Origin of the sequence: Empedobacter sp. UBA7611 (genome assembly GCF_002484365.1) — a bacterium.
In the GTDB taxonomy this organism is placed as follows: Bacteria; Bacteroidota; Bacteroidia; order Flavobacteriales; family Weeksellaceae; genus Empedobacter; species Empedobacter falsenii_B.
Genome location: NZ_DLJR01000042.1, coordinates 784 through 58,454, shown reverse-complemented (window position 1 = coordinate 58,454; position 57,671 = coordinate 784). Strand labels below are relative to the sequence as shown.

Genomic DNA, 57,671 nt, shown 5'->3' with positions numbered 1-57,671 from the left:
ACTTTATTTTTTGTTGAATTTCAAGACAAATTTCATCTACAATTGGTTTCGAATAATCTAAATCCGAACCTAAATAACGATCATGTTGATCAAATTGTCCTGGTTTAGCAATGTATTCTTCATAACGAGAAAGCCAATAAAAACATTTACCAAATTCATTTAAAATTGAATAATCAATATTTTTTCGAATAGTTGTTTCTAATAAAATATCATCAACTTTATAATTGATTTCATTATCTAAAAATTGATTCGAAAAGTTGATTTTTGGTAAAATTGATTGTGAAAATTCTTCAAAATCTGTAGTCGTTTTGTAGTCAATTCCCAAAAAATCATGAAAAATAAAATCGAAAATATATTCAATTCGACTTGTGATTTTTTCTGTAAATATGATGATTTTTTGACTCAAATAGTTTTCAATAAAGATTAAAGATATCAAATTAGACCATCATCCGCAAATGAATAAAAATCTTTTTGAGAAACAATAATGTGATCTAAAACTTGAATATCTAAAAGAGTGGCACCTTCTTTTATTTTTCGAGTAATGTGTATATCAGACTGACTTGGAGTAAGATTTCCAGAAGGATGATTGTGAGAAAGTATCATTCCAGTTGCCATTAACTCTAAGGCACGTTTAAAAATTACTCGAATATCGACAGCGGTTTGATTAATTCCACCTCGTGAAATTTGCTCAGTTTTAATGATTCGATTTCCTTGATTGAGAAACATTACCCAAAATTCTTCGTTTGGTAAATCACCAATTTGTTGTTGTAAAATTATGGCTGCGTCTTTGCTTGAAGTAATTTTGTCGCGTTCTAAAATCTCTTGCGAATTTCGTCTTCTTCCAATTTCCATTGCTGTGATTATCGAAATAGCTTTTGCTTCTCCAACTCCTTTGAATTTGCATAAATCTACAATTGAATATTTAGCTAATTCATTCCAATTATTGTTCGCAGAATTTAAGATTCGTTTTGCCAATTCTACAGCCGATTCTTCACGATTTCCGCTTCCCATGATAATCGCTAACAATTCGGCATCAGAAAGCGACGAACGTCCTTTTAAAGCTAGTTTTTCGCGAGGACGATCATCTTCATTCCAGTTTTTTATCGAATTTTTATTCTCTAAGTAATCCGTCATCGTCGTTCGTAATTTTTATATAAGTATAATAAAAACCGTCATGAAACTCTTCACTAATTCCGAGTGTATTTTGCTCAAGATGAAAACTTTTTCCCATCGATGTATTTCCATTGGTGTAAATCATTGGAACAAGCTCTGTTTTATGAATACTTTTCCCTTTTGCTAAATTATAAGTTACTCGATTTGTTTCCTTACCATTGATAATTGTAATCATCTCAGTGGGCGTAAATTCTATAACTGTAACACGGTCTGCAGGTGGTAATTGTTCGCGTCCTACGATTCCAGCTGATAATTTTACCAATTTCCATCTCCCTATAAGTGTTGGCTCTTGAGTTCTTTCGATTTTATCAGTAGAATCATTCGCTTTTTTTTCTGTTGTTGCTTTGGTTGATTTGCAACTTGATAAGGCAATAAATGCAGTAAATATGATATGAGTGATTTTATTTTTCATGGTTAAAATTTAGATTAAATATAATAAAAAAGCTCGAACAAATTTGTTCGAGCCTGATATTTAATAAAATAGATTTTTTATTTATTCACTTTTGCCCATGTATCTTTAAGCGTAACTGTTCTATTGAAAATTAATTTTTCTGTAGAAGAATCACGATCTAAAGCAAAATATCCAATGCGTTGAAATTGGAATTTATCCTCGACTTTAGCTTCTTTCAAAGCAGGCTCAGCAAAACCTTCTTTTACAGTTAAAGAATTTGGATTGACAAATTGTAAAAAGTCAACATCTTTCTCTGCATCAGGAGATTCAACTGTAAATAAACGATCATATTCGCGCACTTCGATTGGAATATTTTCTGTTGCAGAAACCCAATGCAATGTACCTTTTACTTTACGTTTAGAAGCTTCAGTTCCGCTTCCAGACTTCGTTTCAGGATCGTAAGTTGCATAGATTGTTGTGATATTTCCTTCAGCATCTTTTTCTGCTCTTTCAGCTTTAATGAAATATGCACCTTTCAAACGAACTTCGTTTCCTAAAGATAAACGGAAGAATTTTTTAGGCGCTTCTTCCATAAAATCTTCACGTTCGATATAGATTTCACGCGTAAAAGGAACGATACGAGTTCCAGCAGTTTCATCTTCTGGGTTATTCTCAATTTCTAATTCCTCTACTTGCCCTTCAGGATAATTTTCGATGATAACTTTTACTGGATCAATGACAGCAAAAACACGAGGAGCAATTTTATTTAAATGATCACGAACAGAAAATTCTAATAACGAAATATCTAAAACATTATCACGTTTTGCAACACCGGCTGTATTCCAGAAATTCTTGATCGATTCTGGCGTATAACCGCGACGACGCAAACCTGAAATTGTAGGCATACGTGGATCATCCCAACCTATTACAACTCCTTCTTGTACCAATTTCATCAACTTTCGTTTACTTGTAATCATGTACGAAACATTACCACGAGCAAATTCGCGTTGTTTTGGTTTTTGAGGTTGATTTGGCAACTCAACATTATTCACATACCATTCATATAAATCGCGGTGATTTTTGAATTCTAACGAACACAATGAGTGAGAAATTCCTTCGATATAATCAGATTCTCCATGTGTCCAATCGTACATTGGGTACATTTTCCATGTATCTCCAGTACGGTGATGAGGACGTTTCAAAATACGATACATCACAGGGTCACGCATATTCATATTCGGAGAAGTCATATCTATTTTTGCACGCAAAACATGAGAACCTTCTTCAAACTCTCCAGCTTTCATTCTTTCGAATAACTCTAAGTTTTCTTCTACAGAACGATCTCTATAAGGAGAATTAACTCCTGGTTCGAAAGGAGTTTTACGTTGCTCATTAATCAATTCCGATGTTTGATCGTCGATGTAAGCTTTTCCTTCTTTGATTAATTGTACAGCCCAATCGTAAAGCTGCTGGAAATAATCAGAAGCATAACGTTCCTCTGCCCATTCAAAACCTAACCATTTTACATCTTCACGGATAGAATCTACGAATTCTTGTTCTTCTTTGTCAGGATTAGTGTCATCAAAACGTAAGTTTACAGGCGCATTGTAACGCTGTCCTAAACCGAAGTTTAAGCAGATTGCTTTTGCATGCCCGATATGCAAATAACCATTTGGTTCTGGTGGGAAACGAAAACGTAAATTTTCTTTCGGCATCCCGTTGGCTAAATCATCTTCGATGATTTGCTCAATAAAATTCAATGATTTTTTTTCTTCTTCCATTTTTTAATTACGATTGAGTTTGCAAAGGTACGAAATTGACAATAAAAATTGAGTGATTGTTTTTTGAAAATTGAGTACATTTAATTCAAAAATTTGAAGAGTAATGAAAAGATTACGAGTATTTTGTGAATTTTATAAAGTTAATTTAGTCGTGTTCTTGATATGGAGCATATTAATTGGTTGTGTTTTTGGACCAGTTATATATATGAATTCAATAATTATTATAGCTATTATTTCAGAAATTACATCCTTTCTTTTTTATAAATTTTATAGAAAACATGAATTATATTTTTACTATAATTTTAGATTTTCATTAAGAAAATTGTATTTTTTTTCTTTAGGATTAACTTTATCAATTTCTTTTTTAATCTTGTATTTGTATGAAGGATTTATTCCTGGAAGTAGATAGTATTCAAAAGTCTTTTAATGGAAATAATATTTTAAAAAATATTTCTTTTCAAGTTAAAAAAGGTGAAATCGTTTCTATTATAGGTAGAAATGGAAGTGGTAAATCAACACTTTTTGATGTTATTTTTGGTTCAATTTCTTCTGAAAATAAATTTGTTCGAATTAATGGTGAAGTTAAGAAAAATACGTTTGAAGTAAAAGATGGTTTAGCGTTTGTAACTCAATTCAATCATTTTCCTCAAAATATTAAAGTAAAAACTCTAATTGATTTGTTTATAGATGAAGAAAGAATAAAAATAAAATTCTTAGAGGACGATTTGATAATGAATATTTTAAAACATAGAGTTAAAAATACTTCTTATGGTCAACAACGATATTTACAAGTGAAAATTTATCTATATTCGACGTCAAGTTTTTGTATTTTAGATGAGCCTTTTGCTTGATTATCACCATTAATGATAGATAATATTTCTCGACAAATTATTGAACAATCAAATCATAAAGGAATTATTATATCTGATCATCAGTATGAATATGTGCTAAATATTTCGACTAAAAATTATGTATTAAAAGAAGGAAATTTAATCAAAATTGAAGACAGAAATGATTTGAAAAAACTAGGATATTTAAATAATTACCCCAAATAAATTTCTAATAATCCGTTAGGAATTTGGATAAGCATTGCTTTTTCTTCTCGATTAACTTCAAGAATCCATTCGTCAATCATCGGAATTAAGATTTCTTTTCCATTCGCATCTACTTCGAAATAAGCTTGCGCTGCAGAATCGTTAACAGATTTTATTGTCCCAACTTCTGTATTTGTTTGATCGTAAATTGTGAAACCAACAATTTCGTGGTAATAAAAATCTGTTCCAGAAAGTTCTGGTAATGATTTTAGAGGTAAATAAAGTTCGCGATTGATTAATTTGTCGACATCTTCGTCTTCAACATCTTCAAACTTTACTAATAATTTTGTGCCTTGATAAGGCTGAGAAGTTTCGAAAAAAAATGGAACCAGTGTACCATCTTGCTCGATGAACACTGCTTCCAAAGTATCGTATAATTCTGGTTCGTCTGTATCCAAGTGAATGATTAAATTACCTTTGAAACCATGTCTCTTTGTAACTTTACCTAAATAGTAGCAATCATTTTTTGTCATTTGGAACGTCTCTGAACTTAAAAATTATTCTTCTGTAGCAACTTCTTCAGTTGTACCTTCTGCTTCTTCAGCAGGAGTTTCTTCAACTTGTGCAGCAGCTTCAGCTTCCTGAGCAGCTTTTACACGAGCTTCATTAACAGCTTTTTCAGCTTCTAATGCAGCAGCTTTAGCAGCAGCAGCACCTGAAGTTAAACCGTCTTTTTTAGCTTGAACTTTTTCACCTTTAGCTTCTAACCAAGCGTCGAAACGTTTGTCAGCTTCTTCTTGAGAAAACGCACCTTTAGCAACACCACCTAATAAGTGTTTTTTCATAAAAGCACCTTTGTAAGATAATAAAGCTTTAGCAGTATTAGTTGGCTCAGCACCAGTTTGTAACCATTTTACAGCAGAATCAACATTTAATTCTACAGTTGCAGGGTTAGTAATTGGGTTGTAAGTACCTAATTTTTCGATGAAACGACCATCACGTTTTGCTCTTGAGTCAGCAACTACGATGTGAAAGAATGGTTTTCCTTTACGACCATGTCTTTGTAATCTAATTCTTGTAGCCATAGTATAACTAATTATTTTGGGAACTCGTCCCGTTTTACAAATTTGAGGTGCAAATATACAATATTTTTGATAAATAATTATTTTAAAAGTGATTATTAAATTAATTCTGAAAAATCAAGTTTTTTGAATAATGATTCTGACGTATTTTTAAACTCGGAAATAAATTTAAAAAATGAACAAACAAGAAATACTTATTCAGACACAAGCTTATATCAAAAAAACTTTTTTAGATGAAGGAACAGGACACGATTATTTTCACATAGAACGTGTGGTGACAAATGCGAAGAAGATTTTAGAAACTGAAAATGCAGATTCTTTTTTGGTTGAATTAGCAGCTTGGACACATGATATCGGTGATTATAAATTGCATAATGGAGTTGATAAATCGGAGGAATTAATTAGAAAATTTTTAGAATCAATTCATGTAGAGGAAGAATCAATTCAGAAAGTATTGGAAATAGTCTCGCAAGTTTCATTTAGTAAAGGAAATAAACCAACAACTATCGAGGCTGAAATTGTGCAAGATGCTGATCGTTTAGATGCAATTGGAGCGGTTGGTATTGCGCGTTGTTTTGCATATGGCGGAAGTGTAGGTAGTATTTTATATAATCCGTACGATAATTCGAAAGACGCTTCTAGCGTGCAACATTTTTATGATAAATTATTTAAATTAAAAGAGTTGATGAATACCAAAACAGCAAAAGAAATTGCTTTAAAACGTCATCAGTATATGGAAAATTTTATCGAAGAATTTTATCAAGAAGTGAAATAATATTGTAACTTATTATTCATTTAATTATCCTTAATGAAACTAAAATTTACTCTAATTTATTTGTCACTTTTATTGATATGCAGTTGTGCTTCTGTCGAGAAATATAATGCAGATATTGATAAAGAGATTCCTGCGAATAAATTGAAAAAAGATGTAGATTTTGTTTATAAAAAACTAAAAAGATATCATCCAAAATTAGATTTATATACTTCTCAAGAACAAATTGATTATAAATTTGATAGTCTTAAAAAGTCAATTGATAAACCATTGAAACCAAATGATTTTTATGTCAAGTTTTTTCCGATTTTCGAAAGTTTAGAACATGGTCATACAGATATTTATCCGATATATAAACGATTAGAAAAGAGCAAGGAAAAAAAATACAAAGAATCTAAATCTGCTTTTAGTGATTATAGTTTTTTTTGGCAAAATGATTCAGTTTTTTTAGTGACAGATTACAGTAAAATCAATCCGATTAATCAAGGTTCGGCTTTGCTTTATATAGATAGTGTTTCTACAAAGTATTTATACGATAAATATAAAAAAAGTATTTATGGAGATGGTGAAAATCAAACTTTTTCGGATAATGTCTTTAACCGAACTTTTCTCAATTATTTTACTTTAGAAAATGGAATTAAAGATTCGGTTGAATTAACTTTTAAAATGGGGAATTCAATCATCCGAAAAAAAACATTTCGTACCTATCCAAAACCTAAAAATGATAAGATTTCAGAACTACCAAAAATTACAAAAGAGCAGAAAGAAGTTGAGCGAAAAGTTAGGATAAAACAAAAGAAATACGGCTATTCTAAAAGTTCCAAAACCTATTCCAAAGATTTGACTTTTCCTACGAACGACAGTACGATTGCGGTGTTAAAAGTAACTGATTTCAGGAAAGGAAAAATACGCGAACTATATAAAGAGGTTTTTACGGATATCAAGAATCATAAAGTTCAAAATTTAGTTCTTGATCTTCGCAACAATGGTGGTGGTTACCTAAAAGATTCGCACTATTTATACGCTTATTTGGTCGATGATTCCAAGGCATTTTTAGATGAAAAAATCGTCGCGAACAAAACCTCTTTTGGCAAGTCGTTGTACAATCTTTTTCCCGTTTATTCCTATCCGTTGCTTTGGTTGGGATCGGGTTATACTTATTTTTCGACGTCAAAAAATGCTAAAAATGAATACGAATTGCACATGCCTTTTTCGCATGTCAAAATAGATAAAGAGCTCGTGTATCACCACAATTTGTATGTCATTATAAATGGTGGTTCTTACTCTGCTTCGGCGTTGATTTCGGCTAATCTTCAACTAAAAAATCGAGCATTTTTTGTAGGTGAAGAAACGGGAGGAGATTTTAATGGAACGGTTGCTGGGTTGATGCCAAAATTTACGTTGCCCAATTCCAAACTCAAAATTTCGGTTGGTACAGTTTATCTTTCTCCTATTGAAAAGCGAGATGAACAGGCGCATGGTGTTTATCCAAACCAAGTTATTCAACCTAATTTGCAAGATAAAATTAAGCGTACGGATGCTGAACTGAAATGGATTTTAAATGATATTAAAAAAGGAAATATCGAATACAATAAAGCTTTAAAAATATAAAATCATCTCCTGAATTAAGGAGATGATTTTTATATTTTTAGCGTTTGAGCGGGCTATTCGTTACAATCTTTTTTGTAGACACCGCGTCTACAAAAAAGGATTTCCACTACTATCCCTAACGCATTTTATTTTTTGTTGAAACTACAAAAAATAAAGTTCTGAATCGTATCAAATGGCGTTTTATGATCAATTGTAAAACATTCTATTTTCTCAAAATTAGCTTCAAAAGTTGAGGTTAACGACGTTTCATCATTTTGTTTTATTTCCAAACCACTACATTTTAATGGTCCATTTGTCGAAAAAGTTCCAATTACCATATTTCCTTTTACAGCTTTCGAGACCAAATTTTGGTACTTTTTGATGTCATTTTCTTCTATTAAAAAATGAAAAACTGCTCTATCGTGCCAAATATCGTATTGTTCTGTAGGTTCAAATTCGGTGATATCAGCAACAATCCAAGTTACTTTTTCTGCATTATTTCCTAAACGCTTTTTTGCTCTTTCCAACGCATTTGCAGAAATATCCAAAACAGAAATATTTTCATATCCTTCTTCCAATAAAAAATCGACCAACTTACTATCTCCACCACCAATATCAATAATTTTAGCTGTTTTATCAGCTCCAAAAGAATGAATAAAATTTAAAGAAGTTTCTGGTTTTTCTTGTGTTCAACTCACTTCTTCTGGAGTTTTTACTTCATATATATGTTCCCAATGAGATTTTTTATTGTCGTTCATAGCTTTTGTATTTTGTTTAGGTGCAATTTCGACTTTTTATTTAAAATGAAGCATAACAAAAATTACAGAACTGAGTCTATTTTTTCTATAAAAAACACCTTTTACTAAATATAATGGTTATTATACACTTAAATAATTTAAGCTAAATTATTGATATTGCGAAAGTGCTGTTTTGGATAAATAAAATTGATTCAGAAACTTCTTTGTAAGGAGCATTTTTACGTTGAAACTGCATATCTAAATCACCATTTTTAAGTGTTATTTCTCAAGTTTTCGTTTAATCTTCTTGTAGTTTTTTGAACGAATAATTTTTCCTTTATCTGTAATCAAAAGAGCAGCGTAATCTTTTTGTTGATTGATAAAATTCAATCCTTTTTCTTTTCCTAAAACCATGATAGAAGTGCTAAAACCATTACACATTTCAGCATCCGTCCCAATAACTGTAACCCCTGTTAATCCTGTTGAAGGATAACCAGTTTTGGGATTAATAATGTGTGAATAGCGAACTTCATCAATCAAAATAAATTTTTCGTAATCACCAGAAGTCGTAACAGAGGCATTTTTCATTGAGAGAATATCCAACATTTTATGTCGATTAAATGGATTTGTAACTCCAATTTTCCAAAGTTCTCCATTTGGTTGATTTCCCCAAGTTGTCATATCACCAGAAGCATCAATTATACCCGCTTGTATTCCTAAGTCTTGCATGAAAGTTCGTGCTTTTTGTGCTGCATAACCTTTTCCTGTTGAACCAAAACCGATTTTCATTCCAGCTTTTTTTAAGAATATTGTTGAATTTTCTTCATCTAAAATAATGTTTTGATAACCGATTTTTTCGATGGCTTTTGAAATCTCTTCCTGAGTTGGAATCTTTTCCATTGAACCATCAAATTTCCATATTTTGTCCATTGCCGCAAAGCTAATGTCAAAAGCACCATCGGTTAGTTGCGAAAAATAAATCGCACGCTTTGTTAAGTCAAAAACTTCTCGATCTACTTTTATCGCCTTTATTCCTGCATTTTGATTGACAAGAGAAACTTGCGAAGTTGGTTTCCAGTCAGAAATCAAATTCTCGATTCTGATCATTTCATCAATTGCTTTATTGATATTTTTTTCAACAGAAATAGAATCGGTGTCAACCAATGTAATTTTGAATTTACTTCCCATCAAAATTGTATCTCTAACTCCAACCGTTTGAGCATTTATCGGAGTTAGAACATACAATAGTATAAAAGTGAATATATTTTTTAGAATGAATTTCATTTTGGTTTATTCATTTGTTATTCTGAGTTTATCGAAAAGTATAAAGCTTAAAGATACCTCGACAAGCTCGGTATGACAGGTATTAGGTTATTCTGAACTTGTTTTAGGATTGCATCAAAATTATTTTTCTAGTAACAATCCGTCAAAAATTGCCCATTTGTTTTGAATTCTTCGAATGATTTATTCAAATGTTCTTGACAGATTTGTTCCAAAACTTTCTCTACATCATGTTGCATTGTGAGAGCACCACAAATCATAAGAATTCCACCATTTTGTAATGTTTCAGCAAAGAATTTAGCATCACGATTGACTAAATCCATCACATACTGTTTATTTTCTTCACGAGAAAATGCAATGTGAAATTGACTCAAATGATTCGTAAAAATTTGTTTCGTAGCAAATTCTTGATAAGATTTTGTTGTTTCATTATCATGTCTGAAACCACAGTATAAATGCGTTTCAATATTTTTTGAATTCTCATCAATCATCCCAAGAAAAGGTGCAATTCCTGTTCCGTTTGCAATCATCACAACTTTTGAAGCTTTTGGAAATCTAAAGGCTTTATTTTTTACAATTCGAGCTTTAATCGTAGAATTTTGAACCAAATTATATAAATATTGAGAACCTAATCCAAACTCATGCAATTTTACAATTAACTGTAATTTATTATCTACTTTTCCAACCGAATATAAGCGTTCTTTGTGATCACTTTCGGGATAAATTGCTAATAAATCTCCAGATTTGAATTTCTCTTTTACATCTAAAATAACTTTAAATGTAGCATCTTCTTGTGTGATTTTAGTGGTAGAAATAACCTTAACATTTTTCAGTTCTAGTGCTTTTCCAACATACATCGCAGGCGTTGTTGCTAACGGAATATCTGTCGTTTCTTTGTATGCAATGACCCAATTTGTGAATTCTTCCGGCGATTTATCATTTACTGTTTTCAAATCCAATAATTGAGTAGCCCATTTTTGATCATTCAACCATTTGTCAACTTTTATCGCATATCCACAATAATCTGAATAGGCTCTTGAGCCAAATCCTACAACCGAAAATTCGATGGATTGGTTTTGTGGAAATTGTGTGATTAATTGTTCAAATTTCTTAGCATTCGCAGGCGCATCACCAATTCCATAAGTGGAAGTAAAAATGATGAGTTGTTTTGCCTTTGGATAAATTTCATATTGATTCATCTGAGCGATGAATGATTTTTTCCCGTTTGCTAAAAATTGTTCTTGAATTTTTGAAGCAAAACCAACAGTCGATCCATTTTCAGAACCAACTAAAAGGATAATTTCAGCTTCGATAGCTTTATATTTATTTTTGCCGATTTTCGTTTTTGTACGTTTGAACGTAATTACAAATCCTGACCAAATAAAAAATAAAATATTAAGTGAAGCAATTCCTAAAATCGCTGCCCAAATCACATTGGTGCGACCCGTATGTAAATCGATATTAAATTTTTCTACAATTGCAGAATAAGGATTTAGCGATTCTGAAATAATCGCTCCATTTACTTGATTAACCGAAACCGATTTTTTTCTTAAATGGACTATAAATGGTTCAGCTTCATCATCTGGAATAAAAGGAAATTCAATCTTTTCTACACTACTTAATTTCGTGTTTTTGAAAAACTCAATGTCTTTTAAATCTTTTGGTTGTAAATTTTCTTTAGCTTGATGCTCGATTTCTTTTGGTTGACCAACTAAAGGTTCTAATCGTGCTAAGAAAATCAATGTTCCTGTTAATGCAATGATTAAAACTGGAATTAATAACCAACGTCCAGTTACAACGTGGAAATATTGTGAAAAAGAGTCTTTGTTAACTTTGATGAAGAAGTTTAAGATTCCTTGTTGACGTTTTACGATTAAGATTAATCCACTTATTGAAATTAACATCAATAAAAAAGAGACTACGCCAACGATTGCTCGACCAGTTTCTTTTAGAAATAATGAACGGTGCAAGGCTGTGACCCAATTGATGAAATCACTTTTTGGAACAATTTCACCAATCTTTTTTCCTGTTGTAGGATCAATGTAAGATTTGATCGAATTCCCATCTTCGTCCATAGCATCAATCGTCACAAAATCATTGTGATCAACTTTAACTTCTATTATTTCAAAATAATGCTCGCGCAAAGTTGGTAAAACTTGCGCGAGTGTTATGTTATCGAAATTTTCTACTTTGTATGCGGGCGATTTTTCGTTTATTGCATCAACAGCCAAAATTACTCCTGTGATAGATAGAATAACTAAAAATGCTGAAGATAAAATTGCAAGACTCAAATGCGCATATCTCCAAATAGATAATGTCATTTTTATTGAACTTTTATAAAACGTACGGCTTTAATATAAACTGAACCTTTGATACCTGCTTTGTTGTCTAAATCCGCAGAATTTAATGCAACTTCGGCGTCTTTTGCGACGTATTTTTGAGTTTCAACAGCAGATTCAAAACGTAATTTGTATCCTTTATTCAATTTTGCAGTATCAAACTCGATGACACGTGTAGCTCTCGCTCCTCCAGCAACTGAAGCACCTGTAATTCCGTTTAATTTTTCTTTCTTTTTACTATTGAATTTGTGCCATTCTTTTAACGTGTTGTACCACTCGTTATCCGTTCCCAAAACACCTAAAGTTTTTTCGTATTGTCCTTTTGGATTGATTAATGAAATCACTACATAGGCTTCTTTTCCTGTGTAATTATTCATCTGAATCATTGTTTTGTATTTTGTTGTTTGTGCAAAAGTGGCAGTTGCCATTAAGATTACAACTAATCCAACTAATTTTTTGATTAAGTTAAATTTCATCTCCTTCATTATTTTAAAAAGTCAATAGACACATTATTTTTCTTTAAGAATTCGTTTTCTCCAGCCAAATCATAAGCCGTTTCGTCAAATTCTGTTTTAATATCTTTTTTCGCTCCAGCAGCAACCAAAGTTTTCAAGATTGCATCATCTTTCGCAATCAAAGCTGCTTTGTGTAACGCTGTATTTCCGTCTTCATCTTGTGTATTAATATTTACACCTAATTCAATCGCTTTCTTTACCAAATTTACATTTCCTTTATCAACAGCGATGTGTAACAAAGTTGCACCTTTGCTTTGAGTAGCTTTAAAATCAACTTTTGCATTTGTTAATAAAGCTTGTTTTTCAGCGAATGATTCATCATTTGGTTTGAAAGAATTGAACCAATAATAAGCCAAATTATTTCCATCTTTATCAACAATATTAGCTTTAGCGCCTTTTTCTAATAATAAAGAAACGATTTGAGATGTTCCAGAAGCAACAGCTTTCGTTAAAGCTGACTCACCATTTTTATTAATCGCATTTACATTATTTGCTTTTGATAAAAATGTATTGATTAAATCTGTGTTTTTTCCTCCAGCAGCAACCATTAATGCAGTGTTTCCTTCTTTATCAGCAATTTTAGCATCAACACCTTTTGATAAGATAAAGTTGATTGTTTCTGAGTTTCCTCTGCGAGATAAAGCATATAATAATGTTTGTCCGTCTGGATTTAACGCTTTTGGATTTAATTTATATTTTGTAATTAATTCTTGGAAAACTTCTACACCATTTTCTTTTGTTCTCGAACCTTGAGTGGCAAAAAATAAAGCTTGATCTGTAGGTTTTACACCTTTCGCGATTAATTTATCTATGATTGATAAGTTTCCTAATTTTGCAGCATAATCCGCTATAGTACGTCCGTTAGCGTCTTTTTCGCTTAATGATAAACCTTTCGAAATAAAGTATTCTGTTACTTTTAAATCATCATCATTTGCAATTGCTTCCATAATTAAGTTAGTCCCATTTTCTCCTTTAACTTTTGGATTGGCACCAGCTTTAATTAACGCATCGTAAACCGCTATATTTTGATTTCCAGCACTTGCAGCATACGTAATCACATCGTAACCATGGCTGTCTTTGTAGTGAACATCAGAACCTTTGGCTAATAAATAATTTACCAATTCTAAATTCCCCGCAGCCGCAGCCCATTGAAGATAAATTCTTGAGTGATGCGTTTTTTTATCAATAGAATTTCCTTCTTGTTCAATTAAAAATTTAGTCACATTAAAATCTGCTTTATTGTTAATCGCTATCACAACAGGATCAAAGAAACCACCATTTTGAAAAGAAGGACTATTTCCTTTCGAAATTTCAGTTTTTACAGTTTCTATTGTTGGATTATTTTTCCAAAAACCAGCGTCCATCAACGTATTCGTTTGAGCTTGAATAAATGAAGCAACAAGGATAGCAGCAGAAATGAATAATTTTTTCATATGAATAGAATATATTGTAATGATTATTTAGACTAATTTTAATTTGATTTCAAAAGTATTATTTTTATTTATATTAATTCTAATTAAATTAAATAAATTTGGCTAATTCTGCTAAACATCAGTTTTTTGAAAACAAAAAAGATTGCTAATCTGCAATCTTTTATATTTCTAAACTACTTTACTCAGCTCGTCTTGGACCATTTTCTCTTGATTTCAAAACATTTTCTACATCTTCTAATTTGAAACCTTTGGCTTTCAATAAAATTAAATAATGATACATTAAATCCGCGGCTTCATTAATAAATAAATCATCGTTGTTGTCTTTGGCTTCAATTACCAATTCAACTGCTTCTTCACCTACTTTTTGCGCAACCTTATTGATTCCTCTTTTGAATAATTTGTTGGTATACGAATCTGGATCATTGTCCAAATCAATTCTATCGTTAATGGTTTGTTCTAATTCATATACAAATCCGTGGTTGGTTTCTTCTTTAAAACAAGTCGTAGAACCCGTATGACAAGTTGGTCCAAAAGGTTTTGCTTTGATTAAAACTGTATCGTTGTCGCAATCAACCGCAATTGATTTAACCTCTAAGAAGTTTCCTGATTCTTCACCTTTTGTCCATAATCTATTTTTTGAACGAGAATAAAAGGTCACTTTTCCAATTTCTTGGGTTTTGTTAAAAGCTTCTTCGTTCATATAACCTAACATCAAAACTCTATTGTTAAGATAATTTTGAATAATAACGGGAACTAATCCGTCATTACTTTTATTGAAATCGATCTTCATCGTATCGGAATATTTTGTTCTTTTAAATAATTTTTAAGCGTCGGAATTGGAATTTCACCAAAGTGAAAAATACTTGCAGCCAATCCACCACTTGCTTTTGTTTGGGTAAAAACTTCTGTAAAATGCTCCATTTTTCCAGCTCCACCCGAAGCTATTACTGGAAGATTTACAGTATCAGCAACTGCTTTTGTGATATCAATTTTGAAACCAGCTTTTGTCCCATCTCCATCCATAGATGTTAACAGAATTTCGCCAGCGCCAAATTCTTCTACTTTTTTGACCCAATCTAAGGTTTCCCATTCGGTTTCAATTTTTCCACCGCTTACGAAAACTTTTTGTGTTCCATTTACATCGCGAGTATCTACAGCAACGACTACACATTGCGATCCAAATCGAGCAGCTAAATCTGCAATTAATTGAGGATTTTTAACCGCCGAAGAATTCACCGAAACTTTATCTGCGCCAGCTTTGATGACCGCCGAAGCATCTTCCACCGAATTGATTCCACCACCAACTGTAAACGGTATATTAATCGCCGAAGCAATTTTCTCCACCATTTCAGCTAAAGTTTTACGCTTTTCAATGGTAGCTGTGATATCCAAAAACACCAATTCATCAGCGCCTTCTTCTACATATTTTTTTGCCAATTCTACTGGATCTCCCGCATCGCGTAAACCCACGAAATTAACCCCTTTTACCGTTCTTCCATCTTTGATGTCCAGACACGGAATGATTCTTTTTTTTAACACTTTAGTTCTAAGTTCTAAGTTCTAAGACTTAAGGTTGGAATCCTACATCCTAAATTTAGAACTGTTTTTTTTATATTAATTTAAATACCTTAGAACATAAGACTTATGTCTAAGAACTAAATTTATCGTTTTTTATAAATTTTTCGTAACCATTTAAAAGTCTTCCTACTTCTTCAGTTAATGAGAAAATAGTATCATAAATTTCTTGATTTAAATAGCCTAAATCTTTAGATAATAGTAGAAAATATTTAACTTCTTCTAAGGATCCAATTGAATGAGATAAGAAACTTAATCTGTGCGGAACTGTACTTTTCTTTCGACCTTCTACAATATTTGAAGGTACAGAATATGAGGCACGTCTAATTTGACTTGTGATACCAAATATTTCTTCTTTTGGAAAACTTTTGGTAATCTCGTAAATTTTCAATGTTAATTCGTGAGATTTTTTCCATACTAACAAAGATTCAAATGTATTCATAGCTATAAGTTTAGTAAGTAAAATTTACGAAATATTTTCCTTAGAACTTAGAGCATACGACTAAGAACTTTCAAATCAATTCTCCCTTCATAAATCGCTTTCCCTAAAATTGCTCCTTCGCAACCTAATTCTTTGACTTTAATTAAATCGTCGATAGAAGATACTCCGCCAGAAGCAATTAATTTGACATCCGACGCTGCTAAAATTTCAGCGTACAATTCGTTTGAAGTTCCTTGTAACATCCCATCTTTCGCAATGTCTGTACAAATCACATACTCAATTCCTTTGGTTTTATATTCTTGAATAAAATCTATTACATCTAATTCTGAGGTTTCTAACCAACCATGTGTAGCAATTTTTCGATCTTTAGCATCTGCGCCTAAAATGATTTTATCGCTTCCATATTGTGAAATCCATTCTTGAAATAAAGTCGGATTTTGAACCGCAATACTTCCACCTGTAATTTGATTCGCACCACATTCAAAAGCAATTCTAATATCATCATTAGCCTTAATTCCACCTCCAAAATCAACTTTTAAATTGGTTTTAGAAGTTATTAATTCTAAGGTTTTATAATTGATGATTTGCTTTGATTTTGCGCCGTCTAAATCCACCAAGTGCAAATATTCGATACCGTAATCCTCGAATTCTTTTGCTACTTCCAACGGATTTTCGTTGTATATTTTTTTTGTATCGTAATCGCCTTGCGATAATCTGACGCATTTTCCGTCGATAATATCTATAGCTGGAATGATTCTCATAATTGTTATGTTAGATTTACGATCTTGGAATTACGAATTACGATTAAAAAAAATAATCGTAATTCGTTAATCTACCTTCGTAAATTATTTTAATTCTTTCATGACCTCTTGGATTGCACGTTCCAATTGTGGGTCTTTATTTTCTAGTCGATCTAAGAACGTGTTTTTAATATAAATGTCAGGTTTAACACCAGTTTTTTCTAAATTTTGTCCATCCAAAGTATAAGTTCCCCAACTTGGTAAACGATAAAATGAACCATCAACTAATCCTTTTCCAGAAGTAAAAATGATCCATCGATACGTTTCTTGACCGATGATTTTTCCTAATTTTAAAGCTTTGAATCCTGCGGCTGTCATTTCTGCATCGCTTAATGAGTATTCGTTAATTAATAAAACAATTGGTTTTCCTGAAGGTGCAAAGTTCGGTTGAACAGTTAATTGTCCTTCACGATATTTCCATTTCAAATAAGGTCTTTGCGATAAAAAGTTCAAGACTTTATCATGTACATTTCCACCTGTATTGAAACGTAAATCTAAAATGACACCATCTTTTCTATTCTCTTGCTCTACCATGTCCAATAAAAATACATCCAATTCAGAAGTAGACATATTTTTCATGTACGAATAAGCGATTCTATCGTTGCTTAATTTTTTTACACGCTGACGATTTTCATAAATCCATTCATCATATAAAAGCGATTTCAATTCGTTATTTGAAATTGGATGAATCTTCGTCGAAATTGTTTTTCCTTTTCGGTCAAATTCAAGAGTTAATTCTTCTAATTTTTTAGGCGTTGTAAAATAAGTTTCGCGATTTTGGTTTTGATCGATTTTTTGCCCATTTACGCTCACTAAAATATCACCTTCTTGAACATCAACATTTTTAAGAAAAGCAGGAGATTTTCGTAAGATTTTTTCAACTGTAAAAGGTTGATCTTTTTTGAAAATAATTCCTGTTTCGTTGGTGAAATAATTCAATCTTCGACTTTCTTCTTTTCCGAAAGATGAAAAACCTAAATGCGAAGAATTCAATTCACCTAGCATATCATTTAACAAAATTCTCAAATCATTTCGATTGTTGACATAAGGTAAAAACGTTGCGTATTGCTCTTTTTTAGCTTTCCAATCGATTCCATGAAAATTCTCATCATAGAAATTTTCTTCTACTCCAGCCCAAGCTTCCTCGTACATTTGATTGAATTCTGAAGCCAAGTTTTTATTGAAATTATATTTAATACTAACTTTTTCAGGATTTGTAGAACTAATGCCAAATTTGTAAACAGAATTATCGATTAAAGCATAAAGATTTTTCTCATTTTTTACGATAAAATCAGCGCCTTTGTTGAATATTTTATCTGTTTTATCTTCTTCAAAATCAGTGGTTGTTTTTCTGTATAACTGAAATTTACCATTTTCTTGATTGGTGTTATAGAATAAAAATTGCTTTTTATCATCCGCAAAAACAAAAGGATTTGTCTGATATCCAAAACGGTCTGTTACCAATTCAATTCGTTCCAAGAATCCTTCTGGATTAATAGTTAATGCTTTAAAATCGTTCTTTTCTTCTTTTTTCTCTTTCTTCTCAACCTTTTTTTCTTCGACAAATAAATTATCAAATTTCTCTGATTTATACGCTTGATCAAACCAATCTAAAGAAGCGCGATAAATACTTGATTCTTGCATTCCTAAAGGATAGGACGGATTTTTTCTATCGCTTGAAAAATAGATATATTTTCCGTCTGGAGACCAAGTAGGATCAGCTTCAGAAACACCAGTATTCGTTAAATTAACAGTTGTATTTTTTTTGATGTTGTGAATAAAAATATCCAACTCGAAATTGCGTTTTGCAGAGAATAACACATATTCATCATTTGGAGAAAAAGATGGTTTCGAATTTTGGAAAGCCCAAATTTCATCTTTAACAATTGTTGATGATTTAAGTGATTTCAAATCTAATAATCTTACTTCATCGCGTCCGCTTAAATAAACAGCTTGTGATAAATCATTGTTGAATGTAATGTCTCGATTATTTCTTAAATCAGAAGTTAATTGTTCAACTTTTCCTTTTCCGTCAGCCGAAATTTTAAACCAATTTTGGTAACCTTTATACGTTTGGTTGAAGATTAAATTTTTGTTGTCTTTTAACCATTTTACTTCTAAAACACGCTCTTTTCCATCAGAAATTTGATTGACAAACTTTCCTTCATTATCCGAAACAAAAATAATTCCTCTGCTTACAAAGGCCATTTTCTTTCCATCAGGAGAAATGTCAAAATAATCGATGTTATTATCAACTTCAAAATTTTGCTCTTTTTCTAAAGATTTATTCGAATTAACATTAATTGTAAGAGGTTTCGACGTTTTAGTTTTTACATCGTAAACAAATAATTGATAATCTTTTTCGAAAACAACTTTTGAACCATCAGCCGAAACAAAAGGTTTCTTAATTGAAGTTTCAAATTTTGTTAACGCTTCTTTTTTACCATTTGCTAATTGATATAAGTTGTATTCGCCATTATTTTCGTCCGAAATAAAATAAATAATTCCGTTTTTATCAACTGTTGGATTAAAATCTTTTCCGTTGTAATCGGTATATTGTTTATAACTTTTTGTGGTTGGATTATATCCTAATAAATCTGGATTATTTTCTCCTTTGTATCTTTTTCGTGTAACTTGACTTGCACTTTCAGATGAGTTGGTGAAAATATATTCGCCTTGAGGAGTTTCTACTAAACCATTTGTTGTGTTGAAATAATTTGTAAAAAGCGCTTCTGGTGTTTTTCCGTCTAAATCAATTTTAAAACTTCCAAATCCATTATTTTGGTTTGAGGTAAAATAGACCGATTTACTATCCCAGCTCCAACTCTCGACTTCATCTTTGGCTTGATGAAAAGTCAATTGCTTAATTTGTCCACCATTTATAGGCATTATATAAATATCGTAATTTCCATATTGATTAGAGCTGAATGCCAGCCATTTTCCGTCTGGTGAAACACGAGGATTGATTTCTTCTCCTTCTAAAGCTGTTATTCTTGCAGCATTCCCGCCATTTATATCGGTTGACCAGATGTCGCCATCGTAACTAAAATAAACCGTTTTAGCATCAGGACTTAAAGAAGGAGTAGAAGTGAAGTACACTTTTTCTTGAGCAGAAACCTGCGAAATTGCAAAAGCACTAAGTAAAGTAAAAACTATTTTTTTCATGTGTGTGAATTTATAATTACTATAAACTTAGAAAGTTTTTTAGTATTTGTTCTCCTATTCCTGCAGATTTCTCTGGGTGAAATTGAGTTGCGTAAAAATTATCTTTATGTAAAGCTGCTGAATATTCTAAAATATAGTCTGTTTTCGCGATCGTATATTCTGAATTTTCGCAATAAAAACTATGTACATAATAAATGTCGGAGTTCTCTTGAACGTCATTAAACAAAGGTGTTTTTAAGTCGTAAATCGTATTCCAGCCCATGTGAGGAACGATTTCGGTTGATGGAAATAACTTGACTTGAATAGGGAAAATTCCTAAACAATCGGTATTTCCTTCTTCCGAATAAGCGCACATTAATTGTTGTCCCAAGCAAATGCCTAAGGTTGGTTGTTTTAAGTTTTTAATGACTTTATCTAATCCTTTTACTTTTAAATAAGTCATTGCGGAACTTGCTTCTCCAACTCCAGGGAAAATTACTTTATCTGCATTTTTCAAGGTTTCAAAATCGTCTGTAATTATTGCTTCATAACCCAAACGAGTTACCGCATTGTACACCGATTTTACATTTCCTGCGTTGTATTTTACTATTGCTATCATTTTTTTAGTTCTAAGTTCTAAGTTCTAAGTCGTAAGGCATAAGGAAAAGAAAATCCTTAGAACTTATACCTTAAGACTTAAGTCTACAAAAGTCCTTTTGTTGAGGGTAAAATCATTTTTTCAGGATCGCGTTTTACAGCTACTTTAATGGTTTTTGCAAACGCTTTGAAAATCGCTTCTATTTTGTGATGTTCGTTTGTTCCTTCTGCTTTGATATTTAAGTTAGCTTTTGCTCCGTCTGTAAATGATTTGAAAAAGTGATAAAACATCTCAGTTGGCATTTGACCAATCATTTCGCGTTTAAAATCAGCTTCCCAAACTAACCAGTTTCTTCCGCCAAAATCAATTGCTGCTTGTGCTAAGCAATCGTCCATCGGTAAAGTAAATCCGTAACGTTCGATACCTAATTTATTTCCTAATGCTTGCGCAAAAACTTCACCTAAAGCAATAGCAGTATCTTCAATCGTGTGGTGTTCGTCCACTTCTAGATCTCCATCCACTTTTATCACTAAATCCATTTGTCCATGACGAGCGATTTGATCTAACATATGATCGAAAAAGTGAATTCCTGTCGAAATATCCGATTTTCCTGTTCCGTCAAGATTTAAATCAATTTTAATCTTTGTTTCATTCGTATTACGAACAATTGAAGCAGTGCGATTTTGAAGTTTTAAGAACTCGTAAATCTCTTTCCATGAAGTTGTTTTTAAAGCAATCGCATCATTTAATCCTTTGTTATCATTGATTTCGTCTGCGCCTAAAGCTTCATCATTCGCGATAAAAATTCCTTTTCCACCAAGATTTTGAGCTAATTTAACATCCGTTATTCGATCACCGATTACAAACGAATTTGTTAAATCATATTCAGGGTTATTGATATACTTTGTTAATAAAGCCGTTCCAGGTTTACGCGTTGGCGCATTTTCATGAGCAAAAGTTTTATCAATGTAAATATCCTCGAATTTCACCCCTTCATTTTCGAAAGCTTTCACCACGAAATTCTGTATTGGCCAAAATAATTCCTCAGGATTTGCAGGTGTTCCTAAACCATCTTGATTGGTTACCATCGCCAATTCGTAATCCAATTCTTTTGCAATTTTACCTAAATAAGTAAATGCTTCTGGATAGAATTCTAGTTTCGAAAAGCTGTCGACTTGGTAGTCTTCGGGTTCCAAAATCAAGGTTCCGTCGCGGTCGATGAATAGTATTTTTTTCATAATTTTATATTTACGATTTACAATTTTTGATTTACGAATGACAGAAATCGTCAATCGTAATTCAAGAATCATAAATTAAATTATTTTAAGTGTTTGTATTAATTTTTGGTTTTCCTCTTCTGTTCCAATCGTTATTCTTAAACAGTTTTGACACAAATCATCGTTGTTTCGATTTCGAATAACAATTCCTTTTTCAACCAATTGATTGTAACGTTTGTTCGCATTATCTACTTTAATTAAAATGAAATTCGCATCGCTTGGATAGATTTTTTCTACAAATGAAATCTCAATTAAAGCAGTTTCTAAAACTTCTTTTTGTTCGATAATTGTATTTGTAACAGCTATCACTTTATCGTAATCGCTTAAAATTTCAATCGCTTTTAATTGCGTTAATTGATTAATATTATAAGGCGGTTTGATTTTATTCAAAACATACACAATTTCTTGTGAAGCATACAAAATTCCTAAACGAATTCCAGCTAAACCAACCGCTTTTGATAAAGTTTGTGTAACAATAACGTTTGGATAATTTTTGATTTCTTCTATCCAAGACGTTTCTGTAGCGAAATCAATATAAGCTTCGTCGATAATCACTAATCCATTGAAACGATTTACAATTTCTAAAATAGTTTCTCTTTTGATGATTTCTCCTGTTGGATTATTAGGAGAGCATAAAAAAATCATTTTTGTATTTTCATCTACTTTTGAGAAAATATCTTCGATGTTTGGTTGAAAATCTTCTTTGTTTAATAACGATTTTCGGTATTCAATAGCATTTAAATTCGCTAAAACACCATACATTCCATAGGAAGGTGAAATCGCAATAACATTATCTTGATTCGGTTCGCAAAATGCTCGGAAAATTAAATCTAACACTTCGTCACTTCCATTTCCTAATAGAATCTGATTTGCAGGAAAGTTTTTGATTTCACTTAAAATCGATTTTACATTACGTTGTAAAGGATCAGGATAACGATTCAATCCATTATTGAAAGGATTTTCGTTCGCATCCAAGAAAACGAAATCGTTATTTATTTCTTGAAATTCGTCACGAGCTGATGAATAAGCTTTCAGCGTTTTTACGTTAGGACGAATGATGTTATTTATGTTGAATGAATTCATGTACGATTTTTGATTTACGATTTTAGATCATTTAGTCTTAAGGTTACTGCATTTTTGTGCGCAAATAACTCTTCGGCTTCAGCCATTAATTCGATTGCTGGACCAATGTTTTGAATTCCTTCTGCTGATAATTTCTGAAACGTGATTTTCTTGATAAAACTATCAAACGAAACTCCTGAATAATTTTTTGCATAACCATTAGTTGGCAAAGTGTGATTGGTTCCTGAAGCATAATCACCAGCCGATTCACACGAATAATTTCCTAAGAAAACTGAACCTACATTAATAATTTTATCGATATAATTTTCAGCCATTTCGCAAGCGAAAATTAAATGTTCAGGTGCATAAATATTTGAAAAAGTTACACATTCTTCGATAGAATTTAAAACAATTCCTTTTGAATTTTCTAACGCTTTAGTCGCTAATTCTTTTCTTGGCAGAACTTCTAATTGAGCATTGATTTCTTCAATCGTTTCATTTAATATTTGTTCGTTTGTTGTTAATAAAATCACTTGTGAATCGATTCCGTGTTCGGCTTGTGATAATAAATCGGCAGCCACATATTTAGGAACCGAAGTTTCATCTGCAATCACTAAAACTTCGCTTGGACCAGCAGGCATGTCGATGGCTACACCAAAGTTTTGAGCAACTTGTTTTGCTGCAGTTACATATTGGTTTCCTGGACCGAAAATTTTATCCACTTTTTGAATCGTTTCTGTTCCAAAAGTTAACGTTCCAATCGCTTGAATTCCGCCAACTTTGTAGATTTTTTCAATTCCGATTAAGTTCGCAGTATATAAAATTGCAGGGTGAATTTTTCCTTCTTTATTTGGAGGTGTACATAAAATAATATTTTGGCAACCAGCTAATTTAGCAGGAATTCCTAACATTAAAGTTGTAGAAAATAACGGAGCTGTTCCACCTGGAATATAAATTCCAACATTTTCGATACCGCGAGATTCTCTCCAACAATTTACTCCTTTTGTGGTTTCAATAACTTTTACTTCTTCACGTTGTTCAGTGTGAAACTTCTCAATATTAGAAGCTGCTAATTGAATTGCTCCTTTTAATTCTTCAGAAATTAAAGTTTTTGCTTCTTCAATTTCTTGAGTAGAAACTTCTAAAGAAGTTAGCTTAACTTGATCAAATTTTTCTGTAAAATCAATTAAAGCTTGATCTTTCTCGGTTTGAATTTTTCCAAAAATATCTAAAACTATTTCTTGTAAATCTTGTGCTTCTTTCGTTGGTCGAGCTGTTAACGTAGACCAATCTGAAAGTTGAGGTTTGATATATGTTTGCATTTTGTTACGAATTACGATTTTAGAATTACGAATTACGATTCAATCGTAAATTGTAAATCGTCAATCAAAAATTATAAAATCATTTTTTCAATTTCTAGTACTAAAATTCCTTCAGCACCCAAAGCTTTCAATTGCTCGATGATGTCCCAAAAAGTATCTTCTTTAATTACAGTGTGGATTGATGACCAACCTTTTTCGGCAAGTGGTAAAACTGTTGGAGATTTCATTCCGGGTAACAAAGCAATGATTTCTTCTAACTTTTCGTTGGGCGCGTTTAATAAAATATATTTGTTCTCAGAAGATTGTTTTACCGCTTCAATTCTAAATAAAAGACGATCTACAATTGCTTGTTTTTCATTGTCGAGATTTTTGTTAGAAATTAAAACTGCTTGTGATTCAACCACTGTTTCCACTTGTTTCAAACCATTTGTTAATAATGTTGAACCTGTAGAAACGATGTCAAAAATAGCATTTGCCAAACCGATACTTGGAGCAATTTCTACGCTTCCACCAATTTCTTCAATCTTAACGTTGATACCTTTTTCTTGGAAAAATTTTTGTAAAATACGTGGATAAGAAGTGGCAATTTTTTTGTCTTGAAAATAACTTAAATCTGTATAAGCTTCATCTTTCGGAATAGCTAAACAAAGTTTACAACCTGCGAATCCTAATTGACGAATTTGAGTGACATTTTTATCTTTTTCCCAAACTTCATTTTCTCCTAAAATACCGATGTCAGCAACGCCTTGTTCTACATATTGTGAAATATCGTCGTCTCGTAAGAATAAAACTTCGATAGGGAAATTTGGAGATTCGGTTCTTAATTTTCGATTACTTGTAGAAATTTTAATTCCGCAATCTTTCAATAATTCGAGTGATTTTTCACTTAATCGACCACTTTTCTGAATGGCTATTTTTAATTTACTCATTTTTAATGTTTTATATTTTTTAAGTTTGAGTAAATCGATGATTAAATCTTGAAGTAACAAAAAATCCCGTTCGATTTACTCAAACGGGATTTAGATATTGTGATAAAATCATTACATACCACTATCTGCTCGCTTGAGTGCAAGTATGATGGTGATGATGATGTAATTGATTTTTGTACATTTTTACTTTTTTGTTGGAACAAATGTAGAAAGGAAATTTTAATTGACAATAGATTTTTTGAAAATTAGTAAATAAACTTGTTATTAATTATGAAAACCTTATTTTTTTCTATTTTTATCCAAAAGAACTCAAATATTTATTGAGTTTTATTGATTTGATTAATTCTCAATATTTTATAGAAAGTTCGGTTACATCCAAAACTTTCTTTTATTTTTGCAGTAATATATGTTAGAAAAACAAGAAGCACAATACGAAAAAGTAGTTTTAGTTGGGTTGATTACACGTGAACAATCCGAAGAAAAACTGACGGAATATATGGACGAATTGGAGTTCTTAGCTTATACAGCTGGAGCGACAGTTGGAGAACGTTTTACGCAAAGGATGGATAAACCTGATTCTAAATTCTTTGTAGGAAGCGGGAAATTAGATGAAATCACAGCTTTTGTCGAAGAATATGATATTGATACAGTTATTTTTGATGATGAATTAACGCCTTCTCAGTTGAAAAACATTGAGAAAGTTGTCAACAAAAAAATCATCGATCGTACACAATTGATTTTAGATATTTTTGCTCAACGTGCACAGACTTCTTATGCACGTACGCAAGTAGAATTGGCTCAATACCAATATTTATTACCGCGATTAACACGAATGTGGACGCACTTAGAGCGTCAGCGTGGTGGAATTGGTATGCGTGGTCCTGGTGAAACTGAAATTGAAACGGATAGACGTATTATTCGTGATCGAATTACGTTATTGAAAGAGAAATTGAAAGGAATCGATAAGCAAATGGCTACTCAACGTAAAAATCGTGGTGCATTGGTGCGCGTTGCGTTGGTTGGGTACACGAATGTTGGGAAATCAACGTTGATGAATGTTTTATCGAAATCTGAAGTTTTTGCCGAAAATAAATTATTTGCAACATTAGATACAACGGTTCGAAAAGTGGTGATTGGTAATTTACCTTTCTTATTAACGGATACAGTTGGGTTTATTCGTAAATTGCCTACACAATTAGTAGAATCGTTCAAATCTACGTTAGATGAGGTTCGCGAAGCAGATTTGTTAGTGCATGTTGTGGATATTTCGCATGCAAGTTTTGAGGATCATGTGAATTCTGTGAATCAAATTTTAGCTGAAATAGAGTCGAAAGAAAAACCAACGATTATGGTTTTCAATAAAATTGATAATTTTTCTTATATCAAACAAGATGAAGATGATTTATCTGAAAAGAAATTTGAAAATTATTCGTTAGAAGATTGGAAACGTACGTGGATGGCGAAAACAGATTATCCGACATTGTTTATTTCGGCAACGGAAAAAGATAATTTAGAAGATTTGCGCAAAACGGTTTATGAAGAAGTGAAAGAAATTCACATGAAACGTTTTCCTTATAATAACTTCCTTTTTCAGTATTATGATGAGGAAGAAGAAAATAATTCGGAAGAATAAAGATAGAAAGAGTTCAGTTTTTGGACTCTTTTTTTTGTTAACTTCAACATCTATTGATAAAATATGATAGAGCAATTAAAATCAACTTTGCAAGATTTAGCGGACGAAGAAAAAGCGAAAATTATGATGCGTTTTTTCAAAACTGGAAAAGGAGAATATAGCGAAGGAGATATTTTTCTTGGGATTTCTGTTCCGAATCAGCGTTTGATTGCGAAAGAATTTTATCAACAAGTTTCATTAAATGACATCAAAAATTTATTGAATTCCAATATTCACGAATATAGATTAACAGCTTTATTGATATTGGTTTCGAAGTACGAAAAATCAAAAGACGAACTTGTAAGAAAAGAAATTATCGATTTTTATCTTGCTCAAACTTCTCAAATCAACAATTGGGATTTGGTTGACACAAGTTGTTATAAAATTTTGGGACATTATTGTTTTCATCAAAAACGAGAAGAATTGCTTTTTGAATTGGCAGATTCAGATGATTTGTGGGAAAAACGAATTGCAATTGTATCAACGATGTATTTTATCAAACAAAAATCATTTTCAATTGTTCCAGAAATTGTGTTGAAAAATCTTAATCATTCGCACGATTTAATGCATAAAGCAAATGGTTGGATGTTGCGTGAAATGGGAAATATGAACGAAGAAAAGTTGATTGAGTTTTTGGACGAATATACATTACAAATGCCAAGAACGACGTTGAGATATGCGCTCGAAAAAATTGATCCAATTCTCAAAGATTATTATATGAAATTGAAATAGTTTGCATAAAAAAAAGTCGCTCACTGAGCGACTTTTTATTTTATATCAAGAATAAATTCTTACAAAATAACATGACCTAATTTTGTCAATTTTTGATGATCTAAAACTTTGATTTTTCTTCCTTCAACTTCGATTAATTCATCAGTTTTGAATTCAGAAATCAAACGAATTGCAGATTCTGTTGCTGTTCCAATCAAATTTGCCATTTCTTCGCGTGTCAACGAAATGTTGATAAATCCGTCTTTGTCTGTTCCTAATTTTCCTTCTAATAAAATTAAAACTTCAGCCAAACGTTCGCGAACTGTTTTTTGTGCTAAATAAGTGATTGTTCTTGCATATTCTCCCAAATCTTTTGCAATTCTTTGTAAAATATTGAAAGCTAATTTTGGATTAACTTCTAATAATTTTAAGAAGAATTTTTCTGGAATATAATATATTTCAACTGCCGTCATTGCGGTTGCAGATGCACCAAAAACTTCTTGACTTAAAATTGAGCGATAACCGATAATGTCACCTTCGTTGATAAAACGTAGAATTTGCTCTTTTCCATTAAAACCAATTTTGAACAACTTAGCAGTTCCTTTCATGACGCAATATATACCTTTTGGTGTGTGACCTTCTTGGATAATTTCGTCTCCTTTTTTTAGGTTGATGATTTTCTTTTCTTGCTCAAACTCCAATAATTCTTCCTTACTAAAAACCCCGAAAGACTCTGGGCTATCAAACATCGCTTTAATCGATACTACATTCTCATTAAACTCTGACATATCTTGTTGTTATGACTTAATTCATACAAAGTTAACGTTAATTCTGATAAAAGGAAAGTAATTTTGTAAAATAGTATGGAAGAGAATTGTTTTCACTGTGGTCAACGGATTGAAGAAGAGGTTATTCAGTTCGATGAAAAGGATTTTTGTTGTCAGGGTTGTAAAACGGTTTACGAGATTTTAAACGTAAATAATCTAAAAGATTATTACGACCTTAATCGTAATGCAGGTTTGCGTCCTGATGGGAAAAGTAATCATCAATTTGATTTTCTTAATACAAAGGAAATTTTTGATAAAGTGGTTGATTTTTCAGATGATGGAGTTTCTGTTGTTTCATTTTTTGTACCTGTTATGCATTGTACGTCTTGTGTTTGGTTATTAGAAAGTTTAAATACAATAAATCCAAATATAATTTCTTCAAATGTTAATTTTACTCAAAAGACAGTTCAAATTACCTACAAAGATGCAAATCTTAAGTTAGGAGATTTAGCTCGTTTTATAACTAATTTAGGTTATAAACCATCAATAAATTTAAAAAGTTTAGATAAGAAGAAAAAGAGTAAAGTAGATCGTTCTCTTGTCTCAAAACTTGTTATAGCAGGTTTTTGTTTTGGTAATATAATGTTGTTATCTTTTCCAGAGTATGTAGAAGTTTTTGGAAATGTAAAAGAACAATGGTTAGACCAAAATAAAGGATATTTTCGTTGGACAATGTTTGCATTATCATTACCAGTTTTCTTTTATTCTTCTACCGATTATTTTGTATCTGCTTGGCAAGGTATTAAAAATAAATATATTAACATAGACGTCCCTATTGCTTTAGGAATTATTGTTATAATGTTTAAATCGACTTATGATATCGTATTTGATATTTCTCCAGGTTATTTTGATACTTTAGCTATGTTACTATTTTTAATGTTAACAGGAAAATGGTTTCAACAACAAACAATGCAGGCTTTAGCATTTGATAGAGATTATAAATCATTTTATCCTATTGCAGTAGCTAAATTGATTGATGGACGAGAAGAAGCCATTTTGTTATCAGAATTAAAAAAAGGAGATAGAATATTAATTAGAAATGAAGAAATTATTCCTGCAGATGCTATTTTGATGAGAGGTGAAGCTATGATAGATAACTCTTTTGTAACAGGAGAATCTAGATTAATTTCAAAAAAAGCAGGTGATAAAATTTTTGCAGGAGGAAAACAGTCTGGTCATGCAATAGAATTAGAAGTAATTTCTGATGTTAACCAAAGTTATTTAACTCAATTATGGAACAATGATGCTTTTCATAAAGAAGAATCTGAATTAAATGCTTTAACAAATAAGATAAGTCATTATTTTACATTAACTATTCTATTTATCACAGCTTTATCAGCAATATACTGGTATACAGTGGATTCTTCGAAAATACTACAAGTTGTTACATCTATACTTATTATTGCTTGTCCCTGTGCATTGGGATTATCTTCTCCATTTATCTTAGGACATATGATGAGAATATTTGGAAATAGAAAATTCTATGTCAAAAATACATCTACCATAGAGAGAATGGAAAAAATAACTGATATAGTATTTGATAAAACTGGAACCATTACAGAAAGTGAAGACACTAAAGTTTCTTATGAAGGAGAAGAATTATCTGATTATCATAAAAAATTAGTAAAAGCTTTAATAAAAAATTCAAGTCATCCATTAAGTAGAGCTTTGTATAAAAAACTAAATGTTTCTGATGATCTAACAATTATTAATTATAAAGAATATATTGGTAAAGGACAAGAAGGAGAGGTTGATGGACATATTATAAAAGTTGGTTCTAGATCTTTTCTTGATGTTATTTTTAATGATTTAAGATTAAACCAGTCTCAAGTTTATATATCGATTGATAATAAAGTTTTTGGTAAGTTTGTTTATACAAATAGGTATAGAGAAGGATTGTCTGATTTGTTAAATAAATTAGGTAATTATAAATTACACGTTTTGTCTGGAGACAATGATTCTGAAAAAGAATATTTAGAAAAAATATTTCCCCAAGATTCAAAATTAGTGTTTAATCAATCACCTTCTGATAAATTGGATTACATCAAATTATTAGAAACTAAAGGTAAAAAGGTTATGATGATTGGTGATGGATTAAATGATGCCGGAGCTCTAAAACAAAGTTCTGTTGGAATATCAATATCAGAAGATATAAATAGTTTTTCTCCATCGTGTGATGGAATCTTGGATGCTAAAAGTTTTAAACATATTCCAAGATTTTTAAATTTATCAAAGCAAACTATGAAATTTGTTAAAATAGCTTTTTTAATAAGTTTTTTATATAATATTGTAGGATTAAGTTTTGCAGTATCAGGTTATTTACAACCTGTTGTAGCTGCTATATTAATGCCAATTAGTTCTATATCAGTTTTAATATTTGCAACAGCTAGTACTAGAATAGCAGATAAATTAACAAAATGGAATTTAGATTGATTTTAAATTAGGTGTAAGTACTAAACCTCTTGCTAAAATCATTATGATAAGAACTTATGAGGTTGTAATTTTGTGAAGCTATGGGGATATTATTATTGATGATATTAGTTAGTGTTTCTTTAGGAGCATTATTTCTTTTTTTATTCTTTTTAGGATATAAAAAAGGACAATTTGATGAAGATGAATCTCCAGCAGTAAGGATGTTAAAGGATGATAAAAAAAATAAAGATAAAATCGACTCATAATGCAAATGCAGACTTTTAGTTACGATAATAAGATCGTAAAGTATTTTCTATATGCCACATTGTTTTGGGCAGTTATGGCATTTTTCTTTGGTGTATTGGTTGCAACATTGTTGTTTTTTCCTACTTTACCAGAATATATCTTCGGATCTGATGATGGTACAATAGGAGGGAATATTCAAGGTTTAATTAATTCTCAAGGAAAACTAGGGTTCGGTAGATTAAGAATGATTCATACAACATTTGCAGTTTTTGCATTTGTTGGGAATACTTTTTTTACTGGAGCATATTATTCATTACAACGTTTGTTAAAAACAAGGATGTACAGTGATGTTTTAAGCTGGATCGTTTTTTGGGGTTGGCAATTGTTTATTGTATTATCGTTTGTAACATTCATTCTAGGTTACAATACTTCAAAAGAGTATGCTGAACATGAATGGCCTATTGATATCTTAATCGCTTTGGTTTGGGTGTTATTTGGTATGCAAATGTTTTTAACAATTTCTAAGCGACGCGTACGTCACTTATATGTAGCAATTTGGTTCTATATTGGAACTTGGGCAGCAATTACAATGTTACATGTTTTTAATAATTTAGAAATTCCAGTAACATTTAGTTTAACAGCACCAAAATCTTATTCTCTTTATTCAGGAGTTCAAGATGCATTAGTACAATGGTGGTATGGACATAATGCAGTTGCATTTTTCTTAACAACACCTATACTAGGTTTAATGTATTATTTTGTGCCAAAAGCGGCTAATAGACCAGTGTTTTCATACAAATTGTCTATTATTCACTTCTGGTCTTTAATTTTTATATACATTTGGGCTGGACCTCACCATTTATTATACACATCATTACCAGGTTGGGCTCAAGCTTTAGGGACAGGTTTCTCAATTATGTTAATTGCTCCATCTTGGGGAGGTATGTTAAATGGATTACTAACATTAAGAGGTGCATGGGATAAAGTAAGAGAAAATCCTGTGTTGAAATTCTTTGTAGTTGCACTTACTTGTTATGGTATGGCAACATTTGAAGGACCAATGTTAGCAACTAAAACACTTAATAAAATTGGACACTTTACAGATTGGGTACCAGCTCACGTACATGTAGGTACTTTAGGATGGAATGGATTTATAGCATTTGGTGTAGTATACTATTTAACTCCAAAATTATTTAATACAAAATTAGCTTCTGTGAAAATGGCTAATGCTCACTTCTGGATTGGTACTTTTGGTATTTTATTTTGGGTTATCCCAATGTATGTTGCAGGATGGACTCAAGGTTTAATGTGGAAACAATTTGCACCAGATGGAACATTAGAATATGGTAACTTCTTACAAACAGTTACAATTCTTAAAAAATGGTTATACCCATTACGTGCTTTTGGTGGAACTCTATATTTAATCGGATCTATTTTAATGATTATTAATGTTATTAAAACAGTAAAATCTGGTTATTTTGTTGCTAATGAAGAAGCAGAAGCTCCTGCTTTAGCTCCTAAAACAGCATCTCGTACTCAAGGCGAAGGTGTTCACTCTTGGATTGAAAGAACTCCAGTAATAATGACAATTGGAGCAGTTTTAACATTAGCAATTGGAGGTTTAGTAGAAATTGTACCAACAATTGTTGTTAAATCTAATGTACCTACAATAGCAAGTATAAAACCTTATACTCCTCTAGAATTAGAAGGACGTGATTTATATATTAGAGAAGGATGTAATGCTTGTCATACACAAATGGTTCGTCCTTTCCGTGATGAAGTAAAACGTTATGGAGAATACTCTAAAGCTGGAGAATTCGTATATGATCACCCATTCTTATGGGGATCTAAAAGAACAGGTCCAGATTTACATCGTGAAGGAGGTAAAAATCCAGATGCTTGGCATTATAAACACATGTGGAATCCTCGTTCAACTTCTGACGGATCAATTATGCCTCGTTACCCTTGGTTAATTGATAATAAATTAAACCGTGAGTTGACTCGTGATAAAATGAAATCTATGGTTGCTTTAGGTGTTCCTTACCAACAAGAAGATTTTGATAGTATGAAAATCTCTATGGACAAACAAGCTTTAACTATTGAGCAAACAATCTTTAAAGATGCATCAGATTTGAAAGAATTATATGCTAAAAAAGAAGCTGAAGCTAAAAAAGAAGGTAAAGAATTTGTTCCTTTAAGAGATCGTGAGATTACAGCATTAATAGCATTCCTACAAAGACTAGGAACAGATATTAAAGCAGATCAAATAGAGACAGCAAGTAACTAATGTTAAAATATTATAAAGAATTCCTTTCTCAGTATGAGTATGCATCTGTATTGCAGACGCTAATATTATTAGCTTTCATAGCGGTTTTTGTTACTATTTTTATAAAAGTAATAAATAAACCAAAGGATTATTATGATCATAATGAAACTGAAGGATTAGATTTAGAATCAGAAGAGAAAGAAAAAAATAATACAAAATGAGACAACGTACCCCGGCTTATATTTTTATTCCATTAACGCTATTAGCAGTTATTTTAGCGTTTACAATGGTGACGCCAGTAGATGTAGTGCCAGAACCTGGATTTCAAGGTATGATGCACAATCTATTTGAACATCTTAAACATGTTTTTGCTCAAGGAGTTTTTTGGGCTGTTTTAGCAATATCTCTTGTAATGCTTTTAATTATTAATGCTTTAAATAAAGTTGTTGAAGCAGAAAAATTTAAAAGATTATCTGAAATTGAGCAAAAGAAGTATTTGGAAGATGGTAAAATAGGATATTTTAAAAGACTATTTAGTAGTGCTTCTAAAAAACAATCTGATAAAGAAGAAGAAGCTATTATTCTAGATCATGGATTTGATGGAATTAAAGAATTAGATAATGCTTTACCACAATGGTGGTTATCTTTATTCTATTTTGGTGTAGTATTCATGATTGTTTATGTAATGGCTTATAGTTTTACAGATTTTGCTCATCCAGATGCTGAATATCAAGAAGAAATGACTTACAAAGATAAGCAAGATAGTATTTGGGCTGTAGCTAATGATATTGACATTACTGGAGCTGTAAACAAATCAAATGATCCTGCTATTGTAGAACAAGGTAAAAAAATCTTCGAAGAGAAATGTGTTCAATGTCATATGGAAGGAGGAAAAGGAGGTATTGGTCCTAACTTGACTGATGATTACTGGGTAAACCATGTTGAAGATAGTTTATTCAAAAATATCTATCATATTGTTTACAACGGTTCTCCTCATAATCCAACAATGCGTCCTTTTGGTCAACGTAAAGAATTATCTGGTTTAGCAATTGAAAAAGTAGCTTCTTATGTTTACTATATCAATCAAAAAGAACCAACTAAGACAGTTGCTGAAGGTGCTGCTGCTCCTCAAGGAGATTTAATGGAAGCATGGAAACAAAAATAATTTAGAATTGTTTTAGATAACGATTTAAAACAAATATCACATTAAAGAGAGCTTATTTATAAGCTCTCTTTTTATTTTTAGTCGTAAATTTGTATACTAAAATACACAGAAATGAGTGTTCAAAATTCTGATTCAAAAGATGAATTTAATTTAGATGACCATTTGAATGAAAATAGTCAGATGAATGAAGATGTTCGTACAACTATTAGTACAATGGAAAAAACAGGTGAGCGCAAATGGGTTTACCCTAAGAAGCCACGTGGAAAATTTACTAATTATAGGACATATGTAAGTTATGTATTATTAGTAATACTAATTTTGACTCCTTTCTTAAAATTACCTAACGGTAATCCTCTTTTTAAATTTGATGTTTTACATAGTCAATTCATTATTTTTGGATTTCCTTTCTTTACATCTGATTTCTTTCTACTAGCTTTAGGAATGATAACAACCATTATATTTATTGTTTTATTTACTATGGCTTATGGTAGATTGTTTTGTGGTTGGGTTTGTCCTCAAACTATTTTCTTAGAAATGGTATTCAGAAAAATTGAATACGCAATAGAAGGAGATAGAGCAAAACAGATGAGATTAGATAAACAAGAATGGGATGAAGAAAAAATACGTAAAAAATTATTAAAATGGACAATTTTTGCTATTATATCTTTTATCATTGCAAATGTATTTTTAGCTTATATAATAGGAGCTGATGATTTGTATGCTATTATAAAAGATGGTCCTGTAGATAATTTAGGAACTTTATTTGGACTGATTTTCTTTTCTGCTATGTTTTATTTTGTTTTTGCATGGTTTAGAGAACAAGCTTGTACTTTGGTTTGTCCTTATGGTCGTTTTCAAGGAGTTTTAATTGATGCACATACAATTAATGTTTCTTATGATTTTAAACGTGGAGAAGGGACGTCAGGAAGATCTAAATTTAAAAAGAACGAAGATAGAAAAGCTGAAGGTAAAGGTGATTGTATTGATTGTGGTCAATGTGTTGCTGTTTGTCCAACAGGAATTGATATTAGAGATGGAATACAATTAGAATGTGTAAATTGTACTGCTTGTATAGATGCTTGTGATGAAGTTATGCTAAAAGTTGGTTTACCAACAGGATTAATTCGTTATGCATCTGAAGATGATATTAAGCGTGGAGAAAAATTTAAATTTACAAAAAGACTAGCTGCATATACTTTTGCACTTTTAATTTTGATAGGTGCTATGACAGCATTTTTATTTTCACGTTCAGATGTAGAATCAAAATATTTAAAAGTTCCCGGAACAGATTATAAAGTTGAAGGACAATATTATGTAAATCAATTTGAATATACACTTTATAACAAAACAAACAAAGATCAAGTTGTAAGCTTAAAACTTTTATCTCATGCAAATTCAAAAGTGGAAATGTATGAAGGAGTTAATAAATTGAATTTAAATAAAGGTCAAATAATCCAAGGTAAATTCTTTTTGAAAATACCTACAAATGAGGTTAAATCTTACAAAGAAAAAATTGTAATAGGTTTAGTTAATGAAAAAGGAAAAGTTATAGACAAATACGAAACGAGCTTCTCAGCTCCATTCAAATATTAATAATTATGAAATTTACTTGGGGACATGGTGTTGTAGTAGCATTAGGATGTTTTATTATTTTTATTTTATCTCTTTTATATTTCGCTGGTGAAACAGGAGGTATGGTAACTGATAATTATTACGAAAAAGAATTGCATTTTCAAGATGAAATTAATTCAGAAAAAAGAGCAAATGCATTAAAGGAAAAACCAGAAGTAATTGTACAAGCAAATGGTTTTTTATTTCAATTTCCAGTGTCAACTTCAGCTGATTTTTCTGGTGATATATATTTATTGCGTAACGAAGATGAAACAAAAGATATTAAAGAAACTATAAAATTAAATGATAGAAAAAATTTCTTAATATCTTCTGTTAAGCTAAAAGACGGAGTGTACGAATTAACTTTAAATTGGAAAGAAAATAATCAAACTTATTTGATTAAAAAATCCATCAGATGGATATCTCAATAATATTAATAGCAATTTCTATAGGTCTTACATCTTCTTTACATTGTGTAGGAATGTGTGGACCTATTGCTTTGTCTCTCGGTTTAGATGCTAAAGATAAACTGAAATTTACTTTAAGAAATATGACTTATCAATTAGGTCGTATTACAACTTATTCTTTACTTGGTGCATTATTAGGTTTAATAGGAGAATCTTTTTCTTTTGTTGGTTTACAAAACTATTTAAGTATATTTATAGGTGTAGTCATGATTATTATGGTTATGATACCGAAATTTTATGAAAATGGAGCAACTCAACTTAAGCCAATAAATGCTCTTATGTTAAAAGTTAAGATTACTCTAGGTAAATATTTAATTAAGAAAAATTCCTCTTCACTTTATATAATTGGTTTATTGAACGGTTTATTACCTTGCGGTATGGTATATGCATCATTAACTGCTGCAATTGGTCTAGGTTCAGTGTATAAAAGTGTCTTATTTATGTTTTTTTTTGGATTAGGTACCTTACCACTAATGTTTGCTACAGTTTTATTTGGTAATTTTTTATCCGTGAAACAAAGACAAACAATTCTAAAAATTTTACCAATAATAACTTTAATATTAGGCGTACTATTTATTCTTAGAGGATTAGAGCTTAATATCCCATATATTTCTCCATCAAAAGGTTCATTACAATTAAATAGTTTAGATGATCATTGTATGTAATTCTTTTTCTGAAAATTAACATTTGTTTTTATATTTGTAAAATAAATCTTAAAATTTTCGTTTTACACTTTCAGTGTCATAATTAAACTTATAAAAATGATAACACAATTAAGAGGTAAATTAATTGAAATTTACCCTACAAATGCTGTAATTGATTGTAATGGAGTAGGATATTGGGTTAATATATCTCTTAATACTTATTCTAGTCTTGAACACGAAGAAGCTGTTACAATTTTCACACATTTCGTAGTTAGAGAAGATGCTCAAATTCTTTATGGTTTTGCAACTAAATTGGAAAGAGAAATTTTTCAGAAATTAATTAGCGTTAATGGTGTAGGTCCTGCCTCTGGTATGATGATTATTTCAACTTTATCATCAAAAGAAATCGCTTCTGCAATAGCAACAGATGATGTTAAATTATTACAAAGTGTAAAAGGTATTGGAGCAAAAACAGCACAAAGAATAATAATTGATTTAAAAGATAAATTGGATCAAAGTTTAATTTTAGATGTTAATACAGTATCATCTAAAAATAAATCTAAAAATGAAGCGTTATCTGCTTTAGAAGTTTTAGGAATTCCTAAAAAAACTGCCGATAAAATTATGGATATGATATTAAAAGAATATCCTGAATCAGATGTTGAATTTTTAGTAAAAGAAACCTTGAAAAAGATTTAATGAAAATTAAATACAACCTTAAACCTATATATAAAAGTTTATCTATAATTATTTTTTACTTACTTATTTTCGTAGGATGTAATGTTATAGTTAAAGCCCAAGAAATTGATACTTTAAAATTTCCTATTAGGGATCAAAAAGGAGGATTATTTCTAGATAATCAAATTAAATATGACGTAGAGTATGATCCTTTATTTCGTCAATATATTTTGTACCCAAAAATTGGTACTAGTTTAGTTTCTGAACCAATTTATCTAACAAGAACTGAATATTTAGAACTCGTACAGAATGAAGATATGAAAGGCTACTTTCGTCAAAAATCTCAAACAAATGATCAATATTTTAGAGAACAAAGATTTGGAGATAATTTAGGAAAAAAAGGAAGTAATATATTACCAAGTTTTAGAGTGAAATCTAAAGCCTTTGAAACAATTTTTGGAGGAACAGAGATTTCTTTAACTCCTCAAGGATATGCTAATTTAGATTTAGGAGTATTTCTTCAAAAAATAGATAATCCAACATTGCTACCACAAAATAGGAATACGCTTACAATGGATATTAATCAACGTATGCAATTAAGTATTCTTGGTAAAGTAGGAGAAAACTTGCAATTGAAGGTAAATTATGATACTCAAGCAGGTTTTGGGTTTGAAAATCAAATGAAACTTCAATGGAGGAAAGCATTAGCAACAAAAAGTGACCCTTTCAAAGGTGAGGATAATATTCTTCAAAATGTAGAAGTTGGAAATATTTCTATGCCCCTTAGTACTTCTTTAATTACTGGTGCTCAATCGCTTTTTGGAGTTAGAACTGATCTTAAATTTGGAAAAACAAATGTTACTGCTGTATTTTCTGAACAGAGATCAGAATCTAAAAATATTGTTGTTCAAGGTGGGGGAGCAATGACTGATTTTAAGATTGCTGCTGAAAAATATGAGTATAATAGACACTTTTTTTTAGGACAATATTTTAGAAATAATTATGATAGAGCTCTATCTAATTATCCAGCTATAAATAGTAATATAAATATACAACGTATAGAAGTATGGAAAATAGATAAAACAGGTGGTAACCAGCAAAGTAGGCGTTCTATTATAGCTTTAAGAGATATTGCAGAAAGTAATGGTGTTCCAAATAATGTAAACAACCCTCTTTATAATTCTATAAAGTCTCAAAACTTTAATTCAATCAGTGATGCAAGAAATTTCTTAAATTCATATTCTTATAATGGAGAGCAATTTCAAGATGGAGAAAACTTTGTCGTAAATGAAAATGTAAGAAAATTAGATGCTTCTGAATATACATTTTATCCAAAATTAGGATATATATCTTTAAATACTCCGTTGGTTGATGGAGATGATTTATTAGCTGTTTCTTTTCAATATTCTCTAAGTTCTGATCCTACAAAATTATATTCTGTAGGTCAAATGTCTGATGAAACAGCATTACCTCTTATTACAAAATTAGTAAAACCTAATTCTGTTGTTAACGTAAATTCTCCTTCATGGGATTTAATGATGAAAAATATTTATTCATTAAATGCTTATGGTCTTTCTAGTGAAGATTTTTTATTAAATATTAATTTTAAAGATAATGGAGAACAATCTTCTGGTAAATTAAATTATTTACCAAATTCAGCAGTTTCTGAACAATCTTTATTACAAGTTTTAAATATGGATAGATTGAATTCGAACGGTCAATTACAACAAAACCCTGACGGTAGTTATGGTGATGGATTATTTGATTTTCAATCAGGATTAACAATAGATACTGAAAGAGGAAATATTGTTTTTACATCTGTAGAGCCTTTTGGTAAATATTTAGATAATAAGTTAAAAGGTCAAAATCAAGAATATGTTTTTGAACAAATTTATAAGCAATTACCAAATACATTATCAGGAGAAAAACTTGCAAACAGATATACATTAGAAGGTAGATATAAAGGGACAGTTTCTGATGGAATTCCATTAGGAGCTTTCAATGTTCCACAAGGTTCTGTAAAAGTGACTTCAGGAGGAGCTACATTAACAGAAGGAGTAGATTATACAGTAGATTATCAATTAGGTCGTGTAAAAATTATAAATGAACAATTAAAAAATTCTGGTGCTGCCATCAATGTAAGCTTAGAAAATCAATCTACATTTAATTTGCAGAAAAAACGTTTTATAGGTTTGAATGTAGAACATAAATTTAGTGATAAATTTATGTTAGGAGGTACATTAATTAATTACCAAGAACGTCCAGTTACACAAAAAACTCAATTTGGATCAGAACCAGTTAATAATACAATTTTTGGTTTAAATACCCAATATAATTCTGAGGCTGAATGGTTAACTAGATTAACAAATAAAATTCCAGGAATCAAGACAGATCAAATGTCAAATATTACAGTTCAGGCAGAAGCAGCTTATTTAATGCCTGGTGTAAATAAGGTTACAGATGGATATTCTTATATTGATGATTTTGAAGAAGCTCAATCACGTATTAGTCTATTAGATGTAACTTCATGGAAATTTGGTTCAACGCCAGGAAAACCTGCAGGTTATTCTTTAAATAACTTTCACCCATTTTTCCCTAATGGAAATAAAAATGATGATTTATCATTTAACAATGGTAGAAAGATGCTTTCTTGGTATAATATTGATCCACGTTTTTATGGATTAAGTGGAAGTAAGCCGTTAACTGATCAACAAATGTCAACAAATAAATCTCGTCGAGTAAAATTGAAAGAGATTTTTAATCAAATGGATGTTATGGCTGGAACAAATTCATACATCAATACATTAGACATGACATTTTATCCAGACGAAAGAGGTCCATATAATGTAAATCCAAATGCTACAGATACAAAAAATTGGGGAGCAATGATGCGTCCAATTACTGTATCTAATTTTAAAGATTCAAATGTTGAATACGTTGAATTTTGGATGATGGATCCTTATGCTGATGGAGATGGAGGAGATGGAGAATTATTGCTTCATTTAGGAAATGTTTCAGAAGATATTCTGAAAGATGGAGAAATGATGTACGAAAATGGTTTACCTCACTCAAATAATGGTGCAAGTACTGTGGAAACGAACTGGGGGGTTACACCACAATTAAATCCTATATTGTATGCATTTGATACCGATGGACAAGCAAGAAAAGAACAAGATTTAGGTTTTAATGGATTAACTGATCAGCAAGAAGCACAAAAATATGGAATATCAAGTAATAACATTGTTACAGGAGAATTAGATCCTGCAAATGATAATTATTTATTTTACTTAGATGATAGATATAATTCTGCTCCTATAGGAAATACTGTTCAAGGTCGTTACAGATTCTTCCGTAACCCACAAGGGAATAATTCAACAGACAATCCGTTAAATGCATCTTCTTTAGTACCTGATACAGAAGATATAAATGGAGATTTTAATTTAGATCAAACAGAAAATTATAATCAATATACATTCAAGATAACTAGACAAAGTTTAGCTGATACAGAAAATAATTTTATTGTTGCTAGAAAAGAAGTTGATGCTGAATTTCCTGATAAGACAACTAAAAAAGTAAAATGGTATCAAGTAAGAATACCAGTTGATAGCTATGATTTAGATATTGATGGAGATGGTGTTGAGGAATTAAATAATCCAACTTCTATTTCTCAAGCAGAAAGTGTTCTTAATTCTGTTCGTTTTATGCGTGTTGTAATGAGAGGATTTCAAGAACAAACAACTTTACGTTTTGGTACATTTGACTTAGTTCGTTCTGAATGGAGACGTTATCCAAAAAATATTTATCCTTACATTATAAGTAATCAAGAAGGTTATGAAAATGATGTAAATGTTGGAGATTTAGAAATAGGAGAAGTTAGTGTAGAACGTAACTCTACAGATAGACCAGCATATATGATTCCTCCAGGAGTTAATCGTCAACAAATACAAGGAACAACAGGTTTTCAATTACAAAATGAAGCTTCTATGACAATGAAAGCTAAATTTAAGCCTGGTAGTACATCAAAAGCTATTTTTAAGAATACAAATCTAGATTTAAGAAGATATAAAAAATTACAAATGTTTGTATCTGCTCAAAATCTTTTAGATAGAACTTCTAATGCAGTAGATAATGGGACAAAATTATTTATTCGTTTAGGTAGCGATTATACAGATAACTACTACGAATATGAGATGCCTCTAAAATATACACCTCAAAGTTCTACTACAGAAAGTGCAGTTTGGCCAGATGATAACTTTATAAATTTAACAACAGATTTATTTACAGATGCCAAGAAAAAAAGAGATTTAGATAATTTTAGTACATTACAACGTTACAATTATCCATTTGATACAGATAATCCAAATAAGACTGTTTATGTAAAAGGTCGACCAACGCTTGGTAATGTATCTTCTATTATGATTGGAGTTCGTAACACATCAGGAGCATCAGATAAAGAAGTATTGTTATGGATTAATGAATTACGTTTAGGAGAAATTGATAATAAAGGTGGTTATGCAGGGTCAGCAAATATTCAATTTAATTTAGGTGATTTTGCAAATGTTCAAGTTTCAGGAAATACAAGTTCTGTTGGTTTTGGAGCGATAGATCAAGGACCTTCATCTAGAAATCAAGATCAAACAATACAATATGCTTTAAATACAGAAGTAAAACTAGACAAGTTTTTACCTAAAAAATGGGGAATGGAAATTCCATTTAATTTTACAATTCAAGAAAATTTTGTTGATCCTAAATACAATCCTTTAGATAATGATATAATTTTTGATGAAGCTCCAAATAAAAATGAATTGAAGAAAGTCGTAAGAACGTATACACAATTCAAAAGTTTTGCTTTTAATAATATTCGTAAGGTTAGAAGTACAAATAGTAACACTCCTATACGTTTTTATGATCCATCTAATTTCTCTGTCTCTATGATGTATTCAGATAATTATTATAGAGATATATATACTCAGTATAATATTACTCAACAAATGAGAGCTTCTGTAAATTATAACTTTGCATTTAGAGGGAAATCTTACGAACCATTTAAAAAGTGGAGACCTGTACAACCTCAACAAGAGTCAAGTAAATATTTACAATTTATAAGAGAATTTAATATTAATCCGTTACCAACACGTTTCTCTTTCCGTACAGAAATTGCAAGAACATACAGTGAAAGACAATACAGAGATATTAGTCAATATTTAGGAGGAGGAAGTTCTAGTTTGATTCGTCCAACTTATAGTAATAATTTCTTATTTAATTGGCAATATAATTTAGGATTTGATTTAACTAAATCCTTACGTCTGGATTTAACTTCATCTACGATGACATTAAATGATGGAAGTAATTTCCAAAGAGCAGATCAAAAATTAATTTGGCAAAATATGTTCACAGTTGGTAGACCAGTACAATATGATCAACAATTTCAGATTAATTATAAACTTCCATTAAAGTTCTTTCCTTATTTAAATTGGATAAATATGGAAATAGGATTTACATCTAATTATAATTGGATTGCAACTTCTACAGCAAGTCGTACTTTTCAAACAGATGTACTTGATGCTAATGGAGCTCCAGTATTAGATAGTGAAGGTAATACAGTTACTCGTATTGCTAATTTAGGTAATGGTACAGCACAGAATTCTAATTCAATTAATTATATTGGAGATATGGATTTCACAAGATTCTACCAAGAATTTAAAGGTTATAAACGTTATGATTCTATTTTAAGAGGGAGAAGGGCAGAAGTAGATTCTCTAAATTCTGTTTATACAGAATTATTCTCTAAAAAGAGAAGAATGAATAAAAAGTCAAAATACAAATTCAAAAATAAATTTACAGTAAAAGATTATGGTTGGATGGTTCTTTCTTCATTAAAAAGAGCAAACTTCACATTCAATCAACGTAATGGAGCTGTAATTCCAGGATTATTATATGAACCAGGATTTTTTGGAGTTAATGGTTCTAATGGTCCATCTTTAGGGTTTGTTTATGGGACACAATTTGATATAAAAAGTCAATTGATACAAAAAGGATTAATAGTTGGAGATGAATTAATGACAGAAGCATATCAACTTACCAAAGGATCAGACTTTAATGGGACAATGCTTATAGAACCAATGCCTGATCTTAGAATAGATTTAAATGTTAAGCGATCTAAGGATAAGCGATTATACCACTCAGGATTTAATTTAGCTACTCCAAATCCTTATATTGATGAATTAGTAAATCTTAATATATCAACAATTAGTATTAATACATCTTTTAAAAATGGAGATGCAATTTTTCAACAATTCTTATCAAATTTACAGACAATATCTAATCGTTTAGGGAATGCTAGAGGAATTACAGATAGAGATGTTATGGGATATTATGAAGGATTTAATGCAAGAAACTCAGATGTACTTATGCCTGCCTTCTTAGCTGCAGTACAAGGTAAAAATGCAAATTCTAGTAAATTAGGTTATAATAGATCTATACCTATTCCTAACTGGAGAATTGGTTATACAGGATTAAAATCAATTCCAGTTATTAATAAGTACTTTGATAATATAGAGATTTCAAGTGCATATAGTTCAACATATACAGCTTCTGGTGTTCAATCAAATCCAAATTATGCATTAGATGCTAATGTATTATTAGGTGGACAAGTGACAGGGAAAGATGCTAATGGAAATTATTACGCAAAGAATATTTATGGTGCAATAACAATGATAGAACAATTTTCTCCATTGTTAGGTGCTGATTTAACATTCCGTAATAATATGCAATTAAGAGCGCAATATAACAGAGATCGTTTGTTGTCTTTAAGTACAACTAATTTTACTTATACAGAAGATTATGGATCTGAATTTATTTTTGGTCTTGGATATATTTTCAAAGATTTTAAAATGAAAATTCGTTATCAAGGTAATCAAAAAACAATAAAAGGGGATCTTAATATTCGTGCTGATTTATCAATAAGAGATAATAAAACAACTATCAGAAAAATTATATATAATTTTGATGATACTTTGAATCCTAATACACCAACAAGTTTATATGGAGATTCTCAGATTACGGGAGGACAACGTATCACATCATTTAAATTAACAGCAGATTATAATATTAGTCAAAATCTTAATTTACGATTTTATTGGGATCAAATGATGAGTAAATACAAAATTTCAACAGCATTCCCAATTTCTCAAATTCGTACGGGATTAAGTGCTACCTTTACATTTTAATAAATAGACAAAATTAATAAACAAACATTATGAGCATTCCAAACAATTTAAAGTACAGTAAAGATCACGAATGGGTTTCTGTAGAAGGAGATGTAGCAACAATAGGTATTACAGCTTTTGCCCAAGGAGAGTTAGGTGATATTGTATATGTTGATGTAGAAACAGAAGGAGAAACTTTAGGCCAAGAAGAAGTATTCGGTACAGTAGAAGCAGTAAAAACAGTTTCTGATTTATTCATGCCAATTGGTGGTGAAGTAATCGAATTCAACACTGAATTAGAAGGAGAACCAGAATTGATTAATACTGATCCTTATGGAAAAGGATGGATTATTAAAGTAAAAGTAGAAGATGCAGCTCAATTAGATTCTTTATTAGATGCAGCAGCATACCAAGATTTAATCGGTGCATAATAAAATAACTAAAATAATATTCTTTGCATATGTAGCGTTAGTATTTTATCTAACGCTACTTCCGCAAGAAAATTTTAATAAACTAGGGACAATTAAGCAATTAGAAATATTCTTACAATTAGAAAATTTTGATAAAATTGTTCATTTTGGTTTATTCGGATTGATGACACTTTTGCTATTTAGTGCTTATAGATTTTTTTCGATAGGATTAATAATTATTCCTTTTTCAATAAGTTTATTGATAGAAATATTACAAGGAATTTTAACATTTCTGCATCGAAGTTTTGATTTTGTAGACTTAATGGCAAATTTATCAGGAATAACAATATCATATATTCTTATATCAATTTACCTTGATAATTTTGAAAATAAAAAACGCAATANNTATTGCGTTTTTTATTTTCAATTAATAATTATATTATTTCATTAATTCTTTAGGTATTTCACAAACAGGAATAGGAACCATTTTATGTTGATTAATTCTGTTTAATCGAGAATAAACATCAAATACTTCTTTTTCTCTTCCAGAAAAATCATCTGTTATTTTTCCTTCTTCTTTTTGTTGCATAGCCCATTCAAGTTCATCATAGCTAGCACCTAATTGATCTTCATCAGAACGATCGTCCCCAAATAGACCATCTGTAGGTTTTGCTTTCTGTATATCTGTATTAATTCCTAAAAAACGAGCAATCTCATAAACTTCAGATTTTAATAAATCTGCAATAGGACTCAAATCAACTCCTCCATCACCATATTTAGTATAGAAACCAACACCAAAGTCTTCAACTTTATTTCCTGTTCCTGCAACTAAATAATTATTAATTCCAGCAAAATAATAAAGAGAAGTCATTCTAAGACGAGAACGAGTGTTTGCTAAAGCTAAATTTACTTGATCAGAAGATTCAGTTTTAGGAAAAGCATTTACTATTGAATCAAAAGTATTAGTTAATTCAACTTCAATCGAATTTACAGGTGAAGAAAAATTACTTTTTAACCATTCGATATGTTTTTTAGCTCTTTCTGCTTGATTTTTTTCTTGATGAATAGGCATTTCTAAATTTAGTAGAGGATAACCTGTCATAGCACAAAGAGTTGAAGTTACTGCAGAATCAATTCCTCCAGAGATTCCTATTACAAAACCTTTTTGATGAGAAGTTTCTAAATAACTTTTTAACCAATCAACAATATATTTTACAACCTTTTCTGTTTGCATAATTTTAATTTTATTTCAAATATAACAGATTATCAAAAAAATTAAGGTTTAAAATTCTACAGATTATTTACTATTTTTGTTTGCAAAATAAACAAATAATGAAATTTGTATACGGCTTGGCTTTTTCGAGTTTGATTTTTTTTACAGCATGTAAAAAAGAGAAATCATGGGATATAGATGTAAAAGAACAAAATGTTCAATTAAATATACATGATATAAGTGAAGATTTTTTTAATGATTCTATCCCATTAACAACTCTTAGAAAAGATTATCCTTTCTTTTTTGATGGTAATACATCTGATGAAATCTGGGAGAAGCAACGTAAAAATAAAGAAGAATTAACGATTTATGATATATCTAGAAAGAAATTTGGAAATTTTAGTCAATTAAACCAAAAATTAACTCCTGTTTTTCAACGTTATTTACATTATTTTCCAGAGTATAAAATACCAACGATATATACATATTCTTCTGGGTTACAAAATTTAGAGTTTCCAGTAATGTTTAGTCAACAAGCTGGTTTAATGTTTATTGCAATGGATGCATATTTAGAAAATAAAAATAAATTATATGACAGTATTGGTGTAGAAAGATATTTGAGATCAAATATGGAATTTGATAAATTACCTGCGCAAGCTGTAGATGCTATAGCAAATGATATTGTAACTTATAGTCCTAGAAATCAACAATTCATTGATCGGATAATTTATGAAGGTAAAAAATTGATTTTAGAAGACGCTCTATTGGTTGATACACCTGATGAATTTAAAATTGGTTATACACCAGAACAATTACAATGGAGTATAGATAATGAAGCTGAAATATGGAATTTTTTTGTAGAACAAAATTATGTATTTAGTTCTGATGCATCATTAAAGAAAAGATTTTTAGATATAGCACCTTTTTCTAAATTTAATAATGAAATAGAGCAGCAATCTCCAGGTAGAATAGGAGCTTGGATTGGTTGGCAGATTATTAGAAAATATTTGAAAGACAATCCAAAGGTTGATCTTAAAACATTATTAGAAGATACTGATAGCCAAAAAATATTTAAAGAATCTAAATATAAACCTGTAATAGGAGAAAAAGGTTCAACAACATATACAACAAAGACGATAAATGATAAAGTTTATCATTTCTTAAAATAAATTTTAAAAAATTGAGATTATGAGATCAACAAATATTTCTATTGATATCGAGTTAGATGAAAATCATGTTCCTGAAAAAATGACATGGAATGCACCTGATGGAGGGATTAGTCACGAAGAAACTAAAGCAATGTTACTTTCTGTTTGGGATGAAAAATCTAAAGAAGCCTTACGTATAGATTTATGGACAAAAGATATGACGCAAGATGATATGAAACGTTTCTTTCATCAAATATTAATTTCCATGTCTAGTTCTTATTTAAGAGCTACAGATGAAGAAGATGTTGCACAAAAAATAGCTGCTTTTGCAGAGGAGTTTGCTTATGCATCTAAAATAAAAGGATAATTTAACTTGATAAAATTCATATAAAGGCTATTTCTATTAGAGGTAGCCTTTTTAATTTGTTTTATAAATTTGTAAAAACAATTAAATAATTAAGCACATGAAAAAAAATATTACATTTTTTGTAGCCTTTTTAGGATTATTAATAGGGATGATATCTTGTAATACACCAAGTCCAGATAGTTTTTTTCAAACTACGGTATTAAATGTAAACATTATTAGAGATTTTTCTTCAGAAAATATAACTAGAGAATTAGAAAGTCAAGCTGTAGAGTTTGAAGGACATCCAGAATCTAAAAAGAATGGAAATGAAGCTCAGCAAGTAATAGAAAATAAAGTAGCGTATATAAAACAAACTATAGAAAAAATTAATGCTTTAACACCTCCAGATGAGGATGCAAAATTAATAAAGGAAAAGTCATTGGCATTGTTTAATTATGTTCTTCCAGTTTATGAAAATGACTATATTAAAATGGCAAAACAATGTGATGCTAAAGATTCAAAAGAAAATATTGAAACATTAGCTATTGAAATTGATAATAAATACGGAGATGAATTTTCTAAGAAGCATGATGAACTTTTAAACTTAGGAAAATCCTATGCAGATAAGCATAATTTAAATGTGAAATTTGATTAATTTCATTTTTAAAAGGGTTAGATATAAATATGAGAATAAAAAATAAAGTCGATTTTCGTAACATTTTGTTTAGAAATTCGACTTATTTTGTGTTTAGAAATTTTTACTAACTTATATGAAAATTAATTATTTATTTTTTACAATTATCTTTTTTTTATCAAATAAATCTTATACTCAACAAACACAAGATTGGACAATTGAAGATTGTATTACTTATGCGACTGAGAATAATTTGACTGTACAGCATAATAAATTTAATGAAGAGTTAGTTAATCAAGATAAAAAAATGGCTAATAATGCTTGGTTACCAATAGTTTCTGGAAATGTAGATAATAATTTTACAATAGGAGCATATAACCCTACAATAAGACAAGGTTATTATCAATTTTCTAATTCAACAGGTATACAATCAAATATAAATATATATAGAGGAGGTCAGGTAAAATTAAATAAAGAGAAAGCGGAAATAGATTTACAAGCAGCTAAAACTCAAACTGAAGTTACAATTAATGATATTTCGATTCAGTTAACAAATTATTATTTGACTATTTTACTAAATAAAGAGTTAAAAAAAGTTGCTGAAGCAAATTTAGAAGTATCAAGATTACTTTTAGATCAAAATAATAAAAGGTTTAAGATAGGTAAAGTTTCACAAGCTGTTGTAGCACAATCAGAATCTGAAGTAGCACAAACAGCAAGAGATGTTGTTACTGCTCAAATCGAAATTGAACGATCTTTATTAAATTTATCAATACTTTTACAATTAAATAGCTATAAAGATTTTAATATATCTTCAATAAAAATTCCAGATGAATTATCATCTCGCTTATATAATCTTGATGAAGTTTTGGCTTATGCACAAAATAATCAGCCAGTAGTAAAAAATGGACTGCTACAAATGCAATCAGCAGAAAAATCAATAGAAATTGCAAAAACATCATTATTACCATCTATTACAGGATCATATAATTTTGGTACAAATTATATTCAGTATTTTAATAAAGAGTTACGTCAAAAAGCATTTGCAGTACAATTAGGTAATAATATTACAAATGTTTTTGGTTTATCTCTTAGTGTTCCAATATGGAACCAATATGCATATAAAATTAATATACAGAAAGCTAAAATAAATCAAAATATGGTTGAAGTTAATTATAAACAAGCTAAACAAGATGTTTATGTTAATGTACAATCTGCATATTTTGAAGAAACAAGTTCTTATGCTTCATATACATCCATGAAAGAAGCTTATAATTATGCGAAAATATCATATGAGTTTGCTCTTAAATCATACAATGCTGGAACAATAAATTTATATGATTTTAATCGATCTAGAACAGATGCTTTAGTTGCACAATCTAAAATGTTACAAGCCAAATACAATTATATTTTTAAACAAAAAGTATTAGATTTTTATGCTGGGATACCAATAACTTTAGAAAGTGAATAATAATAACATTTTAAATCATCAATTCTAAATTGATGATTTCATTTTACTATGTATCTTTGCAGTATGGCAATAATCTTAAATTTAGAAACTTCAACAAAAAATTGTTCAGTTTCAATTGCGAAAGATGGAGTACAGCTTTGTTTAATAGAAGAAAGTGAGGAAAGTTATGCTCATGGAGAAAAATTAAATCAATTTGTAGATTGGTGTATAGAAGGAGCTGAAATAGAAATCAAAGATATAGATGCAGTTTGTGTGTCAAAAGGTCCAGGATCTTATACAGGTTTACGAATAGGTGTTTCTTCTGCCAAAGGTTTTGCTTATGGTTTAGATAAGCCTTTGTTAGCAGTGAATACTCTTAACGTTTTAGTGGATTCTCAGATCAATAAAGGATTTGATCTTATTGTTCCAATGATTGACGCGAGACGAATGGAAGTTTATACAGCTATTTTTGATGGTCAAGGAAAACAATTAACAGAAACTGAAGCGAAAGTAATTGACGAAGCTTCTTTTGAAGATTTAAAAGGTAAAAATATAGTATTTATAGGTGATGGAGCAGAAAAATGTAAAGATGTTTTAGTTCACTTAAATGCTGAATTTGTACAGGAATTTCCTTCTGCAAAAAACATGATTTCTCTTTCTGAAGAGAAATATCTTCAAGAATCTTTTGAAGATGTAGCTTATTTTGAGCCTTATTATTTAAAAGATTTCATTGCAGGAAAAAAGAAAACACAATAAAAAGTATGAAAAATATAGTTTTAACAATAGCTTCATTTTATGGAATGATGGCTGTTATTTTAGGAGCTTTTGGAGCTCATGCATTCAAGAAAATTCTTTCTGTAGAAAAAATAACAAGTTTTGAAGTTGGTGTTAGATACCAAATGTATCATGCAATAGTTTTATTAGCTATTGGATTATATTTTCAATTCAATAGTGGTTTAGAACGCTCAGCAGCTTGGTTTTTAATTGCAGGAACGTTTATATTTTCAGTAAGTATATATTTCTTATCTTTCGCAGAATATTGGAATGTAAATTTAAAATTTTTGGGACCTATTACTCCACTTGGAGGATTATTTATGATTATAGGTTGGGGATTGTTAATGTATATTTTCATGAAATCAAAATTCAATTAGAATTTCTAATAAAAAATATAAAATTAATGAGTTGGATAATTTATTCAACTCATTTTTTGTATCTATAAATTGAAATCATTAATATTGATTAAATTATTTAATAAAGCATATACATGAAAAAATATTTATATATACCTTTTTTAATATCTTCTTTATCTTTTGCACAAGAATTAAATTTACAACAAGCTAAGAAAATTTTTGATTTACCAACACATTGTATATCTATAGAATATCCTAACAAATTGGGTAATGTCTTAGGAAGTGAAAATGATTTGAAAACACCAAAACAAATCCGCCCTATTTTTTATGGTTGTTTTGATTGGCATTCTTCTGTTCATGGATTTTGGTCTATTATTAAACTAATGAAAGATTATCCAGAACTTGATGCAAATAATAAAATAAGAAATCAGTTGAATCAGCTTATTACAAGAGATAATGTTACTGTAGAAATGTCTTTTTTTAATGATAAGAATAACAAATCCTTTGAAAGAACATATGGCTGGGCATGGTTATTACAATTGCAAATGGAATTAAATTCTTGGAAGGATGAAGATGCTATAAAATGGTCAAAAAATCTTCAACCACTTAGCGATTTAATTATTAATAGATATGAAGAATATTTACCAAAATTAGTATATCCAATAAGAACTGGTACACATGATAATACTGCTTTTGGATTAAGTTTAGCAATAGATTATGCAAGAGCTGTAAATAACAAATCTTTTGAAAAAATTATTACAGATAATGCTATTCGTCTTTATCAAAAAGATGAAAGTTGTAATATTGCTTTTGAACCAAGTGGTTCTGATTTTCTTTCTCCATGTTTAGAAGAAGCATTAATAATGTCCAAAGTAAAAAATAAACATGATTATAAATCTTGGTTAAAAAACTTTTTACCACAGTTGTTAAAAAACGATTTTAATCTTCAACCAGGAGTTGTTTCAGATAGAACAGATGGACATTTAGTTCATTTAGATGGTTTAAATTTTAGTCGTGCAACAGCTTTGTATCAAATTCAAAATAAGTTACCAGATTTAAAATATCTAAATAAAGTTGCAGATAACCATCTTAATTATTCTTTAAATAATATAACCAATGATGATTATATGGGAAGTCATTGGTTAGGTACTTTTGCATTATATGCTTTAACTAATAAGAATAGATAATGAATCTTTTTATGCAATTATTAAATGATTGTTATCATTTAATAATTGCATGCTTCATTTTCTTTTATCATGTTAAGAGTTATACATTTGTAAAAAATAAAATTTCAAATTTAAAAAATCTTTTAATGATTTAATTTTATAAATTAATTATAGAATGCAACCTAATAAAGCCCTTAAAGGTAAATTACTTAATCACTATATTTCTTTCTTTCTACTTATTTATGTAATAGATTTATTGTATAATATTTATTTTAATCAATTAACACATATTTATATTTATTCTTTTTTGATTTTTCTTACAATAAGAATTTTTTATCTCAAAGAAAATTTAAAAAATAATAAAAAAATAAGATTCATTCTTTTATTTATTATGAGTTTGATTGTTTTTTATTTTGATTCATATTATTCTTCCGAAGCAATGGTTTATATAACTTATTTATCTATTATCGCAACTTTTCCATTGCTTTTTGATGTTGTTTTTGATTATAAATACATAATAGCATTATTTATTATATTTTCAATAGAAATATTAATAAATATATATACAAATTATACTCTTTTTTACAATCAAAAAATATTATTTTCAGAGATAAGAATAAGAAGAATAAATGAAGTTTTACAGGTAATTTAGCTGTAGGTACTAATGCTACAGGAGCTACTAATATTGATAATTTTATGGCTCAATCTTCTTTAAAAATTGAAGTTTTCGAAGTTCCTAGTAAATTTTTAAATATTGTAAATGAATAAGATAATTATGAAGAATTTGAATATAATATTTTGCGTTATTTTATTATTTCCTGTAATTACATTTTCTCAAATGGGTATAGGAACTGATTTACCTAAATCTACATTGGATGTAAATGGAAATTTAAATATAAAGAATCAATTGTATTTAGGAGGTACTGATAATTCTTTGGGTAACCCAGGAGTAAATGGACAAATAGTAGTTTCTAATGGAGATAATCCTGCTACATGGCAAGATGTAAGATTACCTGAGGGTATTAGTACTCTTACAATATCATCAAAATATGTTAAAGATGATGAAATAGGAGTTTCTCTTACAAATGGTGTTACAACTGCTTATCAAGAAGATTCGAATTTATCAACTTGGAGCGTTATAGAGAATTTAAATACAAGTTTTAATATAGTTAATATTACAAATAAAGTTAATTTTTCTGTTCAAACAATTGTTCAACGATCAAACTCAGATCTGGCAAGTTATGCATGTGGAATATTTATAGATGATAAATTAAAAGCTGTTAGAACAGATATTATTAATACTACTGCAGGAGGTTATAAAACATATAATATTAATATTACATTAGATAATATTGGAGTAGGAAATCATACAGCAAAATTTGCTTGTCGAGGTAGAAATATAGCAAGTGGTAGTTTAGGGATCGGTAAGGTCATAAATGCTACTTATTTATCTGCAGCAATGGCAAAATCAGTTTTTAAAACAACAATTTTAGAACGTATGTAATAAGCTAGTCTTAATTCCTTAAATGTAAATAGTCTTTATAATTGATTTTTTTTCATTATTAAAGGCTATTTTTATTTTATTAAAGTTATAATTAATTTATGGAAGATTTTCTAAACGAAATGGATAAGTATTATCTACTTTCTGATGAAACTAAAAATGAGATTAAAAATATTTCTAATGTTAGAAAATATAAAAAAAATGAATTTATTCTTCAATCTGGGGATTTAGCTCTTAATTATTATTTTGTAAGAAAAGGTTTATTAGGTTATTATACATTAGATAAAGAAGGAAATATTATTTATAAAATATTTTTTGATGAAAATACTTTTGCAGCCTCAACTTCAGCAATAATAGAAGAAAAGAAAACTGAGTTTAATATAATAGCATTAGAAGAAGTAGAATTGATTGTTTATTCTGCTCAAAAATTTAGAGAATTATTATTAAAATATCACGATTTAGCTTTGTTCCATATAAATTATTTAGAAAAAAATTGGGTTGTTAAAAAAGAACATTTAGAAATTGATTTAAAGTGGGAAACAGCAAAACAACGATATTTGGAATTAATTGAAAATAAGAATATTTTTAATAGATTAAAACAACATCACATTGCTTCTTATTTAGGTATTACGCCTACTCAATTAAGCCGAATACGTAAAGAAATAAATCTATAAAAACATCAACATATGTAAATGTTTTTAAATTTTTTACATACTAGTTTTACATCATAATTTTTAAAAAAATAAGTAAAATGAAAGTGGTAATTAGTATGTTCACATGGGTGATGTTTTCATTTATAGTATCAGCTCAACAAATTATTCATAAAAATGTTTTTTCTAAAAAAATGAATAAAGATGTTGCGACTGTAATAATAACTCCAAACTTTGAACAAGGGAAAACGTATAATAGTGTTTATATTCTTCACGGGTTTAGTGGTAATCCAGATAGAACTTATAAGGAAGATATCCCTGACTTGGTTCAATTAGCTGAAAAATATCAAACAATTTACATTATACCAGATGGTAATTTTAGTAGTTGGTATGTTGATAGCCCTGTTGATGAAAAATCACAATATGGAACATTTTTAGGAAAAGAATTAATTCAATTTATAGATGTAAATTATCCAACTAAAAAAGATCAAAAATATAGAGGTATTTTAGGTTGGAGTATGGGAGGATATGGAGCTTTAAGTATTGCAATATCTAATCAAAATGTATTTTCTATGGTAGGAAGTGTTTCTGGAGCTATAGATTTTAATCGATTTGGTGAAGCTTATCAACTTTATAAAGTCGATAAAGTTTTAGGTGATTTAAAAAATGTTCCTAGTGAATATTTTATTTATAACAAGATTAATGAAATAATTCCTTCAAAACAAATGTATTTCATAAGTTGTGGGACAGAAGATAAAGGTGTGATAGAAATGAATAGAGATTTACATCTAAAATTAACAAATAAGAAAATAGAGCATTTGTATACAGAGTCTTTAGGTGTTCATAATACTGAATATTGGAGTAAGGCTCTATCAGATCAATTAACATTATTTAATAAATATTTTAATATAAATCATTAGAAATAAAAAAGGTTGTAATATTTATTACAACCTTTTAATTTATACTTCTAACGTAGGAATAAATTCATTTTCAATTTCATTGAATGTACTTTCCAAATCAATTAGATTATCTTGTGTAACTAGTTTTGTACGATAAGGTTTAAAGTTAGGAATTCCTTTAAAATAATTTGTATAGTGCATACGTGTTTCTAAAATTCCTGTGCGTTCTCCTTTCCATTCAATAGCCCAATTAAGGTGATTTTTAGCAGCTTCCATTCTTTCAAAGATTGTAGGTTCTGGTAATAACTCTCCTGTTTCTCTATAATGTTTTATTTGATTAAAAATCCAAGGGTAGCCTATTGCAGCACGACCAATCATTACACCGTCGACACCATATTTCTCTTTGTATTCTATTGCTTTCTCAGGAGAATCAATATCTCCATTTCCAAAGATTGGAATTTCTATATTAGGATTTGCTTTTACTCGAGCAATATGTGACCAATCAGAATGACCTTTATACATCTGAGCACGAGTACGACCATGTATAGATAAAGCTTTTATTCCTGTATCTTGTAAACGTTGTGCTACTTCATCTATATTTATAGAGTCATGATCCCATCCTAAACGAGTTTTTACAGTAACAGGTAAATGAGTACTTTCAACAACAGATTTGGTAAGTTTCACCATTAAATCAATATCTTTTAAAACGCCAGCACCAGCACCTTTACAAACAACTTTTTTTACAGGGCAACCAAAGTTGATATCTACAATATCAGGTTGTACAGTTTCAACAATTTTAGCAGACATTGCCATAGCTTCTTCGTCCCCACCAAAAATTTGAATACCAATAGGTCTTTCATAATCAAAAATATCTAATTTTTGACGACTTTTTATGGCATCACGAATAAGTCCTTCAGATGAGATAAACTCAGTATACATAAGGTCCGCTCCATGCATTTTACACAAACGACGAAATGGTGGATCACTTACATCTTCCATTGGTGCAAGCAACAAAGGGAAGTCTGGTAATTCTATGTTTCCTATCTTTACCACAATAAAATTTTTTGCAAAATTACATAAAACTTATGAAAAAAGAACGAAATACAGATGGAGTAAATCAATATTTAAAATTCTCAGCAATGGGAACGCAGATGGCTATAACGATTGCGTTATTTGCATGGTTTGGAAATTTTTTAGATAAAAAATTAGAAACTGATAAACCATTATGGACAGCTGGCTTATCTTTGCTTGGTGTTTTTGTAAGTCTATATCTTATGTTAAAACAATTACCAAAAAAATAATAGATGATTAAAAAATTTTTATTTCTTGCACTAATTTTTATTATAGCAATTGTAATTTTCTGTGCTATACATTACTTAATTATTTCACATTTTAATTTTAGCGAAAATCCGCTAATCGTTCTAAAAATTTATTTAATAATTGGTCTAATAACATTAATGATTTTCCAAATGGGGTGTCTTGTTAAAATAAAATACCCAGAATATGTTGGTTTTGTATTTATGGCTGGTATGATTGTTAAAATGGCAGTCGTTCTAGCAATGGTAGTTGTTAATCAAGAAATTAAGATAAATATCATACAATTAATTATAAGTTATTTTGTAGTTTTGGTGTTCGAAGTGTTGCTTTTTATTCAATTAATTAACTTAAAGTTAAAAAAAGTTTAATAAATTTTAGCATTTGACTTTGGTAAGTGGTTAATTTACTATAATTTTGCACGCAATTTAGAAACAAAGGAATTATACATGAAATTTTCAGCGTTATTAGCGTTTTTATTACTTTTTAATATTGGATTTGCTTCAGCAGAAGTTCATCATGAAGGGTTACCAAAAACGTTCGAAGAGTTAGTTAAAAGTGAGGAGACAAAAAACCACGAGGAAGCTGCTAAAGTTAAGTCTGGTGAATCTACATTTAACCCGGTG

The 57,671-nt window shown here is 30.0% G+C and carries 54 protein-coding genes (1 of these 54 running past the window's edge); 30 read left to right on the top strand and 24 right to left on the bottom strand.

Features of this window, described 5'->3' with window-relative positions; translation table 11 throughout:
• The 4 genes from B3R94_RS07055 to B3R94_RS07040 all read right to left on the bottom strand — a co-directional run.
• Positions 1-406: the start of a polysaccharide deacetylase family protein gene (locus B3R94_RS07055; RefSeq protein WP_291099661.1), read on the bottom strand. Its footprint begins 824 nt before the window's first position; 406 of the gene's 1,230 nt are visible here — the first part of the coding sequence; it begins with the start codon at positions 404-406; its stop codon lies off the left edge, out of view.
• A gap of 26 nt (positions 407-432) precedes the next feature.
• Positions 433-1,134 (bottom strand): RadC family protein, encoded by a 702-nt coding sequence (gene radC / locus B3R94_RS07050; protein ID WP_291099658.1) that lies wholly within the window; start codon positions 1,132-1,134, stop codon positions 433-435.
• Complete coding sequence (locus B3R94_RS07045) at positions 1,112-1,585, bottom strand: hypothetical protein (RefSeq protein ID WP_291073789.1); 474 nt, start codon at positions 1,583-1,585, stop codon at positions 1,112-1,114. Before B3R94_RS07045 ends, radC begins: the two co-directional genes overlap by 23 nt.
• Before the next feature lie 77 nt (positions 1,586-1,662).
• Positions 1,663-3,345 (bottom strand): glutamine--tRNA ligase/YqeY domain fusion protein, encoded by a 1,683-nt coding sequence (locus tag B3R94_RS07040; RefSeq protein ID WP_291099655.1) that lies wholly within the window; start codon positions 3,343-3,345, stop codon positions 1,663-1,665.
• Positions 3,346-3,725: 380 nt separating this feature from the next.
• Here B3R94_RS07040 and B3R94_RS07035 point away from each other — a divergent pair, with 380 nt between their 5' ends.
• Entirely contained in the window at positions 3,726-4,196 is a 471-nt protein-coding gene (locus B3R94_RS07035; RefSeq protein ID WP_291099653.1) for an ATP-binding cassette domain-containing protein, read from the top strand.
• A gap of 12 nt (positions 4,197-4,208) precedes the next feature.
• Positions 4,209-4,400 (top strand): hypothetical protein, encoded by a 192-nt coding sequence (locus B3R94_RS07030; RefSeq protein WP_291099650.1) that lies wholly within the window; start codon positions 4,209-4,211, stop codon positions 4,398-4,400.
• On the opposite strand, the gene rimM is transcribed toward B3R94_RS07030, so the two are convergent.
• Entirely contained in the window at positions 4,388-4,912 is a 525-nt protein-coding gene (rimM, locus tag B3R94_RS07025; RefSeq protein ID WP_291099647.1) for a ribosome maturation factor RimM, read from the bottom strand. The genes B3R94_RS07030 and rimM overlap by 13 nt on opposite strands.
• A 24-nt stretch (positions 4,913-4,936) precedes the next feature.
• Entirely contained in the window at positions 4,937-5,464 is a 528-nt protein-coding gene (locus tag B3R94_RS07020; RefSeq protein WP_180905332.1) for a 30S ribosomal protein S16, read from the bottom strand.
• 172 nt (positions 5,465-5,636) lie between these two features.
• Between B3R94_RS07020 and B3R94_RS07015 the strand changes: the two genes are divergently transcribed.
• Positions 5,637-6,236, top strand: coding sequence for an HD domain-containing protein (locus B3R94_RS07015; RefSeq protein ID WP_219033870.1), 600 nt, complete (start codon positions 5,637-5,639; stop codon positions 6,234-6,236).
• Between the two features lie 33 nt (positions 6,237-6,269).
• Positions 6,270-7,844 carry a S41 family peptidase gene (locus B3R94_RS07010; RefSeq protein WP_291099644.1) on the top strand — a complete coding sequence of 525 codons (1,575 nt, stop codon included), beginning with the start codon at positions 6,270-6,272 and terminating at the stop codon, positions 7,842-7,844.
• Positions 7,845-7,969: 125 nt separating this feature from the next.
• Here the strand turns inward: B3R94_RS07010 and B3R94_RS07005 are convergent, their stop codons facing one another.
• From B3R94_RS07005 to hisG, 15 genes are all read right to left on the bottom strand, one after another.
• A complete protein-coding gene (locus tag B3R94_RS07005; protein WP_313566349.1) occupies positions 7,970-8,479 on the bottom strand; it encodes a class I SAM-dependent methyltransferase in 510 nt (169 codons plus the stop codon).
• 360 nt (positions 8,480-8,839) lie between these two features.
• Entirely contained in the window at positions 8,840-9,844 is a 1,005-nt protein-coding gene (locus B3R94_RS07000) for an FAD:protein FMN transferase (RefSeq protein WP_291099641.1), read from the bottom strand.
• Positions 9,845-9,972: 128 nt separating this feature from the next.
• Positions 9,973-12,162: a PepSY domain-containing protein gene (locus B3R94_RS06995; protein WP_291099638.1), complete on the bottom strand. Its 2,190-nt coding sequence runs from the start codon at positions 12,160-12,162 to the stop codon at positions 9,973-9,975.
• Between the two features lie 2 nt (positions 12,163-12,164).
• Positions 12,165-12,656: a DUF2271 domain-containing protein gene (locus B3R94_RS06990; protein WP_180905318.1), complete on the bottom strand. Its 492-nt coding sequence runs from the start codon at positions 12,654-12,656 to the stop codon at positions 12,165-12,167.
• An 8-nt stretch (positions 12,657-12,664) separates the two neighbouring features.
• On the bottom strand, positions 12,665-14,128 hold the full coding sequence (locus B3R94_RS06985) for an ankyrin repeat domain-containing protein (RefSeq protein WP_291099635.1): 1,464 nt from the start codon (positions 14,126-14,128) through the stop codon (positions 12,665-12,667).
• 178 nt (positions 14,129-14,306) lie between these two features.
• Positions 14,307-14,918 (bottom strand): bifunctional phosphoribosyl-AMP cyclohydrolase/phosphoribosyl-ATP diphosphatase HisIE, encoded by a 612-nt coding sequence (gene hisIE / locus B3R94_RS06980; RefSeq protein WP_280049037.1) that lies wholly within the window; start codon positions 14,916-14,918, stop codon positions 14,307-14,309.
• Positions 14,915-15,667, bottom strand: coding sequence for an imidazole glycerol phosphate synthase subunit HisF (gene hisF / locus B3R94_RS06975; protein WP_038336482.1), 753 nt, complete (start codon positions 15,665-15,667; stop codon positions 14,915-14,917). The genes hisIE and hisF overlap by 4 nt, the downstream gene beginning before the upstream one ends.
• Before the next feature lie 109 nt (positions 15,668-15,776).
• Positions 15,777-16,145, bottom strand: coding sequence for a four helix bundle protein (locus tag B3R94_RS06970; protein ID WP_038336484.1), 369 nt, complete (start codon positions 16,143-16,145; stop codon positions 15,777-15,779).
• Positions 16,146-16,192: 47 nt separating this feature from the next.
• Positions 16,193-16,906, bottom strand: a complete 714-nt coding sequence (hisA, locus tag B3R94_RS06965) for a 1-(5-phosphoribosyl)-5-[(5-phosphoribosylamino)methylideneamino]imidazole-4-carboxamide isomerase (protein ID WP_114997999.1) — start codon at positions 16,904-16,906, stop codon at positions 16,193-16,195.
• Positions 16,907-16,990: 84 nt separating this feature from the next.
• Entirely contained in the window at positions 16,991-20,110 is a 3,120-nt protein-coding gene (locus B3R94_RS06960; RefSeq protein ID WP_291099632.1) for a S41 family peptidase, read from the bottom strand.
• A 19-nt stretch (positions 20,111-20,129) separates the two neighbouring features.
• Positions 20,130-20,708, bottom strand: coding sequence for an imidazole glycerol phosphate synthase subunit HisH (hisH, locus tag B3R94_RS06955; protein ID WP_291099629.1), 579 nt, complete (start codon positions 20,706-20,708; stop codon positions 20,130-20,132).
• 83 nt (positions 20,709-20,791) lie between these two features.
• A complete protein-coding gene (hisB, locus tag B3R94_RS06950; protein WP_291099626.1) occupies positions 20,792-21,925 on the bottom strand; it encodes a bifunctional histidinol-phosphatase/imidazoleglycerol-phosphate dehydratase HisB in 1,134 nt (377 codons plus the stop codon).
• Between the two features lie 75 nt (positions 21,926-22,000).
• The gene (gene hisC, locus B3R94_RS06945; RefSeq protein WP_291099623.1) at positions 22,001-23,047 is read right to left on the bottom strand and encodes a histidinol-phosphate transaminase; all 1,047 of its coding nucleotides are present in this window, start codon (positions 23,045-23,047) and stop codon (positions 22,001-22,003) included.
• Between the two features lie 14 nt (positions 23,048-23,061).
• On the bottom strand, positions 23,062-24,348 hold the full coding sequence (hisD, locus tag B3R94_RS06940; RefSeq protein WP_219033861.1) for a histidinol dehydrogenase: 1,287 nt from the start codon (positions 24,346-24,348) through the stop codon (positions 23,062-23,064).
• A gap of 71 nt (positions 24,349-24,419) precedes the next feature.
• Positions 24,420-25,277 carry an ATP phosphoribosyltransferase gene (hisG, locus tag B3R94_RS06935; RefSeq protein WP_125349882.1) on the bottom strand — a complete coding sequence of 286 codons (858 nt, stop codon included), beginning with the start codon at positions 25,275-25,277 and terminating at the stop codon, positions 24,420-24,422.
• Between the two features lie 406 nt (positions 25,278-25,683).
• Here hisG and hflX point away from each other — a divergent pair, with 406 nt between their 5' ends.
• Both hflX and B3R94_RS06925 read left to right on the top strand, forming a co-directional pair.
• Positions 25,684-26,910 (top strand): GTPase HflX, encoded by a 1,227-nt coding sequence (gene hflX / locus B3R94_RS06930; RefSeq protein ID WP_291099621.1) that lies wholly within the window; start codon positions 25,684-25,686, stop codon positions 26,908-26,910.
• Positions 26,911-26,973: 63 nt separating this feature from the next.
• Positions 26,974-27,681, top strand: coding sequence for a DNA alkylation repair protein (locus B3R94_RS06925; protein WP_291099618.1), 708 nt, complete (start codon positions 26,974-26,976; stop codon positions 27,679-27,681).
• 59 nt (positions 27,682-27,740) lie between these two features.
• Here B3R94_RS06925 and B3R94_RS06920 read toward each other — a convergent pair whose 3' ends face one another.
• Positions 27,741-28,448 (bottom strand): Crp/Fnr family transcriptional regulator, encoded by a 708-nt coding sequence (locus B3R94_RS06920; RefSeq protein WP_038335010.1) that lies wholly within the window; start codon positions 28,446-28,448, stop codon positions 27,741-27,743.
• 75 nt (positions 28,449-28,523) lie between these two features.
• Between B3R94_RS06920 and B3R94_RS06915 the strand changes: the two genes are divergently transcribed.
• From B3R94_RS06915 to B3R94_RS14260, 11 genes are all read left to right on the top strand, one after another.
• On the top strand, positions 28,524-30,920 hold the full coding sequence (locus B3R94_RS06915; protein WP_291099616.1) for a heavy metal translocating P-type ATPase: 2,397 nt from the start codon (positions 28,524-28,526) through the stop codon (positions 30,918-30,920).
• An 80-nt stretch (positions 30,921-31,000) separates the two neighbouring features.
• A complete protein-coding gene (ccoS, locus tag B3R94_RS06910) occupies positions 31,001-31,165 on the top strand; it encodes a cbb3-type cytochrome oxidase assembly protein CcoS (RefSeq protein ID WP_291099613.1) in 165 nt (54 codons plus the stop codon).
• A complete protein-coding gene (gene ccoO / locus B3R94_RS06905) occupies positions 31,165-33,432 on the top strand; it encodes a cytochrome-c oxidase, cbb3-type subunit II (protein WP_291099610.1) in 2,268 nt (755 codons plus the stop codon). The genes ccoS and ccoO overlap by 1 nt, the downstream gene beginning before the upstream one ends.
• Before the next feature lie 196 nt (positions 33,433-33,628).
• A complete protein-coding gene (locus tag B3R94_RS06900; protein WP_291099607.1) occupies positions 33,629-34,576 on the top strand; it encodes a cbb3-type cytochrome c oxidase N-terminal domain-containing protein in 948 nt (315 codons plus the stop codon).
• 111 nt (positions 34,577-34,687) lie between these two features.
• Complete coding sequence (gene ccoG / locus B3R94_RS06895) at positions 34,688-36,169, top strand: cytochrome c oxidase accessory protein CcoG (protein ID WP_291099604.1); 1,482 nt, start codon at positions 34,688-34,690, stop codon at positions 36,167-36,169.
• Between the two features lie 5 nt (positions 36,170-36,174).
• Entirely contained in the window at positions 36,175-36,618 is a 444-nt protein-coding gene (locus tag B3R94_RS06890) for a FixH family protein (protein WP_291099601.1), read from the top strand.
• A complete protein-coding gene (locus B3R94_RS06885; RefSeq protein WP_291099598.1) occupies positions 36,603-37,319 on the top strand; it encodes a sulfite exporter TauE/SafE family protein in 717 nt (238 codons plus the stop codon). The genes B3R94_RS06890 and B3R94_RS06885 overlap by 16 nt, the downstream gene beginning before the upstream one ends.
• 96 nt (positions 37,320-37,415) lie before the next feature.
• Positions 37,416-37,997 carry a Holliday junction branch migration protein RuvA gene (ruvA, locus tag B3R94_RS06880; protein WP_291099595.1) on the top strand — a complete coding sequence of 194 codons (582 nt, stop codon included), beginning with the start codon at positions 37,416-37,418 and terminating at the stop codon, positions 37,995-37,997.
• Positions 37,997-45,205 carry a cell surface protein SprA gene (sprA, locus tag B3R94_RS06875; RefSeq protein WP_291099592.1) on the top strand — a complete coding sequence of 2,403 codons (7,209 nt, stop codon included), beginning with the start codon at positions 37,997-37,999 and terminating at the stop codon, positions 45,203-45,205. Before ruvA ends, sprA begins: the two co-directional genes overlap by 1 nt.
• Before the next feature lie 29 nt (positions 45,206-45,234).
• Positions 45,235-45,615, top strand: a complete 381-nt coding sequence (gene gcvH / locus B3R94_RS06870; protein WP_291099589.1) for a glycine cleavage system protein GcvH — start codon at positions 45,235-45,237, stop codon at positions 45,613-45,615.
• Positions 45,608-46,045, top strand: a complete 438-nt coding sequence (locus B3R94_RS14260) for a VanZ family protein (RefSeq protein WP_414647256.1) — start codon at positions 45,608-45,610, stop codon at positions 46,043-46,045. The genes gcvH and B3R94_RS14260 overlap by 8 nt, the downstream gene beginning before the upstream one ends.
• On the opposite strand, the gene nadE is transcribed toward B3R94_RS14260, so the two are convergent.
• A complete protein-coding gene (nadE, locus tag B3R94_RS06865) occupies positions 46,034-46,828 on the bottom strand; it encodes an NAD(+) synthase (RefSeq protein ID WP_291099586.1) in 795 nt (264 codons plus the stop codon). The two genes, B3R94_RS14260 and nadE, sit on opposite strands and share 12 nt — an antisense overlap.
• Positions 46,829-46,926: 98 nt before the next feature.
• Here nadE and B3R94_RS06860 point away from each other — a divergent pair, with 98 nt between their 5' ends.
• From B3R94_RS06860 to B3R94_RS06810, 11 genes are all read left to right on the top strand, one after another.
• Positions 46,927-47,976 carry a gliding motility protein, GldB gene (locus B3R94_RS06860; protein WP_291099583.1) on the top strand — a complete coding sequence of 350 codons (1,050 nt, stop codon included), beginning with the start codon at positions 46,927-46,929 and terminating at the stop codon, positions 47,974-47,976.
• A gap of 19 nt (positions 47,977-47,995) precedes the next feature.
• Positions 47,996-48,322 (top strand): gliding motility protein GldC, encoded by a 327-nt coding sequence (gene gldC, locus B3R94_RS06855; RefSeq protein WP_291099580.1) that lies wholly within the window; start codon positions 47,996-47,998, stop codon positions 48,320-48,322.
• 97 nt (positions 48,323-48,419) lie between these two features.
• A complete protein-coding gene (locus B3R94_RS06850) occupies positions 48,420-48,956 on the top strand; it encodes a hypothetical protein (RefSeq protein WP_291099577.1) in 537 nt (178 codons plus the stop codon).
• A 115-nt stretch (positions 48,957-49,071) separates the two neighbouring features.
• Complete coding sequence (locus tag B3R94_RS06845; protein WP_291099574.1) at positions 49,072-50,406, top strand: TolC family protein; 1,335 nt, start codon at positions 49,072-49,074, stop codon at positions 50,404-50,406.
• A gap of 63 nt (positions 50,407-50,469) precedes the next feature.
• On the top strand, positions 50,470-51,141 hold the full coding sequence (tsaB, locus tag B3R94_RS06840; RefSeq protein ID WP_291099571.1) for a tRNA (adenosine(37)-N6)-threonylcarbamoyltransferase complex dimerization subunit type 1 TsaB: 672 nt from the start codon (positions 50,470-50,472) through the stop codon (positions 51,139-51,141).
• 5 nt (positions 51,142-51,146) lie between these two features.
• Positions 51,147-51,536 (top strand): DUF423 domain-containing protein, encoded by a 390-nt coding sequence (locus B3R94_RS06835; RefSeq protein WP_291099568.1) that lies wholly within the window; start codon positions 51,147-51,149, stop codon positions 51,534-51,536.
• 113 nt (positions 51,537-51,649) lie between these two features.
• Positions 51,650-52,702, top strand: a complete 1,053-nt coding sequence (locus B3R94_RS06830; protein ID WP_291099566.1) for a DUF2891 domain-containing protein — start codon at positions 51,650-51,652, stop codon at positions 52,700-52,702.
• Between the two features lie 154 nt (positions 52,703-52,856).
• Positions 52,857-53,333, top strand: coding sequence for a hypothetical protein (locus tag B3R94_RS06825; protein WP_291099563.1), 477 nt, complete (start codon positions 52,857-52,859; stop codon positions 53,331-53,333).
• Positions 53,334-53,441: 108 nt separating this feature from the next.
• Entirely contained in the window at positions 53,442-54,185 is a 744-nt protein-coding gene (locus B3R94_RS06820; protein ID WP_291099560.1) for a hypothetical protein, read from the top strand.
• 98 nt (positions 54,186-54,283) lie between these two features.
• Complete coding sequence (locus B3R94_RS06815; protein ID WP_291099557.1) at positions 54,284-54,856, top strand: Crp/Fnr family transcriptional regulator; 573 nt, start codon at positions 54,284-54,286, stop codon at positions 54,854-54,856.
• A 77-nt stretch (positions 54,857-54,933) separates the two neighbouring features.
• On the top strand, positions 54,934-55,752 hold the full coding sequence (locus tag B3R94_RS06810) for an alpha/beta hydrolase (protein ID WP_291099554.1): 819 nt from the start codon (positions 54,934-54,936) through the stop codon (positions 55,750-55,752).
• Between the two features lie 39 nt (positions 55,753-55,791).
• On the opposite strand, the gene dusB is transcribed toward B3R94_RS06810, so the two are convergent.
• Entirely contained in the window at positions 55,792-56,784 is a 993-nt protein-coding gene (gene dusB, locus B3R94_RS06805) for a tRNA dihydrouridine synthase DusB (protein WP_291099551.1), read from the bottom strand.
• A 32-nt stretch (positions 56,785-56,816) separates the two neighbouring features.
• On the opposite strand from dusB, the gene B3R94_RS06800 reads away from it, so the two are divergent.
• The gene (locus B3R94_RS06800) at positions 56,817-57,032 is read left to right on the top strand and encodes an AtpZ/AtpI family protein (protein ID WP_291099548.1); all 216 of its coding nucleotides are present in this window, start codon (positions 56,817-56,819) and stop codon (positions 57,030-57,032) included.
• Positions 57,033-57,035: 3 nt separating this feature from the next.
• Positions 57,036-57,416, top strand: coding sequence for a hypothetical protein (locus tag B3R94_RS06795; RefSeq protein ID WP_291099545.1), 381 nt, complete (start codon positions 57,036-57,038; stop codon positions 57,414-57,416).
• Positions 57,417-57,671 lie beyond the last annotated feature (255 nt).

Excerpts from the sequence above, each read along its gene's own strand:
- B3R94_RS06825 (WP_291099563.1), top strand. The coding sequence starts at position 52,857 with ATGCAACCTAATAAAGCCCTTAAAGGTAAATTACTTAATCACTATATT.
- hisC (WP_291099623.1), bottom strand. The coding sequence starts at position 23,047 with ATGAATTCATTCAACATAAATAACATCATTCGTCCTAACGTAAAAACG.
- B3R94_RS07035 (WP_291099653.1), top strand. The coding sequence starts at position 3,726 with ATGAAGGATTTATTCCTGGAAGTAGATAGTATTCAAAAGTCTTTTAAT.
- B3R94_RS06800 (WP_291099548.1), top strand. The coding sequence starts at position 56,817 with ATGAAAAAAGAACGAAATACAGATGGAGTAAATCAATATTTAAAATTC.
- gldC (WP_291099580.1), top strand. The coding sequence starts at position 47,996 with ATGAGATCAACAAATATTTCTATTGATATCGAGTTAGATGAAAATCAT.
- B3R94_RS06835 (WP_291099568.1), top strand. The coding sequence starts at position 51,147 with ATGAAAAATATAGTTTTAACAATAGCTTCATTTTATGGAATGATGGCT.
- B3R94_RS06990 (WP_180905318.1), bottom strand. The coding sequence starts at position 12,656 with ATGAAATTTAACTTAATCAAAAAATTAGTTGGATTAGTTGTAATCTTA.
- hisH (WP_291099629.1), bottom strand. The coding sequence starts at position 20,708 with ATGATAGCAATAGTAAAATACAACGCAGGAAATGTAAAATCGGTGTAC.
- B3R94_RS06885 (WP_291099598.1), top strand. The coding sequence starts at position 36,603 with ATGGATATCTCAATAATATTAATAGCAATTTCTATAGGTCTTACATCT.
- B3R94_RS07010 (WP_291099644.1), top strand. The coding sequence starts at position 6,270 with ATGAAACTAAAATTTACTCTAATTTATTTGTCACTTTTATTGATATGC.
- B3R94_RS06845 (WP_291099574.1), top strand. The coding sequence starts at position 49,072 with ATGAAAATTAATTATTTATTTTTTACAATTATCTTTTTTTTATCAAAT.
- B3R94_RS06915 (WP_291099616.1), top strand. The coding sequence starts at position 28,524 with ATGGAAGAGAATTGTTTTCACTGTGGTCAACGGATTGAAGAAGAGGTT.
- B3R94_RS07040 (WP_291099655.1), bottom strand. The coding sequence starts at position 3,345 with ATGGAAGAAGAAAAAAAATCATTGAATTTTATTGAGCAAATCATCGAA.
- B3R94_RS06995 (WP_291099638.1), bottom strand. The coding sequence starts at position 12,162 with ATGACATTATCTATTTGGAGATATGCGCATTTGAGTCTTGCAATTTTA.
- B3R94_RS06920 (WP_038335010.1), bottom strand. The coding sequence starts at position 28,448 with ATGTCAGAGTTTAATGAGAATGTAGTATCGATTAAAGCGATGTTTGAT.
- rimM (WP_291099647.1), bottom strand. The coding sequence starts at position 4,912 with ATGACAAAAAATGATTGCTACTATTTAGGTAAAGTTACAAAGAGACAT.
- B3R94_RS07015 (WP_219033870.1), top strand. The coding sequence starts at position 5,637 with ATGAACAAACAAGAAATACTTATTCAGACACAAGCTTATATCAAAAAA.
- B3R94_RS06960 (WP_291099632.1), bottom strand. The coding sequence starts at position 20,110 with ATGAAAAAAATAGTTTTTACTTTACTTAGTGCTTTTGCAATTTCGCAG.
- ccoO (WP_291099610.1), top strand. The coding sequence starts at position 31,165 with ATGCAAATGCAGACTTTTAGTTACGATAATAAGATCGTAAAGTATTTT.
- B3R94_RS06810 (WP_291099554.1), top strand. The coding sequence starts at position 54,934 with ATGAAAGTGGTAATTAGTATGTTCACATGGGTGATGTTTTCATTTATA.
- hisG (WP_125349882.1), bottom strand. The coding sequence starts at position 25,277 with ATGAGTAAATTAAAAATAGCCATTCAGAAAAGTGGTCGATTAAGTGAA.
- B3R94_RS07030 (WP_291099650.1), top strand. The coding sequence starts at position 4,209 with ATGATAGATAATATTTCTCGACAAATTATTGAACAATCAAATCATAAA.
- nadE (WP_291099586.1), bottom strand. The coding sequence starts at position 46,828 with ATGCAAACAGAAAAGGTTGTAAAATATATTGTTGATTGGTTAAAAAGT.
- B3R94_RS06970 (WP_038336484.1), bottom strand. The coding sequence starts at position 16,145 with ATGAATACATTTGAATCTTTGTTAGTATGGAAAAAATCTCACGAATTA.
- B3R94_RS06795 (WP_291099545.1), top strand. The coding sequence starts at position 57,036 with ATGATTAAAAAATTTTTATTTCTTGCACTAATTTTTATTATAGCAATT.
- B3R94_RS07000 (WP_291099641.1), bottom strand. The coding sequence starts at position 9,844 with ATGAAATTCATTCTAAAAAATATATTCACTTTTATACTATTGTATGTT.
- B3R94_RS07020 (WP_180905332.1), bottom strand. The coding sequence starts at position 5,464 with ATGGCTACAAGAATTAGATTACAAAGACATGGTCGTAAAGGAAAACCA.
- ccoS (WP_291099613.1), top strand. The coding sequence starts at position 31,001 with ATGGGGATATTATTATTGATGATATTAGTTAGTGTTTCTTTAGGAGCA.
- B3R94_RS06815 (WP_291099557.1), top strand. The coding sequence starts at position 54,284 with ATGGAAGATTTTCTAAACGAAATGGATAAGTATTATCTACTTTCTGAT.
- ruvA (WP_291099595.1), top strand. The coding sequence starts at position 37,416 with ATGATAACACAATTAAGAGGTAAATTAATTGAAATTTACCCTACAAAT.
- B3R94_RS06890 (WP_291099601.1), top strand. The coding sequence starts at position 36,175 with ATGAAATTTACTTGGGGACATGGTGTTGTAGTAGCATTAGGATGTTTT.
- hisB (WP_291099626.1), bottom strand. The coding sequence starts at position 21,925 with ATGAAAAAAATACTATTCATCGACCGCGACGGAACCTTGATTTTGGAA.
- hflX (WP_291099621.1), top strand. The coding sequence starts at position 25,684 with ATGTTAGAAAAACAAGAAGCACAATACGAAAAAGTAGTTTTAGTTGGG.
- B3R94_RS06925 (WP_291099618.1), top strand. The coding sequence starts at position 26,974 with ATGATAGAGCAATTAAAATCAACTTTGCAAGATTTAGCGGACGAAGAA.
- gcvH (WP_291099589.1), top strand. The coding sequence starts at position 45,235 with ATGAGCATTCCAAACAATTTAAAGTACAGTAAAGATCACGAATGGGTT.
- B3R94_RS06860 (WP_291099583.1), top strand. The coding sequence starts at position 46,927 with ATGAAATTTGTATACGGCTTGGCTTTTTCGAGTTTGATTTTTTTTACA.
- B3R94_RS06850 (WP_291099577.1), top strand. The coding sequence starts at position 48,420 with ATGAAAAAAAATATTACATTTTTTGTAGCCTTTTTAGGATTATTAATA.
- hisA (WP_114997999.1), bottom strand. The coding sequence starts at position 16,906 with ATGAGAATCATTCCAGCTATAGATATTATCGACGGAAAATGCGTCAGA.
- ccoG (WP_291099604.1), top strand. The coding sequence starts at position 34,688 with ATGAGTGTTCAAAATTCTGATTCAAAAGATGAATTTAATTTAGATGAC.
- B3R94_RS06820 (WP_291099560.1), top strand. The coding sequence starts at position 53,442 with ATGAATAAGATAATTATGAAGAATTTGAATATAATATTTTGCGTTATT.
- radC (WP_291099658.1), bottom strand. The coding sequence starts at position 1,134 with ATGACGGATTACTTAGAGAATAAAAATTCGATAAAAAACTGGAATGAA.
- B3R94_RS07045 (WP_291073789.1), bottom strand. The coding sequence starts at position 1,585 with ATGAAAAATAAAATCACTCATATCATATTTACTGCATTTATTGCCTTA.
- hisIE (WP_280049037.1), bottom strand. The coding sequence starts at position 14,918 with ATGAAGATCGATTTCAATAAAAGTAATGACGGATTAGTTCCCGTTATT.
- hisD (WP_219033861.1), bottom strand. The coding sequence starts at position 24,348 with ATGCAAACATATATCAAACCTCAACTTTCAGATTGGTCTACGTTAACA.
- B3R94_RS06830 (WP_291099566.1), top strand. The coding sequence starts at position 51,650 with ATGAAAAAATATTTATATATACCTTTTTTAATATCTTCTTTATCTTTT.
- sprA (WP_291099592.1), top strand. The coding sequence starts at position 37,997 with ATGAAAATTAAATACAACCTTAAACCTATATATAAAAGTTTATCTATA.
- B3R94_RS06900 (WP_291099607.1), top strand. The coding sequence starts at position 33,629 with ATGAGACAACGTACCCCGGCTTATATTTTTATTCCATTAACGCTATTA.
- tsaB (WP_291099571.1), top strand. The coding sequence starts at position 50,470 with ATGGCAATAATCTTAAATTTAGAAACTTCAACAAAAAATTGTTCAGTT.
- B3R94_RS06985 (WP_291099635.1), bottom strand. The coding sequence starts at position 14,128 with ATGAAAAAATTATTCATTTCTGCTGCTATCCTTGTTGCTTCATTTATT.